49 protein-coding genes (1 of these 49 running past the window's edge) are annotated in these 57,671 nt (G+C 60.9%); 24 read left to right on the top strand and 25 right to left on the bottom strand.

Going from position 1 to position 57,671, the window contains the following annotated elements:
• A protein-coding gene (locus tag KF757_00245) for an efflux RND transporter permease subunit (GenBank protein MBX3321396.1) crosses the window boundary here: on the bottom strand, window positions 1-2,282 show its 5' portion. It extends 1,120 nt beyond the left edge of the window; only the first 2,282 of its 3,402 coding nucleotides appear in the window; its start codon is at window positions 2,280-2,282; the stop codon falls past the left edge of the window.
• Window positions 2,279-3,925 carry an efflux RND transporter periplasmic adaptor subunit gene (locus KF757_00240; GenBank protein MBX3321395.1) on the bottom strand — a complete coding sequence of 549 codons (1,647 nt, stop codon included), beginning with the start codon at window positions 3,923-3,925 and terminating at the stop codon, window positions 2,279-2,281. The genes KF757_00245 and KF757_00240 overlap by 4 nt, the downstream gene beginning before the upstream one ends.
• Before the next feature lie 95 nt (window positions 3,926-4,020).
• On the opposite strand from KF757_00240, the gene KF757_00235 reads away from it, so the two are divergent.
• Complete coding sequence (locus tag KF757_00235) at window positions 4,021-5,379, top strand: amidohydrolase family protein (GenBank protein ID MBX3321394.1); 1,359 nt, start codon at window positions 4,021-4,023, stop codon at window positions 5,377-5,379.
• Window positions 5,380-5,396: 17 nt separating this feature from the next.
• Here KF757_00235 and KF757_00230 read toward each other — a convergent pair whose 3' ends face one another.
• The 9 genes from KF757_00230 to KF757_00190 all read right to left on the bottom strand — a co-directional run bounded on the left by KF757_00230 (window position 5,397) and on the right by KF757_00190 (window position 18,585).
• Window positions 5,397-5,639 (bottom strand): NINE protein, encoded by a 243-nt coding sequence (locus KF757_00230; protein ID MBX3321393.1) that lies wholly within the window; start codon window positions 5,637-5,639, stop codon window positions 5,397-5,399.
• Between the two features lie 30 nt (window positions 5,640-5,669).
• Window positions 5,670-6,920 (bottom strand): hypothetical protein, encoded by a 1,251-nt coding sequence (locus KF757_00225; protein ID MBX3321392.1) that lies wholly within the window; start codon window positions 6,918-6,920, stop codon window positions 5,670-5,672.
• 8 nt (window positions 6,921-6,928) lie between these two features.
• The gene (locus KF757_00220; protein MBX3321391.1) at window positions 6,929-8,023 is read right to left on the bottom strand and encodes a terpene cyclase/mutase family protein; all 1,095 of its coding nucleotides are present in this window, start codon (window positions 8,021-8,023) and stop codon (window positions 6,929-6,931) included.
• A complete protein-coding gene (locus KF757_00215; GenBank protein ID MBX3321390.1) occupies window positions 8,020-8,706 on the bottom strand; it encodes a hypothetical protein in 687 nt (228 codons plus the stop codon). Before KF757_00215 ends, KF757_00220 begins: the two co-directional genes overlap by 4 nt.
• On the bottom strand, window positions 8,703-12,308 hold the full coding sequence (locus tag KF757_00210) for a hypothetical protein (protein ID MBX3321389.1): 3,606 nt from the start codon (window positions 12,306-12,308) through the stop codon (window positions 8,703-8,705). Before KF757_00210 ends, KF757_00215 begins: the two co-directional genes overlap by 4 nt.
• A gap of 109 nt (window positions 12,309-12,417) precedes the next feature.
• Window positions 12,418-14,751 (bottom strand): VWA domain-containing protein, encoded by a 2,334-nt coding sequence (locus KF757_00205; GenBank protein MBX3321388.1) that lies wholly within the window; start codon window positions 14,749-14,751, stop codon window positions 12,418-12,420.
• Window positions 14,748-17,000 carry a BatA domain-containing protein gene (locus KF757_00200; GenBank protein MBX3321387.1) on the bottom strand — a complete coding sequence of 751 codons (2,253 nt, stop codon included), beginning with the start codon at window positions 16,998-17,000 and terminating at the stop codon, window positions 14,748-14,750. Before KF757_00200 ends, KF757_00205 begins: the two co-directional genes overlap by 4 nt.
• Before the next feature lie 6 nt (window positions 17,001-17,006).
• On the bottom strand, window positions 17,007-18,020 hold the full coding sequence (locus KF757_00195; protein MBX3321386.1) for a DUF58 domain-containing protein: 1,014 nt from the start codon (window positions 18,018-18,020) through the stop codon (window positions 17,007-17,009).
• A 148-nt stretch (window positions 18,021-18,168) separates the two neighbouring features.
• Window positions 18,169-18,585: an EF-hand domain-containing protein gene (locus tag KF757_00190; protein ID MBX3321385.1), complete on the bottom strand. Its 417-nt coding sequence runs from the start codon at window positions 18,583-18,585 to the stop codon at window positions 18,169-18,171.
• Between the two features lie 123 nt (window positions 18,586-18,708).
• Here KF757_00190 and KF757_00185 point away from each other — a divergent pair, with 123 nt between their 5' ends.
• Entirely contained in the window at window positions 18,709-19,827 is a 1,119-nt protein-coding gene (locus KF757_00185; GenBank protein MBX3321384.1) for a 6-phosphofructokinase, read from the top strand.
• Window positions 19,824-20,684, top strand: a complete 861-nt coding sequence (locus KF757_00180) for a sulfotransferase family 2 domain-containing protein (protein MBX3321383.1) — start codon at window positions 19,824-19,826, stop codon at window positions 20,682-20,684. Before KF757_00185 ends, KF757_00180 begins: the two co-directional genes overlap by 4 nt.
• Before the next feature lie 323 nt (window positions 20,685-21,007).
• On the opposite strand, the gene KF757_00175 is transcribed toward KF757_00180, so the two are convergent.
• Window positions 21,008-22,552, bottom strand: a complete 1,545-nt coding sequence (locus tag KF757_00175) for an ATP phosphoribosyltransferase regulatory subunit (protein ID MBX3321382.1) — start codon at window positions 22,550-22,552, stop codon at window positions 21,008-21,010.
• Between the two features lie 728 nt (window positions 22,553-23,280).
• On the opposite strand from KF757_00175, the gene KF757_00170 reads away from it, so the two are divergent.
• Window positions 23,281-23,694, top strand: coding sequence for a DUF2971 domain-containing protein (locus KF757_00170; protein MBX3321381.1), 414 nt, complete (start codon window positions 23,281-23,283; stop codon window positions 23,692-23,694).
• A 315-nt stretch (window positions 23,695-24,009) separates the two neighbouring features.
• Here KF757_00170 and KF757_00165 read toward each other — a convergent pair whose 3' ends face one another.
• Window positions 24,010-25,065, bottom strand: coding sequence for a glycoside hydrolase family 43 protein (locus KF757_00165; protein ID MBX3321380.1), 1,056 nt, complete (start codon window positions 25,063-25,065; stop codon window positions 24,010-24,012).
• A 172-nt stretch (window positions 25,066-25,237) separates the two neighbouring features.
• Here KF757_00165 and KF757_00160 point away from each other — a divergent pair, with 172 nt between their 5' ends.
• The 4 genes from KF757_00160 (at window position 25,238) to waaF (ending at window position 29,717) form a co-directional block, all read left to right on the top strand.
• A complete protein-coding gene (locus tag KF757_00160) occupies window positions 25,238-27,001 on the top strand; it encodes a molybdopterin-dependent oxidoreductase (GenBank protein MBX3321379.1) in 1,764 nt (587 codons plus the stop codon).
• Between the two features lie 138 nt (window positions 27,002-27,139).
• Window positions 27,140-27,604, top strand: a complete 465-nt coding sequence (locus KF757_00155) for a VOC family protein (GenBank protein ID MBX3321378.1) — start codon at window positions 27,140-27,142, stop codon at window positions 27,602-27,604.
• Between the two features lie 72 nt (window positions 27,605-27,676).
• Entirely contained in the window at window positions 27,677-28,651 is a 975-nt protein-coding gene (locus KF757_00150) for an HAD-IIIA family hydrolase (GenBank protein ID MBX3321377.1), read from the top strand.
• A complete protein-coding gene (gene waaF, locus KF757_00145) occupies window positions 28,644-29,717 on the top strand; it encodes a lipopolysaccharide heptosyltransferase II (protein ID MBX3321376.1) in 1,074 nt (357 codons plus the stop codon). The genes KF757_00150 and waaF overlap by 8 nt, the downstream gene beginning before the upstream one ends.
• 96 nt (window positions 29,718-29,813) lie before the next feature.
• Here waaF and KF757_00140 read toward each other — a convergent pair whose 3' ends face one another.
• From KF757_00140 to KF757_00130, 3 genes are all read right to left on the bottom strand, one after another.
• Complete coding sequence (locus KF757_00140) at window positions 29,814-30,068, bottom strand: hypothetical protein (GenBank protein MBX3321375.1); 255 nt, start codon at window positions 30,066-30,068, stop codon at window positions 29,814-29,816.
• An 88-nt stretch (window positions 30,069-30,156) separates the two neighbouring features.
• The gene (locus tag KF757_00135) at window positions 30,157-31,038 is read right to left on the bottom strand and encodes an HDOD domain-containing protein (protein MBX3321374.1); all 882 of its coding nucleotides are present in this window, start codon (window positions 31,036-31,038) and stop codon (window positions 30,157-30,159) included.
• 176 nt (window positions 31,039-31,214) lie between these two features.
• A complete protein-coding gene (locus KF757_00130) occupies window positions 31,215-31,691 on the bottom strand; it encodes a hypothetical protein (GenBank protein MBX3321373.1) in 477 nt (158 codons plus the stop codon).
• A 656-nt stretch (window positions 31,692-32,347) separates the two neighbouring features.
• Between KF757_00130 and KF757_00125 the strand changes: the two genes are divergently transcribed.
• Window positions 32,348-32,869 (top strand): hypothetical protein, encoded by a 522-nt coding sequence (locus tag KF757_00125; protein MBX3321372.1) that lies wholly within the window; start codon window positions 32,348-32,350, stop codon window positions 32,867-32,869.
• A 340-nt stretch (window positions 32,870-33,209) separates the two neighbouring features.
• Here the strand turns inward: KF757_00125 and KF757_00120 are convergent, their stop codons facing one another.
• Complete coding sequence (locus KF757_00120) at window positions 33,210-33,524, bottom strand: hypothetical protein (protein ID MBX3321371.1); 315 nt, start codon at window positions 33,522-33,524, stop codon at window positions 33,210-33,212.
• A 94-nt stretch (window positions 33,525-33,618) separates the two neighbouring features.
• Here KF757_00120 and KF757_00115 point away from each other — a divergent pair, with 94 nt between their 5' ends.
• Window positions 33,619-33,810, top strand: coding sequence for a hypothetical protein (locus KF757_00115; protein MBX3321370.1), 192 nt, complete (start codon window positions 33,619-33,621; stop codon window positions 33,808-33,810).
• Here KF757_00115 and KF757_00110 read toward each other — a convergent pair.
• The gene (locus KF757_00110) at window positions 33,795-34,823 is read right to left on the bottom strand and encodes a P63C domain-containing protein (GenBank protein ID MBX3321369.1); all 1,029 of its coding nucleotides are present in this window, start codon (window positions 34,821-34,823) and stop codon (window positions 33,795-33,797) included. The two genes, KF757_00115 and KF757_00110, sit on opposite strands and share 16 nt — an antisense overlap.
• A 72-nt stretch (window positions 34,824-34,895) precedes the next feature.
• On the opposite strand from KF757_00110, the gene KF757_00105 reads away from it, so the two are divergent.
• The gene (locus tag KF757_00105; protein MBX3321368.1) at window positions 34,896-35,768 is read left to right on the top strand and encodes a DDE-type integrase/transposase/recombinase; all 873 of its coding nucleotides are present in this window, start codon (window positions 34,896-34,898) and stop codon (window positions 35,766-35,768) included.
• Window positions 35,756-36,160, top strand: a complete 405-nt coding sequence (locus KF757_00100) for a hypothetical protein (GenBank protein MBX3321367.1) — start codon at window positions 35,756-35,758, stop codon at window positions 36,158-36,160. The genes KF757_00105 and KF757_00100 overlap by 13 nt, the downstream gene beginning before the upstream one ends.
• A gap of 244 nt (window positions 36,161-36,404) precedes the next feature.
• Here KF757_00100 and KF757_00095 read toward each other — a convergent pair whose 3' ends face one another.
• Window positions 36,405-37,364, bottom strand: a complete 960-nt coding sequence (locus KF757_00095) for a ParB/RepB/Spo0J family partition protein (protein MBX3321366.1) — start codon at window positions 37,362-37,364, stop codon at window positions 36,405-36,407.
• A gap of 62 nt (window positions 37,365-37,426) precedes the next feature.
• Between KF757_00095 and KF757_00090 the strand changes: the two genes are divergently transcribed.
• The 5 genes from KF757_00090 to KF757_00070 all read left to right on the top strand — a co-directional run bounded on the left by KF757_00090 (window position 37,427) and on the right by KF757_00070 (window position 42,729).
• Complete coding sequence (locus tag KF757_00090) at window positions 37,427-37,873, top strand: NUDIX domain-containing protein (GenBank protein MBX3321365.1); 447 nt, start codon at window positions 37,427-37,429, stop codon at window positions 37,871-37,873.
• A gap of 46 nt (window positions 37,874-37,919) precedes the next feature.
• A complete protein-coding gene (locus KF757_00085; GenBank protein MBX3321364.1) occupies window positions 37,920-38,690 on the top strand; it encodes a HAMP domain-containing histidine kinase in 771 nt (256 codons plus the stop codon).
• Window positions 38,691-38,830: 140 nt separating this feature from the next.
• On the top strand, window positions 38,831-40,057 hold the full coding sequence (locus KF757_00080) for a hypothetical protein (protein ID MBX3321363.1): 1,227 nt from the start codon (window positions 38,831-38,833) through the stop codon (window positions 40,055-40,057).
• 1,165 nt (window positions 40,058-41,222) lie between these two features.
• Window positions 41,223-41,837 (top strand): hypothetical protein, encoded by a 615-nt coding sequence (locus KF757_00075; protein ID MBX3321362.1) that lies wholly within the window; start codon window positions 41,223-41,225, stop codon window positions 41,835-41,837.
• Between the two features lie 307 nt (window positions 41,838-42,144).
• Window positions 42,145-42,729: a hypothetical protein gene (locus KF757_00070; protein MBX3321361.1), complete on the top strand. Its 585-nt coding sequence runs from the start codon at window positions 42,145-42,147 to the stop codon at window positions 42,727-42,729.
• Between the two features lies 1 nt (window position 42,730).
• On the opposite strand, the gene KF757_00065 is transcribed toward KF757_00070, so the two are convergent.
• Entirely contained in the window at window positions 42,731-43,819 is a 1,089-nt protein-coding gene (locus tag KF757_00065; protein ID MBX3321360.1) for an ABC transporter ATP-binding protein, read from the bottom strand.
• A 38-nt stretch (window positions 43,820-43,857) separates the two neighbouring features.
• Here KF757_00065 and KF757_00060 point away from each other — a divergent pair, with 38 nt between their 5' ends.
• Window positions 43,858-44,232, top strand: a complete 375-nt coding sequence (locus KF757_00060) for a DUF721 domain-containing protein (GenBank protein ID MBX3321359.1) — start codon at window positions 43,858-43,860, stop codon at window positions 44,230-44,232.
• A 16-nt stretch (window positions 44,233-44,248) separates the two neighbouring features.
• Here KF757_00060 and surE read toward each other — a convergent pair whose 3' ends face one another.
• On the bottom strand, window positions 44,249-45,139 hold the full coding sequence (gene surE, locus KF757_00055) for a 5'/3'-nucleotidase SurE (GenBank protein ID MBX3321358.1): 891 nt from the start codon (window positions 45,137-45,139) through the stop codon (window positions 44,249-44,251).
• Between the two features lie 276 nt (window positions 45,140-45,415).
• Here surE and KF757_00050 point away from each other — a divergent pair, with 276 nt between their 5' ends.
• Both KF757_00050 and KF757_00045 read left to right on the top strand, forming a co-directional pair.
• Window positions 45,416-46,321, top strand: a complete 906-nt coding sequence (locus KF757_00050; GenBank protein ID MBX3321357.1) for a hypothetical protein — start codon at window positions 45,416-45,418, stop codon at window positions 46,319-46,321.
• Window positions 46,318-46,926: a hypothetical protein gene (locus tag KF757_00045; GenBank protein ID MBX3321356.1), complete on the top strand. Its 609-nt coding sequence runs from the start codon at window positions 46,318-46,320 to the stop codon at window positions 46,924-46,926. Before KF757_00050 ends, KF757_00045 begins: the two co-directional genes overlap by 4 nt.
• A 43-nt stretch (window positions 46,927-46,969) precedes the next feature.
• Here the strand turns inward: KF757_00045 and KF757_00040 are convergent, their stop codons facing one another.
• On the bottom strand, window positions 46,970-47,701 hold the full coding sequence (locus tag KF757_00040; GenBank protein MBX3321355.1) for a hypothetical protein: 732 nt from the start codon (window positions 47,699-47,701) through the stop codon (window positions 46,970-46,972).
• 39 nt (window positions 47,702-47,740) lie between these two features.
• Window positions 47,741-48,475 carry a hypothetical protein gene (locus KF757_00035; protein MBX3321354.1) on the bottom strand — a complete coding sequence of 245 codons (735 nt, stop codon included), beginning with the start codon at window positions 48,473-48,475 and terminating at the stop codon, window positions 47,741-47,743.
• A 143-nt stretch (window positions 48,476-48,618) separates the two neighbouring features.
• Here KF757_00035 and KF757_00030 point away from each other — a divergent pair, with 143 nt between their 5' ends.
• The 4 genes from KF757_00030 to KF757_00015 all read left to right on the top strand — a co-directional run bounded on the left by KF757_00030 (window position 48,619) and on the right by KF757_00015 (window position 55,260).
• Window positions 48,619-49,992, top strand: coding sequence for a pyridoxal-phosphate dependent enzyme (locus KF757_00030; protein MBX3321353.1), 1,374 nt, complete (start codon window positions 48,619-48,621; stop codon window positions 49,990-49,992).
• A 21-nt stretch (window positions 49,993-50,013) separates the two neighbouring features.
• Window positions 50,014-51,171 carry a cystathionine gamma-synthase gene (locus tag KF757_00025; GenBank protein ID MBX3321352.1) on the top strand — a complete coding sequence of 386 codons (1,158 nt, stop codon included), beginning with the start codon at window positions 50,014-50,016 and terminating at the stop codon, window positions 51,169-51,171.
• A gap of 156 nt (window positions 51,172-51,327) precedes the next feature.
• Complete coding sequence (locus KF757_00020; protein ID MBX3321351.1) at window positions 51,328-53,511, top strand: hypothetical protein; 2,184 nt, start codon at window positions 51,328-51,330, stop codon at window positions 53,509-53,511.
• A 507-nt stretch (window positions 53,512-54,018) separates the two neighbouring features.
• Window positions 54,019-55,260, top strand: coding sequence for an adenylosuccinate lyase (locus KF757_00015; protein ID MBX3321350.1), 1,242 nt, complete (start codon window positions 54,019-54,021; stop codon window positions 55,258-55,260).
• A gap of 17 nt (window positions 55,261-55,277) precedes the next feature.
• Here KF757_00015 and KF757_00010 read toward each other — a convergent pair whose 3' ends face one another.
• Both KF757_00010 and KF757_00005 read right to left on the bottom strand, forming a co-directional pair.
• Window positions 55,278-56,009, bottom strand: coding sequence for a prepilin-type N-terminal cleavage/methylation domain-containing protein (locus KF757_00010; protein ID MBX3321349.1), 732 nt, complete (start codon window positions 56,007-56,009; stop codon window positions 55,278-55,280).
• Between the two features lie 453 nt (window positions 56,010-56,462).
• Window positions 56,463-57,551: a hypothetical protein gene (locus tag KF757_00005; protein ID MBX3321348.1), complete on the bottom strand. Its 1,089-nt coding sequence runs from the start codon at window positions 57,549-57,551 to the stop codon at window positions 56,463-56,465.
• Between the last annotated feature and the right edge of the window lie 120 nt (window positions 57,552-57,671).

Here is a 57,671-nt window from a genome sequence, read left to right as displayed (position 1 = left end):
GTGAATCGCAACTCACGCTGACCCGAATCAGTATCGTTCGAGATGTCAAAGACGCCGGCAAACTCTGCAAGACGATGCTGCATCCGATCCACAGCCACCATGATCTGTTCGCGGTCGCGCCCCGTAACCGTGAACGTCAGATTGGCCCCACCAGGGCCGCCCGAGACTCCACGCATCCGCAGGCTCTTGATCCCTGGCAACGCGCCGACTTCCGAGCGGATCGACAGCATCACGTCCTCGCTCTTGCGCTGGTCGAGCCTCAGTCGCTCTTCCACGGGCCGCAGCTCAAGTATGAGTTGCCCGACATGCCCCGACGACGCACCTCCGCCGCTCCCGTCGATGTCACCGATCTCCCCCGATTGCGAAAACACAGTCAACACTTCCGGCTGCTTGACCACCGCCGCTTCGATCAGCCGTATGTACTTGTCGGTTTCCGAAACTGGCGTTCCGACCGGCATGCGCAGTTCGATGTTCAACGTTTCACTGTCATCGGTTTCGAAGAAAATGAACTCAAGCTTCCCACCCGCCACCAGCCCGACCGAAACCACGGCAATCGAAACAACAGCGATCAGGCTCAGGTAGCGATGCCGCAACGCGACGCGCAACGATCGGGTGTACAGCGGCGTGATGAACCGCGAAAACAGCGCATCGCGAGCTGTATCGCAGCGCTTCTCGATCGACCCGAGTGCCTTGCGCAGGCCGCTGTGCTTGGTGTCGCGTGCACGAAGCGAATGCGACATATGCGCCGGAAGAATAAACAGGCTCTCGATCAGCGACACGAACAATGAGCAGGCCACCACAATCGGAAGCACACGCATGAAGTCGCCGATGCTCCCGCCGATCAACGCCAATGGCAGAAATGCCGCAACCGTCGTCAGGACCGTCGCCACCACAGGCCACGCCACCTGCGTCGTTCCTTCGATCGCCGACTGACTCGATGACAGGCCCTGCTCATGCTTGGCCGTAATGTTCTCAGCAACCACAATCGCATCGTCAACGAGAATTCCGATCACGATAATCAGCCCGAACATCGTCAGAAGGTTCAGCGTGATTCCAGCAGCCCTCATCACCACAAGCGTTCCAAGCAGCGAAATAACCAACCCCACCGCAACCCAGAACGACACGCGCCAGTTGAGCAACAGCACGAGCGTGATGAACACAAGCATCCCGCCCCAGAGCGCATTGCGGGTCAGCAAGTCGAGTCGCCCGACGACAAAACGAGCAAGGTCCGTTGTCGTCGCAATCTCCCCCGGCGGGGGCCCACGCTGCACCCCCAGTTGATACGCCTGCACGCGCGCAGACGCAGCCCCGGCCTGGCCGCCCGCGCCAGCCATCAACCGATCGCTCAGCGTCATCTTCAGCGGCTCTCCACGCCGCCCCGCCACATACGCCTTCACAATCTCGGACATCTTCACGATGTCCTGATCCCCCTTCTTGAACACCGTCGCCGAAACCGTTGGCTTGCCATTGAATCGAAACCGCCGGTCCTGATCCACGAACGCATCTCGCACATCTGCGATGTCCGCCAGACGGACCACCGATCCCCCCGCCGAAGCCTGCACCACGATCTCGCGAATCGCAGCCGCACGCTCTTCGACTCCCACCGCGCGCACACCCAGTGTCTGCGTGGTCGAGCGCACGCTCCCGCCGGGCAGTTCAATCATCGCGCTGCGAATCCGATCAGCGACATCGGTCAGGCTCAGCCCATATTCCAGCATCGCCTCGGGCCGCACCTCGACAGCGATCTCGTCGCGCCGCACACCACCAATCGCAATATCACCCATGCCGGGGATCGACTTGAGATCATCCTCGACCTGCCTGATCGCAGCCTTGAGAGACATTTCGTCGCCATCGCCGAAGATCGTCACAATGATGACCGGAAGCAATGGCTCGATCTTCGAAATCGTGATCCGGTCGGCCTGATCGGGCAGATCCTGCAAGGCGTCGATCTCACGCTTGGCTTCAGCCACCATTTCATCAATATCCACGCCCTCACGAAACTCAATACGCACAGTTGCGAGGCTTTCGTTGACCGTCGTGTTGATCTCCTTGACACCTTTGAGATCGGCCAAACGATCCTCGATTTTGATCGCCAGCGCTCGCTCGATCTCGTCGGGTGCCGCGCCAGGATACGGCGCAACCACAATCAACTGCCGAGCTGCGACCTCCGGAAAGAACTCCCGCCGTAGCGTCAGGCCAAAGATCAACCCGGCCGCGATGATCGCGAACATCGTCAGATTAGCGACGACCGGATTGCGCACACCAAACGAAGGAAGACTCACCGCGCCCCCTCGCTCTGCGGCAGCGCGATCTCAATCAGCGAGCCCTCGACCAACTGCTCCAGATTCGACACGAGCAGCACCGAACCCGCCAGCGACTCCCCATCGCGACGGCGCACGATCGCCCATTGTGTTTCGATCGGGTCGAGCGTGTCGAACAACGTCTCAACCGAAAAGTCGATATCCACTTCGACCATATGTGCAACCGACAACCGCTGTACTACTTCAAGATCATCCCGAAGCGAGTCGGGCAGCAGTGCCGGATCCGTAGCGAGGAGCCACTGGGCTACAACCGGTGTCAAAGCAGCAGCAAGCGATTCAATCATCTGGCGACTCAGTGACTCCGACCCGCCCTCGCCGATCCACGCTCGCGTGAGTTGCGATGCAGCTTGCGCAATTTCATCACCCCTGGTCCCGACTTCGAGCCGCGCGTGTTCGCGCAAACGCAGATCAAGGTCAGTTTCGATAGCCTGCTCAAGCGATGAACTCGCCGCGATACGGCGCGCGATAGCATTGGCAATTCGTGATGCGACGGGCCAGATCGCCGCTTCCGGTGCGTCCGACTTCGTGGCCACAAAGACACGCCCGCCTCGGATCGCCCGTCTCGGCACAACCGTTCGCAACGATGTGCCCTGCTCTTCAATCGACACCACCACAAACTGCCCTGGCCTCAAGATGAGAGGCTCGCTCTGCTGTACTTCGACAAACGCCACGATCGATCGCGTGCGTTCGTCCGACTCGGGTGCAATGCGCGAAACGCGCCCGACCCATGAAATTTCGCTCTCGGCCCGCTGTCGAAGCTCCGCAACATCCCCGGGCCGCACCGTTTGAGCAGCCTCAGGAGCAAGCCTCACCGGAACCTCGATGCGTCGCAGGTCCACGATCCGCAGCACCGTGCGCCCCGTTGCCGTCCACTCGCCCGCTTTGACAGCAACGTCCTGCACCACGCCATCAATCGGTGACGAGATCACAGTGCGCGAAAGATTTTCCTGAGCCTGCCGTAGTGTCGCACGTTGCGATTCGACGCGAGCCTCGAGATCGCGGACGCGCGATGGAATCAAGTCGCGCTGCTGCTCGAGTGCAACCAGCGAGCGTTCGGCTCGTCGCTGCGAGCTGAGCCACTGGTCGATCTCGCTCAAGTTCCCCGCGCCACGCTCGATAGCATCGCGCGCCCGCTGCGCGTCTCGACGCGCAATCTCTGTCTCTTCCGCCGCCAGTACGATTTGTCGCTCAAGCGATGCCGCTTCGATCGTCAACGCTTCGATCTGCGCCACAAGCGATTCGATACTCTGTTGCGCGCCAGCAGCCGCAATCTCGAAGTCAATCCGGTCCAGCCGCAGCAGCACCTGCCCCGCCCTGACCTCCGCTCCCGGTTCGAGCCACTCCGGACGCTCGACCACACGTGCCGCCACTTCCGACGCCACATCGGCGCTCACCATCGCCCGGGCTGTGCCATACCCATTCCAGGTGCGGCTGACTTCCTGAGGCTCGATGACCAGCCCACGCACCAGCAGCGGCGAAATCACCTCCGCCTTGAGTTCCGGCTGCTCTCGCCCGCTCGCCATCCATGCAAAGAACGCCAGCGCCGTCGCCAGCAGCACCAGCCCCACCACCACACGAATCACGCGAGACAGCCAATTCAGCAAGGGATCGCTCCGCCACACACCCACCGTCCGATTTTCGTGCCCATACTTTAGTCGCGCAGACTTCTCCGCCTTCGATGATCCCTTACACTTCGCTCATGCAAAACCATGCCACGCTTTTCACCAGCACTTCGCGCGCCGTCGGCCTCCTTTTGACCTTTCTGGTTTCGCTCACTCCCGCAATCGCTCAAGACCTGATTCCCGCCTCCCCGCCGCAAGCCCACCCCATCGCGCTGATTGGGGCGACGGCACACCCAATCTCTTCGCCACACATTGACAATGCGATGCTCCTTTTCGAAAATGGCCGAATCACCTACATCGGCCCGCGCTCCGCCGCCCCGCCCCTCCCGACCGGCACCCAGACTCTTGACGTCTCGGGCTTCCACATCTATCCCGGCCTCATCGCTGCCAAGACCGAGCTCGGCCTCACCGAAATCTCCGCCGTTCGCGCCATGCGCGACACACGCGAAGTCGGAGACATCACACCCGAAGTCCGCGCCGCCGTCAGCATCAATCCTGATTCAACTCTCATTCCCGTCGCCCGCACGAACGGCGTCCTCACCGCCGCCGTCTTCCCCGCAGGCGGGCTAATCCCAGGCCGCGCGTCCGTCATCCGTCTTGACGGCTGGACGTGTGAAGATCTGACCATCCTCGATGCCGCCGGCCTCTGCATCAACTGGCCACAAACCTACCGCGCACCCAACCGCTGGACCGGCAAGCCCGACGCTAACGATCGCGCCAAGGACCGCCTGCGCACCATCTCCGATTTCTTTGCTCACGCACGCTCTTACCACTCCCACGCACAGGAAAATCGCACCATCGATCTTCGGCTCGAAGCCGTCGAGCCTCAACTCCGCTCAGGCCACGAACAACGCCCGGTCTTCATCGCCGCGTCCGAACTCAGCGCCATCACGTCCGCTGTCGAGTGGGCTTTGGCCAGCGAGCTTCGGCCAGTCATCGTCGGCGGACGCGATGCCCACCTCTGCTCAGATTTGCTCAAAGAACACAACGTCCCAGTCATCCTGACCGACCCGCTCGGCTTCCCGCGCCGTGCCGACGCCGACCACAACGAAGCCTTCACTCATCCCGCTCGCCTCGAAGCCGCCGGAGTCGCCTGGTGCTTCGCGCCCGCCGACACCGATGCCAACGTTCGCAATCTCCCTTACGACGCCGCGATGGCGGTCGCCCACGGCCTCGACCCGCATGTCGCCATTCGCGCCATCACACTCGCCCCCGCACAGATTCTCGGCGTGGGGCATCTGCTCGGTTCACTCGAACCCGGCAAGGCAGCCACCATCATCATCACCGATGGCAGCCCCCTCGAAATCACAACCAATGTCGCACACGCCTTCATCGATGGCCGACACATTGACCTGTCCAACAAGCAGACACAACTGCGCGACAAGTACATCGAGAAGTACCGCCAACTCGATGCACTCGATCAGCGCAACCCTTGAAGCGTCGCCCGGATTCCTCACGCCGGCAAAGGCTGACCCACAAGCCTTCCGCGCACCGCATGGCGCCAATTCGTTGAAGCCGCCATCGACGGAATCAGGATCAGGTCAATCAACTGACCGATTCCAAGCAGCCCAAGCGTGAAGAACCACAGCAGGCCCGTCACCCACTTGCCCATGTAGAACCGGTGAATCCCACAAAATCCAATCAGCCCCAACAGCCACAACAGGTATCCAATCGCAGGTTCCTTAGGCGTATGCATCGTGCGCTCCCTTCAGAGGCCATGGCCCCATCACCTTCTTGGGAGTGTCCGCCCGTCACTTTCGTCAGCACTCGGCACCAGCACCCATCCCCATCGCAACTCGATCTCATTTTGGATCGGTCCAAACGCCCCTGACACCACCCGCACCGTGATCTCGCGGTCACCCGCCAGATCGATCGTGAACGCTGCGGTTGCCTCGCTTGGCCGCAGACGCGACTCCCACCGCACGTTTCCGCCCTGTTCGACGCGCACAACGCAGTCCGCCCATTCGCCCGCCCCTTCCCCGAGTGAGAACACGCCGCTGGCTCGCTGCCCGTGCGGCGGCAGACGCCACGTCACCGCCATCGGACCAGAAAGCCGCAAAGTCTGACTCCCAAGTTTCGAGGGCTCTACTCGCTCTACATCGCGCGTCCAGCGTCGCCCCGCCTCGGGAACGACCGAAGCGATCGGCAGCGACGACCACGCAACCAACTGTGCGGGCACAAACTCCATGCCGACGACAACAGAATCGCGCTCGGGCTCCCACAGCCGCACCGCGCCAATCGTCGCCGCCTCCTGCCTCCCCCACTTCGGACCCACCGCCCGAATGGCAGCATCGGAAAGCCCAATCCCCGTTATTGCCGCCGCACCAAACACACGCGACCCCGATAGCCACACCCGCATCGGAGGCCCCACCGACGCCGGATTCGAAAACTCGATCTCCGCAACACTGCTCCGCAGTACGCTCACTACGCTGCCTTCGCTCTCGATCTCCACTTCGCGCCCGACACCAATCACAGTGCCCAGCAGCCGATCGCCATTGACCAGGTGCACAACGTCAACATCGGGCAATCTTGCCGGCCTTGCATCTTCTCGCTCGCGAAACGCCAGTCTCGCCACGAGATCGAGTGGAATCTCAATCTCGCCCACGCGCACGATCCGAACGCGCAGCACCTCCGCCGCCTCCGCCTCCGATTCAAGCCACTGACCCATCCATCGCTGCCCGTCCGTCAGTTCGAGCGCAACGGGCACTCCCGATCCGACGCGCAAGTCGCTCAGACTCCCACTTTCCACCGTCCAGTGTTGCGGGTCAGCGTCCACCAGTGCCGCGATGCGGTCCATCGTCAACACATGCCGCACTCCATCACGATCTTCGATCTGAACTCCAGATTCACCGAGCGACACGAGCCTGCCGCGAGTCACGTTCAGATCCCGATCCCAGATGATCCAGCCACTGTCATCCGCGGCGGGTGCAATCCCCGCTGCCACCATCAAACCCACAACCATCCGTCGAAAAAACATGCGCACCCTCATTTCTGAAAAATCGGAAGGTAACGCTTGGGCATCTGAAGGATGATCAGCGCCATCGACGTGCCGTACGAACTGCCGACACTCCGATCCACCCAACTCCCGTCCGACAACTGCGTGTCGAGCAACTCGGTGCGAATCGCAGGCCACCATGCCGACCAATCCTGCCCCCCCGCGAGATACATCGCCTGCACTGCATAGTAATGCCCGTAAAAATAGTGCGCTCGCGACACCCGCGCATCACCAGGCGACGCATTATCACGCAGATACGCAAGCCCCGCATCAATCGCCTGATCCGTATAGATGCCCGCATAAAACAGACTGGCAATACCCGCTGCCGACCTCGGCCACGCGCTCGGGCCAAGATCCGTCTGATACCGGAATCCGCCATCGCGGTTCTGGCACCGCCGCACATACTCGACCGCCTTGTCGATCACATCCTTGGAGACCTCAATCCCGGCGTTGCGCGCCGACCTCAACGCCATGATCTGGCAGATCGTCACGCTCACATCCGCGTCATACGGCACCGGGTTGTAGCGCCAGCCTCCCTCATCGTTCTGCGTTCTTTCGATGAGCCTCACCGACTTCACCAGGGCTTCGTGCACGCGCGCCGCGCGCGCAGTATCACCCCCGCCCTGCGTCATCCCATACACCTCGCCCAGAAATAAAGCCGCAAACCCATGCCCATACATCGGGCCATTGGCAGCCTCCGCAGCGATCAACCCATTCTCCGCGCTGTTGGCGACAATAAAATCAACCCCGCGATCGATCACGTCGCCATAAATTCCACGCCCAGGCACATGCCCGTCAGCCATGAACGCCAGGCTGCACAACGCCGTTATCGCAACATTACGCCCAAATCGTCCACCCGCAAACGACCCGTCCGGCTGCTGCTGGCTCGCCAGATACGCAAGCCCGCGCTCGACCGCACGATCCATCGCCGGCGTCATCTCGTCCGCAGCCGCAACATTCGCCGCACTCTGTCGCTCGCGCACTTCGGGCTGTCCGCTGCCGTTGGTGGCATCCTGTGCCATCGCCAGCCCAGCCAGCGCACACACACTGCACGCCTGAGTCCAACGCAACGCCCCGCATTTCATCGTCGATCCTCCGCCAGTTTGCGGTAATATGCCTCTGTCAGCCTCTCGTACAGCGAACTGTACCGATCCGACACGCCCTCGATCAGAGCATCGCGCACACGATCCGGCAGACGTCCCCACGCCGCACTCCCCGCAGGTGCATCGGGCCGCAGATCGCCATCCTGCCTCGACGGGCTTTCTTCCGCCGAATCCGGATCGCCCGTCTGCTGTTGTTGCTGTTGCCTTTGCTGCTGCTGTTGTTGCTGTTGTTGCTGTTGCTGTTGCTGACTCGACGACGACCGTCTCGATCGCTGCTGGTTTTCCTGTTCGCGCGCCGACGCAATGACTTCATCAAGCCTGCTCAGGATCTCATCGTGCAGCCTCTGCGTCTGCACACCCGTGTCCTTCCCACGCATCAATCGCTCTGCACTGTCCCCCATCAGGTCCGCAGCCTGCGCCAATCGCTCGCGAGCTTCCTCCGCTGTGAGCGTGCGGTCCAGTGCCACACGGCTCGGGTCCGTCAGAAGTTCCTCCACCGCACTGCGACCCGCCTCGCCCTCGCGCGCCGAAGCGCCCTCAAGCCCCAGAAGCTCTTCCAGACTCGGCATCCTCGCCCTGCTCGGCCGAGGCTGCTCGTCAGAATCCTGTGCCCACCCAGCGCCCGCCATCAGCATCCCCGCAAGAAGCACGATGGTCCATCTCATGGCGAGCCTCCTTCTCGAGGCCGGCTCGGCCCCTGCTGTTGCTGTTGCACTCGCTCGATCAGCGATTTCGCCTGACGCGCCAGTTCATCCTGCATCTCCGCAAGGTCCTCGATCTCCGCCCCGCCGCCCACATCATGCAGTTCGCGCGTCCGCAGTGCAACCACCGCCTGCATCGAGCGAAGCAACTTCAACTCCGCCATCGGCGGAAGCAAAGGCTCATTCTCTCCTCCACCGCCACCTCCTCCGCCTCCCCCACCACCAGCACCGTCCGCACCCTCATCAAAATCCCGATCAGGTGAAGGCATGTCCGAAAGCACCTCAACCAGCACCCGCAGCAGTTCCACCGCTTCAGCCTGCGCACGGATCGTCGATGTGGACACCTCGCCAGCCGACAAATCGCTCGCAGCCCGCTCGGTCAGTCGATTCAGCCTGCGGTGGGCAAACTCAAACACAGCCGCATCCACTAACCCCTGCGTGCCCTTGAGCAGATCATCCAACGAAGTGCGAATGGTCTCCTGACGCTGCCCAAGCCCGCGCGCCGTCGCGCGATCGCGCCTCGATAAAACCTCGCCCACCAACAGCCGCGACTCATCGCTCACCACAATCTGCTGTTCGAGTTGCTCGCGGTACGCGCTGCGCAGTTCACGAATAACCTGTTCGCGTTCCTGCTGCTCCAGTTGTTCCTCAAGCTTCTGCGCCTCCGCACGCGCCTCACGCAATCGCGACAGGCTCTCGCGCTCACGCCGCTCAGCCTCATCAAGATTCTGCGGCTCGGCCCGCAACGCAGCAATCGCGCTCGCCTGAGCAATCTGCGCATCATCGAGCAGCCCGCCCACCACACTCAGCTCCGGATCGCGCGCCTCAACCTGCACCGCAAGCGTGTTGTCGCGTAAACGCATCATCCCGCGATCAAGCCCCGCAACACTCTTCACCCGCGCCTCGGCAAGGCGCTCGATTTCAATCTCCTGCGCCTCAATAAGCGACTCGATCGACTCAAGCAGACTCGCCAGTTGCCGCAGCAGCGCCGCATTGCGGTTCCGCTGCGCGTTGTTGATCTCATCGAGCATCCGCTCAAGGGCCTCGAGCGCCTGCTGCTGTTCGCCTCGAGCACTCGAAGTCTGGTTCTGCTGAATGTTGTCCGCAGCCTCTTCCAATTGCTGGGCCACCTGTTCCTGCCGCCCTTGCCGTGACGCCTCAGCCATCGCCGCCGCCTGCGACGGATCGGCCTGCCTCAACTGTTCGCTGCGCTGCGACAACTCCTCAATGGCCTCCGCCGCCTGCCGCGCCGCCTGCCGCTGCCGATCCGCTATCCGATCCAGTTCAGTCCGCTCCGTCGGCGATAGTTCACTGCGATCGCGCCCGATCATGCGCGAGCCCGTCCGTTGTGTCTCTTCAATCAGCGCACGCTGCTCTTCCACCACGCGCTCGAGCGCACGCCTCGCAACCCATCCATCTTCGCCCCGATCCAGTTGCCGAATCAGATTCGAGAGCTCATCGCGCACACGTTGCTGTTCGGCCTCACCCGCCCCACGATCGTCTTCACCCGCCTCCGCCAACGCCTGAGCCGCTTCATCCGATGCCGAAGCTGCTTCTCCGATCGCCGCACCAACATCACTCAACAGCCCCTCGATCGCCCCGTCCGCCAGCGCATTCCGCTGCCGACGTTGTTCAAGCCTCGATACAGTTCCTCTCTGCGCCGCGATGCGGTCCGTCAACTCCGCCTGTTCCCGCGCAAGAGCCTCGCTCGCCCCCTGTTCGCTCCGTCGTTGCGCCAGCCGCGCCTGCTGCTCGTCAAGTCGCATCGCCGTCTGCCGAAGCCCGGACAACTCGGCCCGAATCTGTTCGAGCAACTCCGTCTCGCTGATAATCCTCAAACGCCGAATTGTCGATCGCACCTCGCTTCGCTCCGAGAACCCTGCGTGCCCCAGCGTGTCGCGCGCCACGCTCGACACCCATACCTCATCCCCCGCTGCCGCGCCCGACTCAGCCACTTTCAGTTGAGCCTTCGCGCTCGCCTCACGCCCCAGCCGCCCTTCCACGCGATCGAGCTCACGCCACTCTCCGCTCGCTTCAGGCCCTCCGCCCTCCGACCCCGCAAGCCGACGCGCCACCATCGTCTCGATCGACAATTCCACCAGCCCAAGATCGTCACGCGCCTCGGCCGACAGCCCAACCACCGCCCCCGCAAGCAACTGTTCATCGAACCCGGGCTCGACCACCACCACCTCCGGCGGGCCATCCTTCACCACGTCAAACGAAAACACCGCATCATCACGATTGTGCAGCCCGAACTCATCGACCAATTCCACACGCAGCCTCACCGACTCGACCAGCGTCGCGCCGATCACAATGCGCTTGCCCACATGATCCACCGTCACGTCCTGCGACCGCTCGCGCAGAGGCTCAAGCCAATCCGCCAATCGACCACCGAGCGCAATCGGCAGTTCCTTGTTCGAAAGAATCGTCATCTCGACCCGCGAACCCGCAAGCACCCGGCTGACCACCGCACGCTCATCCTGTCCCCGCCCCAGGTCGCGCCCATCACTCGCCGCGAATCCCGCCACCGCCGCGTCAGGCAGCGCATACTCCGGCGGCACGATCCGCACCATCGCCGACGCAATCGCCGGCGGCGAAACCACACGCACGCGACGCACCACCGTCTCATCATCCTCCGTCAGATACTGATACTCGATCCACCCGCCCTCAGCCGTCGCGCCAGTCGTCGCCAAAACCTCCATCGGGTCCAGCAGGCGCTCATACAACTCGCCAGAACCAGTTTGTCGAATTCCATAAGGCGAAAGATCAACCCGGCGATCCTGTCCCGTCAGCGCGCTCGTCCGCCAAGCCCCCACTTGATCCTCAACCACCCCGCGATAGCGCACACGCACCGGCGTCTTGCCTTGCCCCCGGTTCGTTCGCACAATCGCGCTCCGCATCGGCAAGGCCGTGTCAATCGCGTGCGTTTCCGTCGACGTGATATCCACCGCCCACTGCCGCTTGGGCCAGTCAACCCCAGTCCAAGGCATGAGCATGCGCTCAGCACCAATACGCGAAAGCGTCGGCTGCACCACCACGCTCAGCATCAGCACAACCATCGTCGCGCCAAAGATCCCCGCTGCCCGCAGCGCAGGCCTCTTGCGAAACACACGCACCTTCGACCCGTCATCCCACCGCCGAAGTGCCTCAGCTATCACCGCCGCCCGCATCTCCGCCGATTCATGCCCGTGTCTCTCTTCGTCCGCCAATTCCAGCGCCGACGCCAGCAACCCACGCAGTTCGCCCCCCTCGCCCAAGGGTTGCCGTTCGACACGCAGCGCGAGCTCACACAACGAGGGATTGAACTTCACCGCAGGCCACACAAAACGAAGAAATCCCCACACCCCCACCACCAACGCCGCGCACAACCCCACCACCCGCACCGCCATGGGCGAACGCAACACAAAATCCGCAATCGCTCCGACCATCACCGCCGCCACTGCACACGCCACACCCAGCAGCAGCACCCGCGAAACCAGCAGGACCCGCGCCCGCACCCGAATCGTGTGCAACGACCGCTCCAGCGATCGCAACGCCTCAACCCGGGTTTCTTCCGCCTCGTTCACGTCGGTCTCCATCCTTACTTATGTCTATTCCCATTCCCCCCGCGCGGGTTCCCCAAACAAAAGTCCGAACGTCCCATCATCCCCTATCGGCATCACCCACAACCCCGATTCACGCCAGCCTCACCACACGCCTCCCAACCCACTCCAACGCCAACAAGACCATTAAGACCACCAAAACAAGGGGTCTGTCCCACAGCGTCCGGATTTCAGGCTCTCCCGCAATGGTCACCGCCCTGTTCGGGAGACTGGCCTCCAATTGTGCCAACCCATCCGCCGTCAGAATGCTTCCACCCGTCGACTCCGCCAGTTCGCGCAACAGTTCGTGATTCGTCTGAGGCGTGCGCGATTCATCGTCCGGCCACACCACCGTTACAACCCGACCCTCCCCGGTTGTGGGTATCAGCGGGTCATCAATGGCAACCACGTACCGCCCCGGTCGATCGGGCACCCAAGTCCCACCAAAGTGCCGTCCGCGTCCGTCCGCCTGCGGATCGAGTGTCACCCTGATCCCCGATGTCTCCGAACCCACGCGCACCGACACTGCCGAAGCCCTTGAATCGATCAGCGATTGATCCAGCAGTTCCACCCCGATCCGGACAGGCTGGCCCACCAACGCAGCTTCGGGCGATGCGGTCAGCAGCACCGCACGATCGCCGCGCGCCAGACTCGCCCGCCCCAACTGCCTGATCATCGGCACCCAGAACCGCTCACTCAGATCCTCGCCACGCCCATACCTCCATCGCCACGTCTCGTCCGTCGCGATATACACACTCACCCCCGCTCCAAAACGCATCATCAGCACCGCTGGCGAAGTTCCATCCGCAGCGCCGCGCTCCGTCTCGAACGTCGCCAGCGCCACCGCACCAGGCTTGATCGCAGCGGGCGCGATCTGCTGCGCCCAGTGCAGCCTCGCCCATCCTGTATTGTGGTCCGACAATATCTCAGGCCACCCCGCATCCCCCGATGTCGCGCTCGTGGCATCGCTCATTTCGAGCAGCGAAAGGTCCGCAGCCGCCACGGTTCGCCGCATCGTCACCGGCTCGCGCCACACCCGCACCGCCTGTTCGACATCGAGCGACATCGGTAGCAGGTCCGCCAGTGCCGTCCCTCGCCATGCCAGAGGCACCGCACCAGGCCCGCTCGCCCAGATCAGCCCCGCACCACGCTCGGCGATGTGCTGCCGAAGATCGATGAGAGTGTCCTCGCCGATCAACTCTGGCCTCAAGTCGCCAATCACGACCACGTCGTACTCCGCCCACTCCTCTACAGATCGCGGCAGCGCGTCGATCTCGACATCTCCCTCCTGCAAATACCGCCTGTTCGCCGACAACAAGAGCGACGACGACCGAATCGACCGCTCGCGCAACAGCAGCGTCTTCAGATAGCGATGCTCCCACCGCGGATACCCATCCACATACAGCACCCGCAACGGCCGATCAACCAATTCCACTGAAACCTGCGCCATGTTGTTGTCCGCGATCAAATCATCCTGTTCCGGGATCAGCGTCACCGTCAATCGCCGGCCCCCAGCCTCGGAGAGCTGCGTCGAAAGACGCACCGTCGCAGTACCATCCGCCGCGACCTCAACTTCCTGCTCGTCGACAAGTTCATCCGTCGCCGCATCGCGCAACTGCAACCGCGCCCGCCCCGAAGTCGCACCTCGATGCTCGATCTCCACGCCGACGGTCACGACATCATCGACAAACACCACCTCCGGTGCCACCACACGCCGAATTGACATATCCGAAATCGGGTCTGCGCTGCCCAGCGCCACCGCATACACCGGCACACGCTGCCGTTCAAGCGAGCGCCGCACCGCACGCGAAACAGCATCCACCGACTGCCCATCGGAGAACAGCACAATCGCCGACAAAGGCCTCGCAGCCACACGCTGCAACGCGGCCTCCATCGATGCCCCGATCGCAGTGCTCCGACCTTCCGGCACACCCTGCAGCCCAGGCTCCTCCAAGAGGCGGCCATCAAGTTCGTACACCGAAGAATCAAACCCGAGCCACACCACACGCTTGTTCGCGTCAATCGACACCAGCACAGGCCTGGACGCCCCCAGAATCTCCTGCAACTGCTCCTCGCGCGACACCAGCGCCGGCCGCACCCCCGCGTCCGCAATCATCATCGACTGCGACCGATCAATCATCATCACAACCCAGTCGGGCTCCACACGTTCATTGCTCTTACGCAACTCCGGACCGCACGCCACCACCAGCAGCACCATGATGAACACGACGCGCATGCTCGCAAGCGCTACTCGGACGGGACGCGAAACACTCAGCCGCGCATACGAACTTGCGACAATCGCCACAACAACCGCCACAACAATCGCCCACACCCAGGCGGGCACCGGCCTGGCGAATCCGAACACCGCCTCCGGATCCGAGAACCCCAGCCCATCAAGCCCAAAAAGTGTGTCCAGAAACCCGCTCACGCCGCACCTCCGGGTGCAACCGACACGCCCGCGTGACTCGCAACTCGCGCAGCAAACATCTCCAACGCCGCCAATGCCGCCGCCGCAAACAGCAGCATCCACGCAAAACCAGCCCCGCGCGTTTCCCCAGCCTCACCGCTCGCCGCAAGGGCGCCAGCCACATCGCGACCCGCGACCAGTCGCACCGGCGAATCCGTCACACCACGCAACCAGTCCGCCACCGCGCCTTCGCTCAACGCCGACGTATCCGAGCCCGCATGATCGGCATTGGCCACCACCGTCACCCGCGGCGAACCCGATGCGTCGACCGCACGCCACACCCCCACATGCCGCAGCACAGCCGTCGGCGCACCATCACGCAACGAAACGCGCGGACCCAGACCAGCCGGCACCAACTCCACCACGCCGCTCGGTCGAGGTGCCTGCACGCCGCTCACCAACATCAAGCCCTGCGATCCTCGCGCCACACCTTGCCGCACCACTTCCTGCATCAACGGCACCATCAACGGCTTGGCCGGCAGATCCGTCCATGTCGGGTCCAGTGCTGTCGACAACAACACCACAACCCCACGCGAGCCCTCGGGCACACCGATCAGCAGCACCGGCTTTCCGCTCGCCGTTCGCAATCCCACTTCCCCGGACACGATCGGATCAGACTCCAGCCGATCACCTGCCAGCGATGAGCTTCCTTCCTGCCTTTGCCCGACCGTCACGTCCAGCAACTTCGACACCCGCACCGACTCGACCAGATACGGCAACTCACCCGCTATGACACGCAACAGCGAAGCCTCGCTTGCTCCGGGCCGAGCAAGTGTCTCCGAAGGCTCCAGCGTGCGAACCTCGCGCCCGATCTGCCATTCCAGCCCGAATGCCGACACCATTGCATCCGGCCACGTATGCACCTGCGCCTCGATCGGCGGCGCCACCACCACCAGCCCACCACGATCCACCACCTCGCGCAGCAGAGCCCACGACCCAACGTCAACCATGTCCGGCCGCAGCACGATCACCGCATCAAGCGACCCAAGCCTGGGCCGATCAATCGCACCCGGAAGCACCTCGACAATCTCAAGTCCGCTCGCACTCTCTGCCGTCGGCACCAGCGCCAGCATCACCCAGTCCGACGCCTCGAATCGCCCCACACCCACCTGCCGACCAAACCGCGCAGGCGCAACCACGCCAACACGAATGGCATCACGCAACTCCACCGGCACACGCCACTCGTTGTCGCCTTCGATCGCATCACGATCAATCCCGACACTCAGCAGCCCCATCGCTCCAGCCGATGCCAGCGCCGAACTTCGCACCGCAATCGTCGCCACCGCTTCGCGCTGCCCCATCTCCCAACGCACCACCGCAGTCCCCAACTCCACCGGATCGCCGCTCGCGCCCTCGATCCGTGCCCGAACCTGGGTCACGCTCGGCTCATCAATCCCGCTGCCGCTCCGACGCAGCACCACCCGAATCGGATTCGATAGATCCGCCGATCCAAGCCCCGTACGCACCAGCAACGACCGCGGCGGTTCAACATGCGTGACCGCAACATTCATCGGCCCAGTCGTACGCACTTCACGCCCCACCACCTCCACCGCACGCCGCAAAGGCCTCAACGACCGATCCAGCGCGACCGACCCCGCCAACCACTCGCTCAGGAGCACCAGCGAAATCAGCCTCGAAGAACCAACACTCTCCATGGCGTCAACTTCCAGCAGCGCGCCCGCAACATCAGCAGCCGAATCCGTCGGCGTCAACTCGTCAATCAATCGCAGCACCGCCGCAAGATCCGAACTCGGGGGCATCACCAGCGCCTGTGCCGGACCGCCCAGAGCGATCAATCCAACCACATCGCCCGCGCCCGCATTGAGCGAACCAACAAGCGCACGCGCCTCAGCCTTGAGCCGATCGAGCGCCATGCTTCCATCATCATCACGTACGCTTGATGCAAGGCTGTTGTCGATCGCGACAATGACTGTTCGCGCCCCGCTCGCCTCCGCACCCGATCCCGCAAAGTATGGCCTCGCGATCGCCATGCCGATCAGCGCCACAAGCAGGCATCGCGCAGCGAGCAGCAGCAACTGCTCCATCTGCAACCGACGTCGCTGACGCCGATACGCCTCGAGCAGAAACCGCATCGCAGCCCATCGCACAACCTTCCGCCGCCGCCTCGTCAGCAAATGCACAAGAATCGGCACAGCGACGCACGCCAGACCCGCCGTCAGGATCGCAGGATGGGCAAACGAAGGCCACACGATGCGTCACCCGTACTTCCGGCGCTTGATCTGCGCGTTGCGATGAGCCACAAATGACGCAAGGGTCGGCCCCAGCCACTCATGCGTACTCACCTTCTCATAATCAAAACCAAACGAACGCGCCGTCTTCTCAACCTTCTCCAGATGTTCACGCAGCGCCTCAAGATACCCGTCGCGCAGTGCTCGCGGATCGACCGCGATCCGCGCCTCGCCCTCAAGCCCTTCAAAACGCGACATCGCATCGAAGTCGAACTCGAGCTCCGCCCTGTCCATCACCTGGAACAGAATCACATCGTGCCCCCGATGCTTCAGACGTGCAAGCGCCGTCTGCAAGACCTCCGGCTCCACAAACAAATCACTCACAATCGCAAACAGACATCGGTTCGACACCTTGCCCAGAATCTGATCCACCACGCGCAGCAGGTCCGTTGGCCGATCCACCGGGTGCGTGCTCAACGCCTCGACAACCTGCCGCCACGTCCCACGCTGGCTCGATCGGCTCACAATCCGCCGCACCTCGTCGGCGAACACCACCAGCCCCACGCGATCCCCCTGCCGCAACGTGATGTAACTCATCGCCGCCGCCACCGCCGTCGCGTGGTCAAACTTCGACCAGTACACACGCCCGTCCGGCGAAGTCGTTCGCCCCACGCCCGACGCCTCCTGATACGACCTCGAGCCGTAATCCATCGACCCCGACGCATCCACCATCACCACAACATCGAGGTTTGTTTCCTGTTGATACTGCTTCAGGTGCAACTTGTCCGTGCGACCAAAGACCTTCCAGTCCAGGTGTCGAATGTCATCGCCCGACACATACGGCCTGTGCTGCGCAAACTCAACGCTCACGCCCTGATACGGCGAGCGGTGCTGGCCGCTCATCACGCCCTCGACGATCATCTTCGCCCGCAACTCGAAACTCCCCAGCCGCGCCAGTGTCTGCGGGTGCAGATACATCGACGCATCAGGCCGGTCAGACGGAGGCCGATCAGAGATGGGCCGGGTTTCATCGCTCGCCATTGCAGGATCGTACCGTCGCCAAACCTCGCAGCCGCGCACCGCCCCGAAAACTCGCCAACCAAAAAAACCCGGCCGAATCCTCTTCGACCGGGCCTTCCCCGAAACCCCTCCTCGCGCGAGCGAGGTCTCTTCCTTTATTTCTCGTCAATCAATCACGCGCAGGCTTCGCGCCACGCTGGCGCTCGCGAAGCACACGCCCCCGCTCGCCACGTTCCTTTGCTCCAAAACGCGCCCGATCACCCCAGCCGCGGGCCTCAAACGCCGCGCGCCGCTCAGTCTCGTCGAGTTTCCCGTCGCCATTGGCATCAAACTCCGCAACCAACTCCGCACGCCGGGCCTCAAGACGCTCACGCACCGCAGCGCGGGCTTCCCCACGCTCCTGGCCACACAACTTCCCGTCCCCATCCTTATCAAAACGCTTGACGGCTTCGCTTCGCACACGCTCGCGCAACTCAGGCCCACGTGCCGGACGGGACTTCTCCCCACCCTCACGCACACCAACCTGTGCCTGCGCCATGCCACACATCAGAAGCCCAAACAGCCCACAAAGCACAAATCGCATCATCTTGATACCTCTCAAAAGAGTCGATCTTGATTCGCCTTCGCACAACGCTCTATCCCTCTCCCCTATTGCGGACATTCCGCCCCCGATTCGCGGCTCCTCCCCTTCTGTGCCGATAACTCCACCATGCCCACCGATCGTGTCTCCGCCTCCGGCATCACCCGCATCGGCGTCCTCACCGGAGGCGGCGACTGCCCAGGACTCAACGCCGTCATCCGAGCCGTCACCAAGGACGCCCTCTTCCACGGCATGGAAGTCTTCGGCATCGAAGACGGCTTCCTCGGCCTCATCGAAGACCGCATCCGACCACTCACCAACGACGACGTCTCCAACATCCTCGGCGTTGGAGGCACCATCCTCGGGTCATCCAACAAGGCCAACCCCCAGAAATTCGCCGTCGGCAAAAACCCCGATGGCACACCCATCTGGCGCGACATGACCGATGTCTGCATGACCCACCTCGAGATCCACGGCATTCAGGCCCTCGTCGTCATCGGCGGCGACGGCACCATGTCCGCCGCCAAACCCTTCGCCGATCGCGGCATCAACTGCATCGGCGTCCCCAAAACCATCGACAACGACCTATGGGGCACCGACATCACCTTCGGCTTCCAGACCGCCGTCGCCGTCGCCACCGACGCCCTCGACCGCGTCCACACCACCGCCGCAAGCCATCACCGCGTCATGGTCGTCGAAGTCATGGGCCGCAACGCCGGATGGATCGCCCTGCACGCCGGCGTAGCCAGCGGCTCCGACGTCATCCTCATCCCCGAAATCCCATTCGATCTCGATGTCGTCTGCGACTACTGCCTCTGGCGCAACCAACGCGGCAAACGCTTCAGCATCATCTGCGCCTCCGAAGGCGCAAAACCAAAAGGCGGCAAGCAGATCGTCGAACGCTACGACCCCACCAGCCCCGACCCCATCCGCCTCGGCGGCATCGGAAAGTGGCTCGCCAACGAAGTCGAACAACGCACCGAAATCGAATCACGCTACGTCGTCCTCGGCCACGTCCAGCGCGGCGGAACCCCCGTCCCCGGCGACCGCATCCTCGCAACACTCCTCGGCGACCACGCCATGCGAATGCTCCACACCGGCAAACGAAACCGCCTCGTCGTCATGCAGGGCGGCATCCTCGGCGATGTCGAAATCACCGCCGCCGCCGACAAACAACGCCTCGTCCCGCCCGACGACCCGCTCATCGAAGCCGCACGCAGCGTCTACACATGCTTTGGCGACTCATGAATGATCCCCTGCTGATTCTGCTTCACATCCCGAAAACGGGCGGAACAACGCTCGGAAGATGGTTGCGAATTCGCCTCTCCGTTTGGCCGCCCATTCACTGGCTGCGCCACCATCAGACGCTCGGCTATTACCGACTCGGCTACTCGAACCAGGAACACCTCGACGCCCGGTGCCAGCGCATCGCTGGTCTGACTGAGCCGCAACGACGCCGTGTGCGCTATTTCGCCGCACATGTTGGATTTCCGATCGTGCAACAGTTACCCGCGCCAGCACACGTCATGACGATGCTGCGCGATCCCGTCAGTCGTGTCATCTCGGCTTGGCGGTATCTGCGGGACTGCCGCGCAATCGATCCGGCGCTTTCACTTGCCGATTTTGCATTGGGCCAAACTCAGATTCATCCATACTTTGTTGACAACGCCATGGTCCGTTACCTTGGTGCAGAGGAGGGTCGCTTTGTCGATGGGCCGCCAGGTTCCTGTCCTGATGCGGCACTCGATCGCGCCTTGCACCGCATCAAGCACGAACTCTGGTTTACCGGCTTGACCGAGCGATTCGACGAATCTCTGCTTCTGCTGACCGACAAGCTCGGCTGGAAGCCACTGCCCTGCGTACGCACCCGTGTCAGCAGGCGCGGGGAATTGGAACCTGCACCCGATCCCGAACTCCTAGAGAAAATTCGAAAACGAAACGCACTTGACGACGTGCTGTACAAGCAAGCAGTCTCACAGTTTGAAGCGAGCACCGCTGCCGCTGGCGAACGATTCGCAGCCCGACTGGCCCGCTACGTCGCAACGAACCGACGTCTTGAATCCCTCGCTGCAATGGTGCGACGCTCACCTCGATCGACAGTTTGAAATTGGGATTAGACAACGCCGAGCAGGCTGTGAGGTCGCGCAGCGCATTGATCACTCCACCGCAAAGAAAAGGCTGACCTCTTGTCTCTCGTCCGAGACAACAGCCTGGTGGGAGTTGCGATCGTTCTGCAGTACGCACAGCCCCCGTCACTCCCGAATTCCCAAGCCACAAATCCCTGCTCCGCGCCATTCACGCCCGCCTCGGCTCGGACATCGGCGCGTTCCATGGCTTCCGTGTCAAACTGCACTACCCGCCAAGCCCGACCTCGCTCATGCTCCGCTACCGCCTTCCCGAAAAGCCGGACTGATCGAGAGCCGCTGCATCAACGAACAGCATCAACCAGCGCCGCTGCCGCACGCCCCACATACACCGGGCTCGTCGGCACAGCACTGAACTCCGCTATCGACCCCACCCCAAGATCCGCCGGCGTCAGATCCACCCGCCGATCCAGATCCTTGAGCTGCACCCGCTCCAGCCCGTGCACAATCGCCGCAAACTTCGCCTGCTGCCGCTCTGCATCGGCCAGCAGTTTCTTCAGATTCCGCGTGCTCTTGTAACTCTGCCGAGCGTGCATCGGCCTCACCCCGCCCGACCTCGCCTCATACCGATCACGCTCCCAGGGCTTGCCGCGCCGCTCGCGGTAGGCCATGCTCTCGATCCCCGATCGCAGCATCAGCACCAGCCCACGCTCGATCGGATCCGTCGCCTCGTCATCCGCCGAAATCACAAAAACCTCCGGCCTCGCGCTCGCCGGAGCACGACTCACCGCATCGGCCAACTCCGCACCCTTCGGCCATAAGTCCCGCTCCGCCAGAAGCAACCCCAGCACCACGTCGCCCATCCCGAACCCCACCGCTGGCGTCGCAGGCCCACCAAACAACTCCACCAATCCGTCATACCGACCACCACCACACACCGCCCGTTCGCCCTCGGCCGTGGCCTCGAACACCAGCCCCGTGTAATACGCCAGCCCACGCACCACACGAAAATCAATCCGCACCGGCGAAGGCGACACCCCCACCAGCCCAAGATTCACCCACGTCGACGCCAACTGCCGCACATACGGCACCACCTGCTCGGCCGCAAACTGCCGCTCCGCCGCCGAAAGCGACGAAGGATCACGCGAAAACAACCGACCGATCAACGTCGCATCCTCCGAATCGCCTTCAAGTTTCGACTCGATCGCCGCCCGCACACGCTGGGCTGTCGGCTCCTCAGCCCCCAGCGCCCGCGCGAGTTCAACATACGTCTCGAACGGAATCTTCTGCGCCCGATCCAGCAGCCCGAACCACGCCTCCACCTTGTCATCAGGCACCCCACAGAACCGCAGAATGTTCGCCGTCGCAGTCCGATGGCTCAGCCGCAGCGTCACATCGCCCGGCCCAAGCCCCAGCGTCATGAAACACGACAAAATCGCGTGCTCAATCTCCGTCTCGGCCATCGCACGCCCCGCAGGCGAGCCGTCATCAGCCAGAAAATCCATGTTCCACTGCAAAAACTCCCGCAACCGCCCCCGCTGTGGCCGCTCGGCACGAAAGTACGGCCCCGCCGTGAACCACTTGCAAGGCTTGGGCAACTGCTGCGCCCGCGCCGCATACATCCGCGCCAGCGTCGGCGTGAACTCCGGCCGCAACGCATAATCCTTCTCCCCCCCGCTGCGCCTGAAACTGAACAACTCGCTGACGATCCCCTCGCCGCTCTTGATCGTGTACAGGTCCAGATGCTCAAACGTCGGCCCCTCAATCTCCTCAAACCCGCAACGAATGGCCGTATCGCGCCACGTCTGCGTGAGGTATCGCCGCGCCAGAACATCGTCAGGGTACAAGTCGCGCGTGCCAGTCGGAGCGGGGATCTTGCGGTCACTCATCGTGGGGGAAGGTTAGGGGGCAACGGGAGGCTCGACCTCAGCCACCAATCTACGTGGGAGGACACCGAGCGAACCGTTTCGTACGGCGCAAGCAGCAGTTGAGTCGGCACTCCGGACAGGTCGTTCTTGCCGGAGTAGCCACTGCTGCGCGAAAAATCTCGGAGCTCAATCGAGCTAAACTCAGGCCTCGGTAACAGAGGGCCAGGGTCGCCATGGCAAAAAGCAGCCATGAGTTCGAGTTGCATGTACAAGGCAGGGGAAAGGCTCCTCCTGTTATTATCTATAAATATGTGACCGCAGAGATTGCAAAAAATATCTTATCATCAGGTCGCCTTCGGTTTCGATCCCCGATCGAATTCAATGATCCCCTTGATTCACAATGGGACCCTTTCTGGCATCTTTGCACGCGATCAGCCGCAGCGGAACGAAGGGGCCTGCTTCAACTGGCGCTTCGCAACCCCGAATCAGTCCCCTCCAATGCAGACCCAACACACTTGCTAGGGCTAAGAGCGATGAGGGCGGAGATAACAACACTGCCCATGTGTCAACGTGAAACGAGGATCGCAGAGATAGTCGCCGAAGTGGGAGACGATGGAGCAGACCCGCCCCCGGGCCTTAGGGAGCAACTGCGACAACTTCACCGACGAATGAGAGTTTGCTGTTTCTGTGAGGACCATCTGTCTGTCTTGATGTGGTCCCATTACGGAGATCAGCATCGCGGGTTTGTATTGGGATTTGACTCAAGCATTCTTGAGCGAAAATGGCAGCGGCCGCTTGAGCCCATTGAGTACCGAGAAGATCTTCCCAAAATCATTGAACTCGAGGAGTGGAATCGTGCCATAGTTTTCGGCACACCAAGTCCCTCCATAGTGGATCGCCGTTGGGCGTTGGTCAAACACTCCGACTGGCGATACGAACGGGAGTGGCGATTTGTACTGGCCGCGGATTCGCACGGCCCACAGACCCACGAAGACATTCCCTTCCCTGCTGGAGCGTTGGTATCTGTGGTCTCTGGTTGTCGCGCGGATGTCGACCTTGCCAGCAAAGTGCTCTTGGGTGCTCAAAGTGTCAATCCCGAAGTTGCATATGCTCGTGTCACCTTGCCGCCTGATCGGCTGAGTCTCACAAGCGTTGATGCCTGACCTGTACTGAGTTTTCGGCTGGTTGGGCGGGTGGCATGCTCAAAGAGGCTCTGATCCTTGAGCATGGACATTGGAGCGAACACCGCATCACAGGCCGGGTGCCGTGGCCATGGCTTTGCGTGACCACGATCTCGAACCGATCATGGCGCACCACAAAAACTCGCCACTCTGCGCAGTGGCAAGAGCGCCCGGCTGCATCACAGACCGGGTACGCATGTGAGCCCATGCCCAGAGCACCATGATCACGCTGCCCGCCGACGTGCGGTTCAGGTGCGCGCGTGGTTCCGTGTTGGCCCGCGTTAGCCCGCGTCTGGATCAGTTCGGCTTCAGCGGCGACGCCGGGACGCCCTCGAACGTGATCTTGACCGGCTTGATGAACCCATGCTCATCGAACTCCATCCGGTCGATGCACACGACGCGGTGATTGCGGTCCGTTTCTCCGAGCGGGCGACGGTGGTAGACGATGAACCACTCATCGCCGCCGCGCCCGGCTTCGCCGCCGCGCCCCTGTTTGCGGATCACGCTGTGGTGCCCGGCACCGGTCGCGATGGCCGGGTCCTGCTGCAGCACCACCCCGATGCGCTGCCACGGCCCCATCACCGAATCCGCGATGGCGTACGCAACGCGATAGTCAGGCCCCGTCCAGCCTCCTTCGGACCACATGAAGTAGTATCGCCCATCGCGTTTGAACATGAAAGGCCCTTCGACGTACCCCTCGGGCGTGATTTCCTTGAAGATCTCTCCGTCGTCAAACGCTTCAAAGCCGCGATAGTCATCGCGCAGCCGCGCGATGTTGCAATGGCGCCATCCGCCGTAGATGAGATAGTCGGTGCCGTCGCTGTCACGAAACACGAACTGATCAATCGGCTGCGCGCCGTGGTGAAAGCGATCGATGAGCGGCTTGCCGAGCAGATCGCGGTACGGCCCCTCGGGCTTGTCCGCAACGGCCACGCCGATCCCGCCCAATTCCTGGTCGCTCTGAATATCGTTCGCGCCGAAGAACAGGAAAAAACGATTGTCCTTTTCGATGACAGCGGGCGCCCACATTGCGCGTCGCGCCCAGGTGATGTCCGCCGAGGTCAGCACGCGCTCGTGCTTCGTCCATGTCACCAGGTCCGGCGAGGAAAACGCATCGAAGTGCAACTGCTGATCGTACGGCGCGGAAAAGGTGGGAAAGATCCAGTACCGATCGCCGAAAATCATGCCCTCAGGATCGGCGTACCAACCCTCGAACACAGGATTGCCGCTCATCGCGATCGGCTCGGGCGCGGGGCCCTGTGAAACGCGACGCCCCGCACACCCGCCAAGGCCGAGCGCCAGCACACCCAAGCCCAGTACATGCAAGCCCCGCACGCTCAAAATTGTTGCCATTCGTGTCATGCGTGAGACTGTACCCGGGACCCATCGCCCACACCCGCGATCGCGCACCATCCACCCCCGTCCTGTCGCGTGGCCTGCCTGCCTCCTGCCCCTCCCCCTCCCCTACCATGCTCTCTCCCCCCGGGCCGGTCCGGGGCGCTGTGTGTCTGTACCGAGGCTTCCCATGCCCAGCATCACCATCAATGGCAAAACATTCCCCTTCACCCCGGGGCAAAAAATCATCGAAGTCGCCAACAACGCCGACCTCGAAATCCCCCAATACTGCTACCACCCCGGCCTCTCCATCCCCGCCCAGTGCCGCATCTGCCTCGCCGAAGTCTGGGCCCCCAACCCCCGCAACGACAACAAACTCGAGCCCCTCATGGGCGGCAAACTCCTCCCCACCTGCGCCACCGACTGCACCGATGGCATGGTCGTCTACACCGACTCGCCAAAATCCGTCGCCAACCAGAAAGCGGTGATGGAATACCTCCTCATCAACCACCCGCTCGATTGCCCCGTCTGCGATCAGGCCGGCGAATGCACCCTCCAGGATTTCTCCTACAAATACGGCCGCTCCGCAAGCCGCTTCGAAGAACAAAAAGTCAAACAGCCCAAAAAAGACCTCGGCCCCACCATCTACATCTACTCCGACCGCTGCATCATGTGTACACGCTGCGTCCGCTTCGCCCGCGAAGTCCCCGGCACCGCTGAACTCATGATCGAAGGCCGCGGCAACCAGAGCCAGATCGACATCTTCCCCGGCGTCGCCCTCGACAACGAACTGGCCGGCAATGTCGTCGATCTCTGCCCCGTCGGCGCCCTCCTCGACAAGGACTTCCTCTTCGCCCAGCGCGTCTGGTTCCTCAAGCGCACCCCCTCGATCGACGGCATCACCGCTTCGGGCGACAACATCTACCTCGAACACAACGAAGGCCGCGTCTACCGCATCAAACCACGCACCAACCTCGCCATCAACAAATGGTGGATCACCGACGAAGTCCGCTACGGCTGGAAGTTCATCCACTCCGATGCCCGCCTCACGCAGCCCCTTCGCCGTCAGCACGCCGCACTCGTCCCCAGCACTTGGCAGCGCACGCTTGACCTGGCCGCCGCAGCCCTTCGCAGCGCCGCCGAATCGGGCAAGCGCCTCGGCCTCATCCTCAGCCCCATGCTCAGTTGCGAAGACGCCTACCACCTCGCCCGCGTCGCTCGCCAGATCGACCCCAACGCTGCCATCGCGCTTGGCCCCGTGCCCACCGATGGCCACGACAAAACCTTCCCGCCCGGCGCAAGCCCCACCGACACCAACGCCTTCACCATGTACGCCGAGAAGGCCCCCAACGCCCGAGGCGTCTGCCGCGTCATCGACGCCCTGGGCCCCACCACCTCATTCGACGACCTGCTCAAGGGTGCCGAATCCGGCGCGATCTCCGCTGTCATCGCAACCGGCAACTATCCGAGCGTCTGGGCCACCGACCGCGTCATCAACGCCCTGCATCGTCCGACGCTCATCCTCATCGACACTCTGGCAAGCCCCCTCGCCGAAGCCGCCGACTTTGTCCTCCCCGCCGCCACTTGGGCCGAAAAAGCCGGCACCTTTGAAAACGCCCGAAACCTCATCCAGGCCTTCGAGCAGGCCATTCCTGTCGTCGGCCACTCCAAGTCCGAAGCCCAGATCGCCCTCGACCTCGAAGCCGTCCTCGCCGGCGAAGTCCTCGCCAGCCCCGCCAGTGGCTACGCCGACCTCATCGTCGACGAAGGCCCGGGCCAGGTCCCCGCCGCCACCGCATCAGTCGCCGTCGAACGCGCCACCCTCTACAACGCCGCCGACACCCGCACCGCCATGGCCACCGCCAACCCCGCCCTCTCGGTCTTCATCACCGATGTCCTCACCCCCGCCGCCGATCGCGCGATCGAAAGCGACATGCCACTGGTCGCCCTTTAATCCGTCTGCATTCGCCTTCCAGACGCCGGATCTTTTAGGCGCACCCTGCGCTTCATTCGTCCCCTCGCCCCCAAGCCCAAAGGTCCGGGTCTCCCCCACCCCTACAATCCTCTTCACACCACACAAAAGGAACCACCAATGACCAAGCCCATCCCAGAAGGTTGCGAAGGTTTCATCCCGCATCTCGTCGTCGCTGGCTGCGCCAAAGCCATGGACTTCTATAAGACCGCATTCGGTGCCGAGGAAATCTGCCGCATGCCCGCGCCCGACGGCCGACTCATGCACGCCGAGATGCGCATCGGCAGCAACATCTTCTACCTCGCCGACGACTTCCCCGAATACTGCGGCGGAAAGTCGCGCAGCGCCACCTCCCTCGGCGGCTCACCGACCAACCTCCACCAGTACGTCACCAACTGCGACGCAGCCGTCGATCGCGCCACCCGCGCCGGCGCCACCGTCACCATGCCCCCCGCCGACATGTTCTGGGGCGACCGCTACGCCGTCGTCACCGACCCCTTCGGCCACGTCTGGTCATTCGCCACACACCTCAAAGACCTCTCACCCGAAGAAATGGCCAAAGCCGCAGCCGAAGCCGGGTTCTGATCGCACCGCACGCGCCCTTCGCACACAATCAGCGCGCACATGGCTCACTAATTCCATCCCTACCCTCTCCTCATGCCCCCCGCCGTCTTCCTCGACCGCGACGACACCCTCTGCCGCAACGCCGACCTCCCGCCCGAGGCCTGGGGCCACGCACGCCCCGGCGACCTCCTCAATCCCGATTTCGTCCGTCTCCTTCCAGGCGCACTCGAAGCCTGCATCCGACTGCAATCGCTCGGCCTCACCCTCGTCCTCGTCACCAATCAAGGCGGCGTCGCATTCAGCGGCGGAACACTCCGCGATGTCGAAGCCTGCAACGACCGCCTCAGCCAACTCCTGACCCACCAAGGCCGCCCGCTCATCACCGCCTCCTACGCCGCCCCCCACCACATCGGTGGCTCCGACCCACGCTTCGCCATCGACGAAAACTGGCGTAAGCCCCAGCCCGGCATGGTTCTCGCCGCCGCACGCGAACTCTCTCTCGACCTCGCTCGCTCATGGTTCATCGGCGACAAACCCCGCGATGTCGAAGCCGGCATCGCCGCAGGCCTCAACCCCACACACTGCCTCCGCATCGGCCCCGGCCAGCGCTTCGAAGACCTCGCCGCCGCCGCCGCCCACATCGAGCGATCACTCGCCCCCACGCCGCCGCCACACATCGTCCCCGCATCAACCGTCAGCCTCGAAGCCGACGACATCGCCCTCCTCGGCTCAGTCTGGCCAACCATTCGCGCCGCCGCAAGCGCCATCGCCGAACGCACCGGCGTCCAGATGCTCCGCCTCGAACTCGTCGGCCCACGGCTCATCGCCACACTCGCCACACACCGCCTGGCTGCACTCGGATTCGCCGCCGAACTCCGCCGACAGACCAACCACTGGGCACGCACACGCCTCGGCCGCCCGCTCTGGCGCGATGACCCCCGCCCCGACACCAACAACTCCCCCACCGACGACATTCCCGAAGAACCATGGGATTCATCCTCCTGGTTCCAGGGCCACGACCCCGAAGACGATCCCGACACCGACGATCACGGTGACCGAAATGCATGAACGAGTCCTCATCGTCATGCCATCATGGGTCGGCGATCTCATCATGGCAACGCCCGCCCTCCGACTCATCCGCGACGCACTCCCCGACTCTCACCTCACCGCAATGCTCCGCCCAGGCCTCGACGAACTCCTCGTCGGCACCGCCCTCGTCCAGGACTACCTCATCGCCGACGCACGCGGCCTCTTCGGCCCCTGGCACGTCGCACGCACTCTCAAAAACCACCGCTTCGACACCGCCCTCATCCTTCCCAACTCCTTCTCCACCGCCTTCACCGTCGCCCTCGCCGGCATACCACGCCGCATCGGCTACGCCCGCGATCACCGCAGCCTTCTCCTCACCGAACGCATCCAAGCCCCGCGCACCCCCAACCACTGGGCCATCATCCCCGCAGTGCAATATTACATCCACCTCGCACGCATCATGCTCGGGCAGACCCTCACCCTCACCCCACCGCTCCTCACCAGCCTCACACACGCCCCCCTCGACCTCCCGCCACACACACTCCTCGAACTCGCCCCCACGCCCGATCAGCACGCCGCCGCTACCACCCTCCTCGCACACGCAGGAATCTCCACGCGATACGCCATCCTCAACCCCGGAGGCAACAACCCCGCAAAACGCTGGCCCCCCGAACGCTTCGCCGCACTCGCCGATCACCTCGCTCGCTCGCACCACCTCGCCATTCTCATCAATGGCTCCCCCGCCGAACGCGATCTCGCACACGCCATCGCACGCAGCACCACCACGCCCTGCACCATCCTGCCCGACCTGGGCATCTCCCTCGGCTCGCTCAAAGCACTCGTCGCTCGCGCCGCCATCATGATCACCAACGACACCGGGCCACGCCACATCGCCGCCGCCTTGCGCGTTCCCCTGGTCACCCTCTTTGGCCCGACCGACCCACGCTGGACCACCATCCCCACCCATCCCGACGCACCCGAAATCATCCTTATCGCCAACAAGGATCTCACGCCAGAGCAGTCCGCCAACGACTTCCCGCACACTTCGCGCATCGATCGCATCACGCTCGACGAAGTTATCGCCGCCGTCGATCAACTCCTATAACAAAAGAGGCCCGAGCGCAAGCGAGGGCACAAGCGAGAGCTCAAAACGAAAGCGCAAAACAAAGGCCCAGGCGCCCCTTGCCCCCGCTCCCCCGCCCTACTCCACCACCTCGACCCGCGTCATCGCATCAAGATTGCGCACCACAATCTCCCCGTCATCCTTGCGCAACTCCACGCGATCGATCCACAACTTCTTGTCCAGCGCATGCGCAAACCACGATCCGGTCTTCTGCTGCCCAATGCGCAGCACAACCCCCTCCACAGTGCTCACCAGAGCGCCCGAAGGCCTCGCAATCTGCCCAATCACGCGCACTCGCTGCCCAACCTTGATGTTTGCCGAAGCTTCAAGCATAAGGCCCAAGTATACCCGCCCCCACACAATTGCAGAAAGGCGACCGCGCCACCGCGCAGCCGCCTTTCTTGCACCGCCACACCACGCCTTACATACTCAGATCAATCGTCGTCACAGCCTCCGCAAGACGTGACCTCACGTCCGCCAACTGCTCCGACGTCATCTTCAACGCATCGAGCACATCAGGACCAACCTCCAGCGAAGGCAGATCCAGCCTGAATCCATCCTTAAAATCCCCCACCAGACGGTCCGCAACATGCACCACCGTCGCAATCGTCCGAATCTGCGCCGCAAGCTCCAGCGGGCGGTGGTGATACCCCGTCACACGCACAAACGTCTCCGGGAACTTCCACTTCTTGCACAACGCCTGCCCGAAGTCCTGATGGTCGGCCCCAAAAATCTCCGCCTCAACCTTCAGCATGTCCGCCACCGGAGCACCATCAGCCCCAGGACCCATCGCCTGCACCACCTCAATCAGCGCATTGCGATCAAACTGCATCTCCACCATGATCCCGATGTCATGCATCAGCCCCGCAAGATACGCCTCATCCCCAAGCCCAAGACGCAGCGTGTCCGCGATCATCTTCGCGCCCGCTGCCGTCATGTTCGCATGATTCCACAAATGCCGGGCTGAAAAACTCGGCGTCAGATCCCCACCACGAAACAACTTCGCCAGACTCGCCGCAATCGCAATGTTCTTCACCGCGTTGAGCCCGAGCATCACAATCGCACGGTTGATCGACCCGATCTGCCCGGGAAGACCATAAAAACTCGAATTCACCACCTTCAAAATGCGGCTGCACAACGCGGGATCATTCGAAATCACCCCGTTCAGGTCCTGCGCCGTCGACTTCGGATCCTCCACAAGATCAATGATCTTCAGCGTGATCTCCGGCAAGGTCGCGATATGGCTGATCTCGCGAATCGCCGCCGATACAACCTGCTCTCGCTGCTCAACTGTCGCGCTCATGCGTGCCTCTCCAATGATGGGTCTCCCCTCACCATCGGACTTCTAACCCTCACACTTTCAAACCAGCACACAAAAAAAATGAGTTGAGGTCCACACCCCAACTCAAACACCAAACATCATGCAACCTCTAAGTCACATAACCACGAAACGCGCAACTTCTGCCTCTTCAGTACGCGTCATGCAGCCGTGTACTTCCCGCGCGATACCTTCTTAAATCGGGAATCTCGAATCAGTGTCTGGTTCACGATCGTACGGAAATTCTCCGCCGACGTCCTGTACCCAGCCTTCTGAACCTCCGCCGTCACCTCCGTCACCGACATCGTCTTGTTCTTCAGAACCTTCTGTAGCGATTCGGCAAGGTTCAGATCATTGTGCGGACGCTTCCGGCCCGGAGCACCCTTTCCGATCTTCCCCTTCTTCGCGCCAGGCTTCTTGCCACGAGCAGGTTTCGAAGCCACTGTGGGTACCGGCCTCACCACTGCCGAACTCGGCGCAAGCAGCGAAATCTGCGATTCCAGTTCCGAAAGTTCCTTCGCAAGCCGGTCCCGCCGATCAATCAACTTCGTCACTTCCGATTGCCGCTTCTCAATCTCGCGCGCCAGATCTGCCGTCGAAATTCTAGATAACGCGCTGCCTTTCCTACGCTTTGCCATCACATGCTCCTTGCTGTTCCTCATTGGGCGCCATGCGGCGCAACTCGTGCTCCCCCAGATCCAATGAACAATAGCAAGTCTTTACTCAATTGTCACGACCACACAACACTCCGACATTATGAGAATGCCGCTCATTGTTCGTGCTGCCCACCTCGCCACGCCCCCACCTTCTAAAAGCATCCATTCCAATTCAACCACCCGAGCAATCAGCGTTCAACAAACTCCATTCAACCTTCTCCCTCAAACCCCATCTTCCCCATCAACCCGTCAAAATGATCCAGGCTGTAGAAATCAACCACCAATTTCCCCTTCGTTCCGTTCTTCGAAGCCTTGATCTGCACCCCTCTGCTGAGTCAAAGAGTGACCTCCTGATTCGTCCATGACTCGTCCCTCATAGTCCGATTGCGAAGTCATTCCGCTACTGGAGCCAAGTGCAATGGTCCATAAATGGCACTCCTGTGAACTTGCCTAAATGCACCAAACTCAAGCCGGACAAAGGTCGTGATGGTTTGAGACGAGTTAGGATCCGGGAGTTGACTGCTGTATTTGGATCGTGTTCGTACCCCCCACAGATGTAGGCAGTTGGCCGCTCGAAGAAATTGATATGATGAATTCGCGTAGAAGAACAATGATCTGGATTCTTTGGGAGGATTCAATTGACAATCGCTGCGTGTCATTTGTCGCCAGAAGGCGTTGTCTTAGGTGCCGACAGCGCAACGACGTTGAACGGTGGTCCTGATGGCACATGTCACCTCGATTTCGCTCAGAAGATCTTCGAAGTTGGCCCTGAAGGAGCCTCTGTTGGGCTGGTGACTTGGGGATTGGGTCAGATTGGCGATGAAAGCCACCGAACAATTGCAGCGAGACTAGGCAATGCACACGCCAAGTCCCCATTTGACTCGCTGGGGAAGATGGCAACCTACCTGTCTGAGGATCTTGGCAGAGCATTTGAGAAAGCCTATTCGATTGAGATCGCACGTTATCGGGAGCTTGAGGAAAAGGCGGGTTACACTGATTTGGAGGAAGATGAGACGAAGGAAATCAATGAACTTCGGGGGCGGCTGTCTGGAGGCTACTGCTTGGCAGGGCGAACGGACGATTTCGGTGCGTGTGAGGCGCAACAGATTTTGTGGGGTGTGGATAAGACCACGCCAGAAATCGGTAGTGGTTCACTTTGAGCATGCGGCGAAAACGCCCTATCGCCATGTTTGGGTGGACTTGACTTGCGCCAAACAATTGCCTAGTGTCCTATGGTTGCCTGCCCGGCTAACCACAAGATATGCAACCAGACCAAGCCGACCGCACACGCCGGGCAGGTACACGCGGGCGGCTGGTCTGTGTTGTTTTCGCGCCAAGTCGCGAGAAAGAGGTACACAATGGCAAAGACCAGTCCGTGGCACGCAAAGGATTCGCAAGTTCACCACAACAACACGAAATGCACTGAGGGGAACAACATTGAGCATCGCAACCATGTGAGCGGCACTGGCGGTAGGCCGCTGTGCGACCACTGCGCACGGCTCAACGCACAGGGGAAATAGCGTTTGCCTTCCTCCAGAAAGTCATTTCCCAAGTCGGTCCTGTGGGCTCGCCGTCGATGATCGGCCACGCCCGCCGAACCGACAATACAGGAAGATCTTGCTGTTGTGCAACGGCCAGTGCTCGCATTCCCTCTGACCGATCTCCGTGAAATCGAACGGTTGGCTCGGGGTAGCAGTGTCCATCGCCGCCTTCGCATGATTCGTAGGTTTCGATTCCCGCAGCACAGAGGATGCGCACATACTGCGCTATTCCTTCATCAAGCGGCATGTCGAGTTTGTCGAGACATGTCAGCATTGCATCGCTCCGGGCTACCGATACCGCAAAGTCCGTTCTTCTGCGCCCATCGCGCAAGTCGAACATTTCTTCGTGTCAGTGTATACTGTAGTGGATGACCGATCCAAACACCGAAGCCGCCCGCGTGGTCCGAGAGACCACCAAGGAAAAGTCACTCCCGCCCGATCTTGAGGCTGCGTGGGCGGAGTGGTCGAAGGCTATCAAGGGCGTGGATGAGCGTGGATGGACGCTGCTGCGGGCGGCATTTGAGGCTGGATGGGATACGGGCCGTCAATCATCGTCTTGATTGAAGAGTCCGCCTTGATGGGCGTCAGGAATCGCGGCGGCTTGGTCGAGCAACTTCTTGAATGAGGCCCAGTCCTCGGATACTCGCATGAGTGCGATTACCGCGCCAAGGTGCTGAATGAGTTTCGGGTGGCCCATGTTTTCGCTCAACCACTGATGCAGTTTGTTGGGACGATTGCCTTGGTCGTTCTTCGGGCTCCGCTCCTGAAGGGCCTGTAGAACGCCCGGGGCGAGTCTCTTGTAGACAATGTCGTTCGTTAGATGTCCAAAGTACTGCGGAAGGCGCATGTCCGGCCGGAATGGCACCCCACGAAGCCGACAAAGTTCGCGGAAGTACGCACCGGGGAAGGTCTTGACCCATCGGCGAAGTTCCTCCGACAAAAACTCCTCCAGGAGTCGCTCCAGTGCGTCTCGCTGGCGCACATACTGATAGCCGGTGGCCTCGTCAACCAAGGCGACGATGCCCACTTTGGCGAACGCCCGGAGCAGCATCTCACACTGATCGGCAATGTGTTCTTGCTGGTAGTGGAGTGTGCCGTCTTTGCGGGCCTGGAGCACAACATCGCAGATATCCGCCAGCACGGTGGCCTCATACCCATACGCAAGCGACGACCCCGTTTTGAACCGGATGGGGCTTGTGATCACATCGCGCAACTCCTTGGAAACAAGGCTGTTGAGTGCCTTTGTTGCTAAAAAACGAGACAGACGATCACCGTCCCCGCGACCAGCAGTCCCTTGGGCCATGTCGAGGGCGGTCATCATTCCCCGCTGGATGATCACTCGGCGTTCGTCGTCGAGGACATAGCACGCCACTTCAACCTCGCCGAGCCGCATGGGGCGATCCGGCGAACCACAAAGCACTTCGGGGACATCATCCTCGGCACCAGACGGCGCATCCTTTCCCCATCGCGCACGGGCGGCGACGCTGGCGATTCGACTCTTCTCTTCCTTGGATAACTTCTCGGCTCGCGCCTTGCCGCCCTTTTTCCCCATCTCGCTCGGATCAGTTGTCATATTTGTTGCTCCATATATGCTTGACAGCAAGTATAACATGCTGTATGCTTGTCGTCAAGCACGGAGCAGAGCATGCGTAAACTGAGCACAGAACAACGGGCGTCGATTCTGGCTTGTCTGGTTGAAGGCAACTCCGTTGCCTCAACTTGCCGAATGACTGGCGCGTCCAAAATCACGGTCCTTCGACTCTTGGCCGATGTGGGCACCTTCTGCGCCAGTTACCACGATGAACACGTCCGCAACCTCTATCCAGCCCGCGTCCAAGTGGATGAGGCTTGGGGATTCGTCGGAGCAAAGGACAAAGCCGTCCTTGGTGGCGCAAACGCCTACGGATCGGCTTGGACATGGGTAGCAATCGACGCCGACTCAAAGATCGTCATTGCACACTTGACCGGCAATCGGGATGCAGACACCGCCCGGGCCTTCCTCTGGGATCTCTCCGATCGGATTGATTCCCGTGTTCAACTGACATCAGACGGCCATGGACTGTACAAGGACGCAGTGAAAGAGGCGTTTGGGGGCAATGTGGACTTCGCCCAACTGTTCAAGGAATATGGGCGCGATCTTGAAGCCGAACGCCGTTATAGCCCGCCAGTCTGCATCAGCACTACCACTGTTCGACGCTGTGGAACGCCTGATCCCCAGCATGTTTCAACCTCGTTCGTCGAACGCCAAAACCTCACGATCAGGATGCAGACCCGACGCATGACACGCCTTACCAATGCCTTCAGCAAGAAAATCGAGAACCACATTCACGCGCTGGACCTGCATTTCTGGTGGTACAACTTCGCCCGCAAGCACAACACAATCAAGACAACCCCAGCCGTTGCAAACGGGCTTGCCGATCGACCATTGACCGCGATTGATCTTGTTCGGATGCTGGAAGGCGAAGAATCCAGACTTGGTAGCCGCTTGGCCGGGTATTTGCCCGCATGTTCAAAGTGAACCACTACCCAGAAATCACCCCCGTCCTTTCCGAAGCCCCCATATTCTGGGGTGTGCCTCAGATTATGGAGCGACTGGTCTTCGGATTTGATAGTCCGATAATCATGGAGATCCTGAAATCAGGCAAATGGAAAGGCACGGTTGAAGAACTCATCGATCTCGTGGTGCGAAATCAGCTTATCACGCCACGACTATTGCCGATTAGAGAAGCAATTGATTGGGTACACACCGTCATCCACACAACTATTCGAGGCACAAAATTTGCTAACTGGCCGCATTGGTGCGGAGGCCCAATCGAAATTGCAGTCATCACCTCAGACAGGCCGTTTCGATGGGTTAGGCATAAGAGAATGGATGCGGCAATAATCACTTCAGAGGAGTTGCGATCATGACGCGGAAACGAATCAGCCCAGGCGAAATTTCAGCAGAGTCGATATCGGCAAGTCTGCTGTCCCGTCTCGTGCGCAGCAAGACCTCGACTCGGGATCGTTTGGCCCAGAAGCCCGTTGGGCCAGGTGGCGATCCGATGGATCGTTTGCCGGATGCTCATAGGCCAGTGCAGATGGGGGCTGGACGCAAACTGCTTCAAATGCATTTTAAATGCAAGCCCTAATCTGAGTATTGAGGAACTGTGTTTCAACCTTCTCCCTCAAACCCCATCTTCCCCATCAACCCGTCAAAATGATCCAGGCTGTAGAAATCAACCACCAGTTTCCCCTTCGTTCCGTTCTTCGAAGCCTTGATCTGCACCCGCGTCCCGAGGTGCTCGCCGAGTTGTCGTTCCAGTGACGACAGCGTCGGCGAGTTCGTCGTGCTCGGCTTGCCCCCGCCAAACGGCCCGATGCCTTCCGCCCCATCCTGAAGGTGCCGCTCCAGTTCGCGAACACTCCACTTGTTCTTCGCCGCCCGCGCCGCAATGCGAACACGCCGCTCACCAGGCGCAAGCATCAACAACACCTTCCCATGCCCGATCGACAACTCGCTGCGCCCGATGAAACCTTGAATCGAATCCTCAAGCTCCGTCACCCGAATCAGATTCACCACGCTCGTGCGCTCAAGCCCGATCCGCTCCGCCAGCTCCACCTGCGTCAGCCCAAACTCCACATGCAGCCGACGCAGCGCATGCGCACGCTCCATCGGATCCAGATCCACACGCTGCAGATTCTCCACCAGCGCCAGTTGCGCCGCGTCAGAGTCCGATAACTCCCGTACCAGCGCAGGGATTGTCTCCAGCCCAATCATCTGCGCCGCCTGCCAACGCCGCTCCCCCGCCATCAACTCATACTTACTCGGGTTCTGTTGGGAAGTCCGCACCAGAATCGGCTGGATCACCCCCGCCGCCCGGATCGACTGCGCCAACTTGTTCATCTCCTCCTCGTCAAACCAGAGTCTGGGTTGGTACGGACTCCGCACCAGCGACTTCACAGGCAGCATCAAAACCCCTTGCCCCCCCTGCCCCACTTGATCCCCAGCCTCTTCTGCCCGAGGTCCCTCCAACGGAACAGGCACCGATACCTCCGCAGGCACCTTGGGCTGCATCAACGCGCTCAGGCCCTTGCCCAACTTCCTCGACTTCCCAGCAGGCGTGTTCGACATCGGATATCCTCCAAATAGTCAAAGCCTACCACCCTCGCGCCACCCGTGCACGGAGATCCCCCATGCCAGAGATCGAATTCATCGCCCGAGGCCTCATCATGCGAGGAAACTGCGTCCTCATCTGCCGCAACCGTGCGCACAAATACGGCTTCCTCCCCGGCGGCCACATCGAGTTCGGCGAACCCGCCGCAACCGCCCTCGCCCGCGAGATCGAAGAGGAAGCAGGGCTTTCCTGCAAGGTCGGCCCCCTGCTGTTCATCTCCGAAAATACCTTCCATTCCAAACGGGTCCATCACGAAGTGAATTGGGTGTTCCACGTGGAACACCTTGGTGATGACCCCATGCCGCCGCCTCAGGTCGAATCCAAGGAACCCCAGATTCAGTTCGAGTGGGTGGACCTGGCAGCAGTGGTGGATGACGACATTCGGCCGGCGGAGATCAAGGCCTGGTTGGTTGCTGGTGCCGAAGGATCCCCTATTCCGATGGTCAGTGCCATCGCGGGTGATTGAAGTCAGGCTGGTTGCTGGTCGATGGTGGGGGTGAGCAATCCCTGCCATGGACCGTAACCCCCCAAATCCGATGGATGCGGAGCAACTGCTCCGCGAACTCGACCACCTGCAGATGGCGGTCACGGAACTCCAGCGCGAGGTGGAAGCTCAGGCTTCGCTCGCCACGGTCGGGCTGCTTGCGGCATCAATCGCGCATGAGGTGTGCAATCGGATGACCCCGGTGGCGGCGTGTGCCCAGATGGCGCTGCGGGAGCCGGAGGATGCTGCGCTTACCAGGCGGGCGCTGGAGATGGCGGCTAGCAGTGCCATGGGCATTGCGGACTTTGCACGAATTGTCCTGTCACTCGCCATGCCGAGTCAGGGCACGGGGCGGGAGTGTGCTGAGCCTTGGCTTGCGTGGGAGCGGGTGCAGGCGCTTGTGAGGCAAAAAGCAAGGGAGACGCAGGTCCGATTTGAGACAGAGATTGAGAAGGGGCTTCTGGTTGCTATGCCTCAGGCGGCTTTGGATCATGTGCTACTGAATCTGGCTATGAATGCGATCGGGGCTATGCCAGAGGGGGGGGTCCTGCGCGTAGTGGGGCGGGGTGTTGATGAAGGCGTGGAGATTCGGCTTGCGGACACCGGGTGCGGGATGGACGCTGCTACGGTGAGGCGGGCACTTGAGCCGGGGTTCAGCCTCGGGCGGGGGAGCGGGCTGGGGCTGAGTTTGTGCGATCGGCTGGTGCGGGCGGAGGGGGGGAGACTGAGCATCGCGAGCGAGGCGGGCGCGGGGACGACGGTGGCGGTGGTGCTGCCTGCGGCGAAGCGGGCGGGATAGAGTCCGATAACCATATAAGTTGGGGACGTGCATTTGTCGCTTGGGGCGGATCGGCTCCTGGCGGTGGCGTGCGTGGGTAGGGGAGTTGAAGGTGTGCGGGCCTTGCTTCGGCCGGCTCGGGCAGTTATATTGATGCGGTGATGCTCCGCGACCGCGACACGACGGCCAACGGCACGCTCGACGAGCGCGTCTATTACCTCCACAACTGGCGCAGCGACATCGTGGCCCTGATTTCGCACGCGGGCAGCCAGATCGAGCAGGTGCGGTATGAGCCGTATGGCACGCCGTTCGGCATCCCGGCGGGAGATATTGATGCTGATGGCAAGGTGACACAGGATGATGTCGATCAGGCGGCAGCATGGTACTCCGGCTCGGCGTACGACGTCCGCGCCGACCTGGACATGAACGGCTCGGTGAACCTCTCTGATATTACATATATTGCCGGCAACAAGGTCCTCAATCACGAGACCGGCCGCGGCGTGCTGAGCCTTGAGCACATCGGCAGCCGCAAGGGCTACGCGGGCTATGAGAACCTGGCTGAACTCGAAGGCAGCGGGGTGAAGTGGGATGTCAGGAATCGGGTGCTGCTGTCGGAGATTGGGAGTTGGAATCGAAGGGATCCGCTGGGGTATGTCGATGGGGTGAGTTTGTATGAGTATGTCATGGGAAGGCCGATCTTAGGTTACGATACATACGGAACACACCGTGCCTTTGCTCAAGACAGTACTCCTATGGCACCGTGGCTTGCTCCCCCATCGATCCCTATTGTTGATGCTCCTGGGGGGGACATTCCGGATGATACAACACCGAGTATGGTTTTGCTAATAGCCGCGTGCGAACAGGCCTGTCAAGACAATCGTGGCGCAGGAGCAATGGGATACTGTTATAAAGGAAAGCCTGTCGTTTGCATTTGTCGCACCCGCGGCCGCGAGCTTCCCGGCGAGCAGGGCGATCCATTTCGCGCGTGTCAACGTGAGTATGAGTTAGATCAATGGAATTATGGTTCTCAGACGGATTGTGCCCCAGGGTATACGGGGCTTCCGGACAAGCAGCCGCACGTGACGCATGAAAATGTTCGAGTCTCGTTGTGTCGAAAGGCTCTGTCCCTGAGGAAGTACGAAGCGTGCGTTGGACGCATTTCCTGTCCAGAAGGCAATGAAGGCTACGAATGCCGTGAAGGCCGCTGCCTATTGCGAGAACGCAATCGGTGCTGGGCAGAATCCCTTGAGAAAGTCTACTGTCAAAACAACACCCCTCCTGTAATTCCGCCATCACGAGAAGAAGAGACACGCAGAAACATCAGTATTCAGACGGATTGCATGAAGGGGTCAGGGCAACGGTGTAAGAACGAAGCAAGTGAAGGGTAATATCGCAGATTGGTGGCATGCTAATCACTCGACGAAAGTGCAGAGAATCGCGGCGTGCCCCGACCTCCTATGGTAGGAAAATGGCAGCCTGCTTGGCATTGGCTTTGCTCATTCAAACTGCGTTTTTAGTTTATCTGCTGCTCTGTCCCACAAGCGTACAGACATATGACTATTTAGATACAGGCAAGCACGAATGGGCGCAGTTTGAGCTCGCTGCATTTTATGGAAAGCATGTTTATATTATTATTGTTGCTGACTTTGACTCCGAATTTTGGGGTGATAGTCTGATGCACTGTGGATTTGATATACAAAATATTCAGTATTGTACGGGGTGGCCCTTTGTTTGGTCACTCTCTGAGGACGTTGGGTACGTTCTTAATAGTGATCCTGCAGATCCGATACTATGGCGTTCCGATGGTCAGTCTCTTGTTATTGGGCCTTTTGATAATTATATAGTTCGTTGTCCGAGGCTTCGTAGTGTATTGTCGCTGTCGCATGAGTTCTATCTAAATATAATTGTCGTCGCAACGGCAATCTCGCTGCCGCTCCATGTGCAAATTTTGATTGCCATGCAAATACGGAGATTGAGACAGGAAGAAAGGCGGTGCAAGGCGTGCGGCTATCCTTTGCGGGATATAGGCACTGTATGTCCCGAATGCGGACCACACTAAGTATCGATTCAATGAAGAACCTATCCCGGATCCATTGAACCTAGCCGATCAGACCGTTTCCCAAGATTCATGGATGTTTTCTCATCGGGTGTGGGAGCGCAGCGCCAAGCCCCAGCGGTCCCGCGTCCAGCCCCTGTGCCGAGCGACTTGGAAGGGATCATCGATCCGGCGCTGCTGCGGGATCTCGACGTAGGCCAGCACGAAGTACTCCTCGTCAGTGCGCTCCGTTCGGCTGGCTGGCCCCTGCCCCACCCCAGGACTCGTCGTCGCCGATCTGTCCGATGCGCTCCGACGATCCGTACAGATACTCCCTGATCCTCCTGCATGCCTCTTCCTCAGCCGCTTGCGTGATGTACGCTGTCTTGCTGAGCAACCAGTAGAACAGCGCCCCCTGCCGGTGGCCGCGCATGCGGGTACGCTCGGCGAGGGCCACAAACTTCAGCCGCCCCGCTTGGCTCGCGTGGGCCAGAGCGGTTTCACTGATGACGTGGCGTATGGCCGAAGCAATTGGCGGCGTCGGTGGGGGTCATAGGCGCGCGTATCAGCGGATCACCGCCCACTTCGATACGAATGGCGTGGATGGTGTCACCGGTGCCGATGTGGTGAGCCACTTCGCCTACGACGCCCGCTGGCGGATCGTCGCGCGGTACGAAGATGCGAACAGCGACCCAACGGAGCAGTTTGTATTTCACAACGCGGGCCTTGCTTCGACCGGCTCGGGCAGTTATATTGATGCGGTGATGCTCCGCGACCGCGACACGACGGCCAACGGCACGCTCGACGAGCGCATCTACTACCTCCACAACTGGCGCAGCGACATCGTCGCCCTCATCTCGCACGCGGGGAGCCAGATCGAGCAGGTGCGGTATGAGCCGTATGGCACGCCGTTCGGCATCCCGGCGGGGGATGTTACATGCGAGGGCGAGGTGACGCAGGCCGACGCGAACCTCGCGGGCACGTGGCCGACCACTCATTGCGGTTGGTGCCATGAGCCTGCCTGGACGGTGGTTCGGTTGGAAAAGAGCCAAGGCACACCGACCACTCAGAGCCGTGGTCGGTGGCACGGGAGGCATGCATCAACGGTTGCGGTCGGGGCCATCTGCCCCTGATCGTGGCCATGCAGAGCCATGACCACGGCACCCGGCCGACCACTCATTGCGGTTGGTGCCATGAGCCTGCCTGGACGGTGGTTTGGTTAGGAACCAAGGCACACCGCCACTCAGAGCCGTGGTCGGTGGCACGGGTGGCGTGCATCAAGGGTGGCGGTTGGGGCCATTTGCCACTGATCGTGGCCATGCAGAGCCATGACCGCGGCACGCGGCCACGGCATCCGGCTGGCTAGCGTGTGTGGTGGTTCTGGTCATCGCTTGTGGATGGTATGGGCGGGCGGTCTGAGTTTGAACAAGGAGCAATGTGATGGCAGCGCTGGGGCATGGTTCGCCGATTGAGATGGTGCAGGAAGGGATTTCGCAGCGTCAGGCGGAGTTGCAGCGTGTGGCGGATGTACTGGCGCGGGAGGCGCAGCGGTTCAAGCGGATTTCGGGGTGGGTGCGTGTGCTGCTGATTGTGTGCGGTGCGCTGGCGGCGTCGCAGAGTGTGTTCGAGCAGGCGTTTACGGGGTATAAGGAGTATGCGTTTCTGGCGTTTGCGTTTCTGGGGGTGAGCATCACGATGCTTGCGGGGCTTGAGGCTGCGTTCAAGTTTGAGGGCAAGAGTGCGGAGCTTGCGATGCTGGCTGCGGGGTGTCACTCGACGGTGCGCAAGACGGATGCGATGTGGTATCGGGAGGTTGGGCTGGAGACGGATGAGAAGGAGAAGATTGCGGGCGCGATGGAACTGATCGAGTTGCAGGATTCGAGGTTGAGTGAGATTCAGGAGAAGGCGGCTGCGAGTGGGTTGAATATTGCGCTGGAGGTGAGGCGGGAGTACAAGTGGCAGGGACCTCGAAATGATCTGCCGTATGCCAAGGCCGAGCCGGACAATGGGCCTTATGCGGCGTGAGTCAGGAAGCGACGATGGCGATGTCGTCGGGGTCTGCGGTGAGGGCGACGGGGCGGGACTCGAGCGAGCGGGCTTCGCGGGGGTTGAGTTCGCAGACGTGGAGTGCGGGGAGGCCTTGGGCAGTGATGATGTGCTGAGCGACTTCGCCGAGGTATGTGGTGTGGGTGAGGGTGCCTTTGAGGGAGGGTGCGTCGCTGTTGAGATTGATGCGGAGTGCTTCGGGGCGGATTGAGACGGTGATGGATGTGCCGGGGGTGAGTTGGAGGTGGGCGGGGATGCGTGCAGCGAATGAGCCGGCGGGGGTTGAGAGGGTGGCCAGGTCGCGGTTGATGGAGTCTATGGTGGCGGTGAGGAGGTTGGTTTCGCCGAGGAATGAAGCGACGAAGGGGTTGGTGGGGCGTCGGTAGAGGTCTTCGGGGGTGCCGATCTGTTGGGTCTGGCCGTCGCGCATGATGGCGACGCGGTCGGCCATGGAGAGGGCTTCTTTCTGGTCGTGGGTGACGTAGACGGTGGTCATGCCTGCGTCTTTGCAGATGCGGCGGATTTCGGAGCGGAGTTCGATGCGGAGTTTGGCATCGAGGTTTGAGAGGGGTTCGTCGAGGAGGAGGACGCGCGGGCGGACGACGAGGGCGCGGGCGAGGGCGACGCGCTGTTGCTGTCCGCCGGAGAGTTGGGTGGGCTTGCGGTCGGCGTATTGGGTCATTTGTACGGCGTCGAGTGCTGCGGCGACGGCGGTGGATTTTTCTTCGGCGGGGGTTTTGCGGACATCGAGGCCGAAGGCGACGTTCTGGGCGACGGTCATGTGGGGCCAGAGTGCGTAGGACTGGAAGACCATTCCGGTGTCGCGTTTGTTTGCGGGCATGTGTGTGACGTCGGTCTGGTCGAAGTGGATGGAGCCTCTGGTGGGGTCGATGAAACCGGCGATCATGCGGAGTAGGGTGGTCTTGCCGCAGCCGGAGGGCCCGAGGAGGAAGAAGAGTTCGCCGGGGTTGATGGTGAGGGAGACATCGTCGACGGCTTTGGTCAGAGGCTGGCCTGCGCGTGGGGGGTAGTGTTTGGCGAGGGCGTTGATGGCGATGGTGGTGGACATGCGGGGGGATGGTAGGGAAGAGGGGATAGACTGGTTGCATGGAGAGGCCTGGGGACATGCGGGGGCTTGAGGCGAGGCTTGCGCGGGTGCGGGACATTCGGGCGTCGCCTGGGGATCGGGCGGAGGCGCTTGGTGGGGAGATCGAGCATGTGAGCAAGGATGTGCTCAAGCGTGCGCGGGGTAACGTGGAGATTGCGGAAGTGTGGCGGCAGATTGTGCCGGCTGAGATCGCGGAGCATGCGTGGCCGGTGGGGTTGAGCCGCGGGACGTTGACGATCGCGGCGCGCGGGGCGGCGTGGCGGTCGCGCGTGGATCAGTGGCTGCGCGGCGGCGGGCAGCGGGAGTTTGTGGCGAGGGTGAGGGTGGGGGTGAAGAAGGTGAAGGTGGTTGATAGTTCGGGAGTTGGGCAGTAGGCACTGGGTTTTGGAATCAGGTTTCTGTGGAGAGGCGGGTTGCCCAGTGGTCGAGTTGGGAGCGATCGGTGAGGTCGTAGTGGAGGGGGGTGACGGTGATGCAGCGTTTCATGAGCAGATCGACATCGCTGCCGGGATCGGTGTTGTGGAAGTCGAAGCCGCTGGCGGCGGACCAGTAATAGGTTTGGCCACTGGGGGCAGCGCGTTCTTCGAATCGGTCGGCCAGGCCATGGACATTCATGGGGCAGACGACGATGGGGAGGGGTGCGGCGGGGTTGTCGATCGGCGGGAGGTTTGGCAGGGGGCGCAGGGGGCGTGTGGATGCGGGTGGCGAGGTTGAGGGGGAAGATGCAGCGGGGAGTTGTGCTTCGGCGGGTGAGGATTCGCAGCGGGGGATGTTGATGCTGAGGCAGGCGTGGGGCGAGGGGAGGCCTTGGGCGATGAGGCGTTTGATGGCGGTTGCGGCGTGTGTTGCGGCGATGTCGTAGAGGGGGCGTCCTCGGCCGAGGTGCATGCTGACGGCGATTGAGGGGACGCCGAGGAATGCGGCTTCGATGGCGGCGGCGACGGTGCCGGAGTAGATGACGTTGATGCCGACGTTGGCACCGGCGTTCATGCCGCTGACGACGAGGTCGGGCTGGCCGCCCATGCGTTGTGGCCAGAGGTTTGCGAGCGCGAGTTTGACGCAGTCTGCGGGTCGTCCATCGACGGCGATGCCGATGGCGCCATCGACTTCGACGGGTTCGGTCATGAGGGGTTGGTGGAAGGTGACGCCATGGCTGGTGGCGGATTGCACGGTGAGTGGGGCGACGATGAGGATGTCGGAGGCGATGGGTTTGATGGCGCGGTAGAGGGCGAGGAGGCCCGGGGCGCGGATGCCGTCGTCATTGGTCAGAAGGAGGCGCATGGGGTGAGGGTAGGTGGGGGCAAATGTTGTTCACAGCGGGTATGGCAGGTAGAAACGGGGCAAAATGTGGGGGTAAATACCTATTTTGGTGTGGACAACCCGGGGTAAGTTCAATTCCCTTGACAGGCGTAGTCGATATTCGGTAGTCTGGATATGCCTTATCGCCACGGACGGCGCGATACCGGACAACTGTTGCGGTGAATGCGTCTTATCTGTTTGGTGTGCTTTGCCGCTTTGTCGAGTGTGGTCATGATCCTTCAAGGCAAGGAGTCGGCAATGGCGAAGAAAGCGGTTCTCTCGGTCTCCATGATCTTCGGCGCGAGTGTGTGTTTGAACGGCTGCGTGCCGCAGGTGATCGGAGGCGGTCATCAACTGGGTGAACCGCGTACATCAGCGTCGATATCGCACATTGCCAACAACCCCAGCGAGGTTGCGGTGCTTTCGGTCAAGGAGATCGGTGATCGTGTTGAGGCACGGTATCGGGAGGCAAAGAGTATTCGAAGCGAGGGAGTGACGGAGCGGGCAGGGCATCGGCTGGAGTTCACATACGATGGGACGCCTGAGGCTCTGCGGACGCTGTGCATGTACAACGGCGAGGTGTACGGGCTGTTTTCATATGACCGTGGGCGGATTCAGGAGTTTGTACCTGGGCATCCACAGCGGCTTGTGCTGATGTATGACGGCGAGTATGACGATCAGGTGGGGAATCTTGTGTATACGAGGCCGCTTGATTGTTTGTATGGGATGCAGTTTGGGTTGTGGGTCGGGCCGAAGTCGATCTTGAAATTTGGCGAAAACATCCGCAATGGGCGTCATGTGCGGAATCAGCAGATTGGCGAAATTATTTGCTATGTGGTGGAGTGGGATCGATACTTTGAGGGGAACGAGGAGCAATCGCCGCTTCATCTCCGGCATGTGTATTACATTGATACGAAGCAGTTTGTTGTTCGCCGATGGGATTCGATTCGCAACGACGATGTGCAAACGCGCGAGTACTCGGTGATGGAGGTGGGGAGCCGGGAGCGGGTGTCCAACTGGGATGTGTGGCCGCTCGTTCCGCAATTGGTTTCAAAGCCTGTCTTGTCCAATGACAACGAGTGTTCAGCATTCGCAACCTGTGATGAGGTGGAAGGCTCCGCTGACTCGCTGGCGGCAACTGCAAAGAAGGAGGCGCACGAATGAGCCGTTCGTACCTTTTCGTCATCATTTTGATGGTTGTTGCGGGGCTGTTTCCGATGGCCTATGGGGATTGGCGTGCAGAACTGCGTACCGCCATGCAACCTCAGGTGACCCTGACTTCGGTGATGAACGCGCGGGAGACTCTGTACGATGGTCATATCGGTGATCTGAGTGTTGTTATATCATGGGACGGGGAGTTCGTCTGGCTCGAGATCGAAGAAGAGATCGTGACGGATGTGGTGCAGTGGTGGGATTCTGAGGATCCGGAGGTTTTGTCATTCTGTGCGTTTTCCGGGAAGGGAACGTACGGCCCGGAAGAGGATGCGGGGCTGATCGGGTGGCTTTATCTGAACGATTACGGCGAGTTGTGGATGGAGCTTGAGGCTGATGACACTTATGTGCAGTTCAAGTTGCCTTCGAGCAGCGGTCCGCAGCTTGTGGCTTCGGTTTGTCGGTGTCGGACAATTCCGCTTGCCGCGCATGGATGCCTTGCGTTGAATTGTGATAACACTGACGAGTGCCCGCTCAAAGCGGGATCGTTTTGTGAGTGGACACAATCCAATATTACGAATTTTGAGGCAGCCTTGATCAGTGTCATGGTTCAATAGGACGTGATATTGGCTGAAGAGCCCCGGGGCGCGGATGCTGCCGTCACAGGTCGGAAGGATGCGCATTGTGGGAGGGTTGATGGGGATCGGGATCGGGCGGCGTTGCGAAGATGGAGTAGGGGAGTAGATCGCGCCAGAGCAGGTAGTTGGTGATGAAGATGACCGGAATGGCGGTGATGCCGAGCCAGATTGGTGCGCGGGCGTAGTGCTGGTGCGTGTCGAACCATGTGCATGTGAAGGCGGCTGCGAATGCGAGTGTGAGCAGTGCGCTCGAGCGAATCGTGCTGAAGACGATGATGCGGAAGGGGATGCGTTGTTTGGAATGATCGACCGCGACAAAGGTCAGGGCGGCGGTGAGTCCGAAGGCAACGATGAAGACGAGCAGGGGTGAAGGAAGTGGAATCGCGACGAAGTGGAGCGGCTTTGGGTGCGCGGTCCAGCGGTTGAGAAGTCGCCAGATGTCGGCGACGAAGGCTTCCGTGCTGACGGCAGCGACGGCGAAGATGGTCCAGGACGTCAGCGCGACGAGCCATGTGAAGGCGGCGGTTGATTTGATGTGCAGTTTGCCGCGTCTGGCGATGGCGAAGCGGGGGAGCTCGAGCCCGCATTCGGGGCATGGGGCGGGCGGGGGCAGGCCTTGAAGGTTGTAGTTGCACTGCGGGCAGTCATCCCAGCCGGACTCGGGTGGGGAATTGCGTCGCTCGAAGGTCAGCGCGATCGTCGGGATGACGATGAGGATGAGACAGATGATGAAGGCGGTGAATACGCAGGCCATGGTTGGGCAGCTGAATTGGTTTGGGATTTGTGATCGATGTCATTGATCAAGTGGAGGTTCATGGGGACAGGGCGGGGAAACAGACGTATGAGGTATATCGGCCATGCGTCGTCGCGATCTTACGAGCACCGTCAGGAATGCGAGCGCAGGCACGCCGCCCAGAATGGTGCAGCCATACACCCATAGCCAAGTTCGGGCATGCCAGTTGGCGTTGTCGTACCAGGCGATGACGAATCCGGTCATGAAGCCTCCGACGGAGAGGAGCAGATGAAGGGCTGCGAGACCGGCGAGTTCGAGCAGGCTGATGCGGATTGTGGTTTTGCCGCGTGCCCGGAAGAAGGTCAAGACGGCTGCTGCGATTGACAGCGATCCTGCGAGGGTGACACTGATTGGTGTAGCGAGTGCGTGCAGGTGGAGAAAGGGGCGGTTGGGATCGACTTTGCGCAATGCGGACCAGCTCCATCGAAGCCCGCTTGAGATCGAGGCGTCGATGAGCACGAGGGTGAGCAGGCCAGCGGCGGCGAAGCACAGAATCGCTGCGCCGGACCACTTATAAACGGGGCGACGGAGCTTTCGTGGCGTGTGAGTGGGATCTTGCAATCCGCATTCGGGGCATGGGGCGTCAGGTGCGAGTCCATCGAGGCTGTAGTCGCAATGGGGGCATTCGGTCCAAGGCCCGGGCTTGAGGATGATTCGGATACGCAGGCCGAGCAGGATGCCTGGGATCACGAAGAAAAGGAACATGAACAGGATTGGGAGGAGGGCGGGCATCATCGCTTTGCCGAGTGTACAGGAAAGAAACGCGTCGGGTCTGTGCTCCCAGGTATCGTCGTGAGTGGCCACGGCTGAGTGTGCCCGTTCCTATGCTTGCCGTGCGCGGCCATGAGTTGGTGCAGCGAGAGAATGAGGGGCGAAGCGTGGATGTGAAAGGCAGTATTCTCGAAGCGATCGGCAACACGCCTCTGGTGCGGCTCAATCGGGTTGTTGAGCCGGGGTGGGCGGAGGTGCTGGTCAAGTGCGAGTTCATGAACCCGGCGGGTTCGATCAAGGACCGCATGGCGGCGTACATCATCGAGCGGGCGGCTGAGGAAGGGCTGCTGCGGCCAGGCGGGACGATCGTGGAGAACACGAGCGGGAATACGGGGATGGGTGCGGCGATGACGGCGGCGGCCAAGGGGTATCGGTGCGTGTTCACGATGCCTGACAAGATGAGCCAGGAGAAGATTGACGGGTTGCGGGCGTTCGGGGCGGAGGTGATCATCACGCCTACGGATGTGCCGGGGGACTCGCCGGACCATTATGTGAATGTGGCCAAGCGTGTGGCGTCCGAGACGCCGGGGTCGTTCTACATGGATCAGTATCACAGCCAGTGGAACATCGAGGCGCACGAGAAGTTGACGGGGCCTGAGATCTGGCGGCAGACCGATGGCGGGAAGATCGACGCGGTGGTGGTGGGGACGGGCACGGGCGGCACGGCGAGCGGGATCGGCCGGTTTTTCAAGAAGCAGGGCTCGAAGACGAAGATCATCGGGGTCGATCCGCTGGGGAGCGTGCATTATAACATTTTCAAGACGGGCGAGCCGAGCACGCCTTATGTGTACAAGGTGGAGGGGCTGGGCGAGGATATTGTGTGCCGTGCGTTCGATCCGAGCGTGATCGATGAGATGTATCAGGTGTCGGATTATGAGTGTTTCACGACGGCGCGGCGGTTGACGCGGGAAGAGGGATTGTTCTGCGGCGGATCATCGGGCGGGATGGCGCACATTGCGCTCAGGCTGGCGCGCGAATGGGGCGCGGGCAAGACGATCGTGGCGATTCTGCCGGACTCGGGCACGCGGTATGTGACGAAGTATCTGAATGACGAGTGGATGAAGATGCACGGCTTTATGGAGCCGGAGCGCGGGCTGGGGAGCATTGGCGAACTGATCGCGGGGCGCGGTGCGGTCGTGACGGTGGCGCATGACGACTCGATCGGGCAGGCGGTGCGCGTGATGCGCGACAAGGGCATTTCGCAGGTGCCGGTGGTCGAAGCGAGCGGGAAGCCCGTGGGCATGGTACACGAGGTTGATATTTTGAGGGGTTTGCAGGCTGGGAAGGTGACGGGCGATTCGCCGGTGAGCGCGATCGAGACGAAGATCGGGGGGCTGGTGTATCCGCAGGCGCGCGTCGAGGAGTTGTTTGGCGTCTTTGCTGCGGATCAGGCGGCGATCGTGATCGAGGATGGAAAGATCGTGGCGGTGCTGACCGAGATTGACCTGATCGAACATTTGGCCAGGAAGCAGAAACGGTGAAGAAAGAAACGGTGAAGAGCGATGCGTGATGCAAGTTCATATGGATTCGGGACGCGGGCGATTCATGCGGGGCAGGTGCCTGACCCGACTACCGGCGCGATCATGACGCCGATCTATCAGACGTCAACGTTCGTGCAGAAGTCGCCGGGCGTGATTGTGGGCGAATATGACTATTCGCGGGCAGCGAACCCGACGCGCGAAGCGTTGCAGCAGAACCTGGCGAGCCTCGAAAGCGGGCGGTTCGGGTTGTGCTATTCATCGGGCGTTGCAGCGACGGGCGCTGTATTGCATGTGCTCAAAGCGGGGGACGAGGTGATTCTGTGTGACGATGTGTACGGCGGGACAAACCGGCTGTTTCATCGCGTGTTTGCGCAGCTTGGGATCGTGACGAAACTGGTTGATATGACCGATGTTTCGCGTGTCAAGGCGGCGGTGACACCAAAGACGAAGTTGATATGGCTCGAGACGCCGACGAACCCGATGCTCAAGATTATCGACATCGCAGCGGTGGCGGCGATCGGGAAGGCGGCTGGGGCGCTTGTGGCGGTGGACAACACGTTTGCGTCGCCTTTCCTGCAGAGCCCGCTGGCGCTGGGGGCGGACATCGTGTGTCACTCGGCGACGAAGTACATCGGTGGGCACTCGGACTCGATCGGCGGCGCGCTGGTGGTGAATGATGAGGATTTGTACAAGCGGCTGAAGTTCATTCAGCTTTCGGAAGGCGCGGTGCCGGGGATCATGGAGTGCTTCCTGTTCCTGCGATCGACCAAGACGCTGCATGTGCGCATGGAGCGGCACTGCTCGAATGCGATGACGATTGCGGAACATATGGAGAGGCACCAGGCGATCGAGCGGGTGATCTATCCGGGACTGGCGAGCCATCCGCAGCACGAACTGGCGAAGAAGCAGATGCGCGGGTTCGGGGGCATTGTGACGGTGTATGTGCGCGGCGGGCTCGATGCGTCGCGGCGCATGCTCGAACGCGTGCGGATCTTCAGTCTGGCTGAATCGCTGGGCGGGGTCGAGTCGCTCATCGAGCATCCGGCGATCATGACGCACGCTTCGGTGCCGCCGGACCAGAGGGCGGCGCTGGGCATTACGGATGGGCTGGTGCGGCTGAGCGTTGGGATTGAAGATGTTGCGGATCTGATCGCAGACTTGGATAGGGCGCTGGGATGAGTGTCAAAGCATGAAAGTGGCCAGAAGTTGTGCAGCTTCGGGATGAAATTCCTGGAGGGTTGCACACATTGGGCGATTGTGTCGCAGGAGCAGTAGCGGAGATTGGCATTCGGTGTTCGACGTTTGGACGGCCGAGGCGATCTGGAGGTGTGCATCATGAAGAGTCTGAATCGTTCAGTTGTTGCAGTTTCGCTGGTGTCTGTTTTTTCTGCTGGAAGTGCGCTGGGGCAATTTGATGGGCTCAAGGACAGGCTCAAGAAAAAGGCTGAGGAAGCGGTCAAGGAAGTGGAAAAGCATGTCACCGGCGAGGGTGAAGGGGCCAAAGAGAAACAAGGTTCGCAGAAGGATGGCGAAGCGACACCTGCGGAAACGCCTAAGCCCGGAGCCGAGGGAAGTGGATCAACTTCGAGCGAGGTCGTTGCTGAGGCGAGTTCTGCGCAAGCGGGTGCGCTCTCTGTGCAACCGAGCCGGGTGGTGCCGCTGGGAACACTGCCTGCGGATGTGAAACTGGAGTCGGTGGTGTTTTCTCCGTTGCTTGATCGTGCGGCGTGGGTGGGGCGCTCGGGGAGCCGACAGGCGGTGTTTGTGAACGGCAAAGCGGGGCCTGCGGGTGACGAAGTCGTCAGTGGTATCGCGTTCAGCCCTGATGGAGCGACCGTGGCGTATGTGCTCAGGCGTGGCGATCTGCAACATCTCGTCGTCAACGATCAGGTTGGGGAGGGGATCGAGCATATTAACCGCCAGTCGCTGGTGTTCAGTGCGTCTGGCGCACGCGTTGCTGCGAGTGGCTTTCGCCAAGCTGCTGGTGGGAAGAATCAGGGTTTTGTGTGTGTCGACGGTGCGCTGATCGGGCCGTTGAGCGGAATTGAAACGCTACGGTTCGTCGGGGAGGAACTTGCGTATGCACACTGGATCAATGATGAAGAGCAGCGTTCGCCAGCACGGCAGATGGTGTATGGCGAGGAACGTGTTCCCGTCCGATTGCAGCGTTTGAGTTATCACTCGGATTCGATCGAACATGAGCAGGCGCTTGGTACAGCGATTGGTGTGATGCTGACGGATGAAGGCGGTGAGCAGCTCTGGATTGGCAAGCCAGTTGGGCCGGTGGTGCGCGACATTCGTGGCATCACGATCGCGCCCGACGGCAGTAACTGGGGGTATATCGCCGATGTCGCTGCCAGTGAGGGAGACACGACGAATTTCGTGCCGGTTGTGGTGGTTGGAGGCCAGATCGTGCTGCGATTGAGCAATGTCTCGACTCAGGACGCACTGAAGGTCGTGGATATTGTGTTTGCGGACCGCGGCTCGGGCTTTGCACTGGTGCGCAAACTGGAACGCGGCATGCGCGTTGAACACGCCGGCCGAACGGACGCGGAGTATGGACAGGTCGGCTATCTGCGACTGAGCGAAAGCGGAGACCTTTCGTATTGGGCACAGAAGGACGGCTATGTCTACCGCGTAAATAACGGCGAGGAGTCCGAGGGCATCCGAGGCAGGATCGATTCAGGCCAGGGACGAAGCATGCCGTTGGTCAAGGAACCCGGAACGCTTGTGCGAATCGAGGAAACGATCATGAAGGAGACGCCACGGGGGCCGTTTGAGGCTCGCGTGTGGCGTGTGGCGGTTGGCGACGAGGTCAGCCCGCAGTATGAGCATCTGGGCAACCTTGCGGTCAGCGGTAATGGGTTGGTGTTTGGCGGAATGGTAACTTCGCCGGCAGGCAAGGCTGAAGGCTGCTGGCTTCTGGCCGGGCCTCACGAGATTCAGTTGTCAAACTCGATTTCTCACGGGTTCAATGGGCATTTGATACTCGACGAAACCGGAGAGCACAGTGTCTTTGTGATTGAATTGCGACACCAGTTGGCAGAGCCAACAGATATCAAAGGTGGCAAAGCAAATTTGACGCATGACTTGCGCTATCGGTCGAATCATGCCTATGCCATTCTGCGTGATGGTGTGTGGCAGGCCGACCTCTATGGCGGGCGTCCGGCGGGACGTTTTGCGGCGGTGCGGGGCATTGCGTTTACACCCGACACACGTAACACACTGCATTGGCTGGGTACAGGGGATCCAGAATCGTCCGAGTCTTTCTCAACCAATCTGAATTGGACTCTGTATATGAATGGGCGACCGATTGCATGCCCTCCGCCGGCCTATGCCCCCCTGAACGTTGTCCCGCTGGCAACGAATGAGCCAGAGACACACCCGAGTCAGACGTATGCGCGGGCGGGTGGTGCGTTCAGCGCTGATGGTTCGGTGTATCGGTATGTGGCCAATGAGAGCGGGGCGCTGAGCCTGGTCGAGTTTACGACCGCGGATCTGGTCGGAGCAAGCCGATGAATGAGTGAGTCGGGAACAGGTTATGCGGCAAGCCCAGGAAGTTGAGCGGCCCCTACGCTTTTGTCGATGACTAACTCCAACGACACCTACACCAGCCCGCTCGCCACGCGTAACGCCAGCCCGGAGATGCTGCGGCTGTGGTCGCCTCGGCATAAGTTCAACACGTGGCGACGCATCTGGCTGGCGGTGGCTGAGGCGCAGCATGAGGTGACGAAGGACTGGCCTGCGGCGCGCGATCAGCAGCCTCTGGTCTCGGCCGAGCAGGTCGAGGAGTTGCGAGCGGTTGTCGAGCGCGGGATCAGTGATGCGGAAATCGCGCGGGCGGCGGAACTTGAGCGTGAACTGCGACACGATGTGATGGCGCATGTGCACTGCCTCGGCGAGCAATGCCCGAAGGCCAAGGCGATTATTCATCTGGGGTGTACGAGTCAGGATGTGGTGTGTAATGCGGATTTATCAATTCTTGGCGAGACGATACAGATCGTCATTACCAAGGTTGTGCAAGTGATGAGCGCGTTCGGCGATGGGGCCGATCGCTTTCAAAGCCTTCCGACGCTGGGTTTCACGCACTATCAGGCGGCCCAGCCGATTACCGTAGGGCGTCGATTCGCAAACTGGGGATACGACCTTTACCTTGCTGCGACTCGCCTGATCCACGCGCCCGACCTTCCGGCTGGCTCAAGTCCGGTGCTTCGCGGGTTCCGCGGCGCAACGGGTACTCAAGCTTCCTTTCTCGCGCTCTTGGATAACAATGAGGACCTTGTTGATCGTTTTGAAACTCAAACGATCGCGCGACTACTAGGGGACGAAGTCGATTTCGAGCCTGAGCATGCGGCAGATCGACGCGATGCAATTGCTGCCCAGATGCGAGCAAACGCCGGCTTCGATCGAATGGCAGATGATTATGCGTCGCAAACCGTTGAGAACTTTATGTGGCATGAGAGCCGCGAGTACTGCTTCAGGTTGACGCCGCTGATCACCGGCCAAACCTACCCGCGTGTGCTTGATGTCCAAGTTCTCGCCGACCTCGCCTCCGTCGCCGCTGTCCTCCACAAGATCGCCACCGACATTCGTCTCCTCTCGAACCGCAAGGAGATCGACGAGCCGTTTGGTGAGAAGCAGATTGGTTCGTCAGCGATGCCTTATAAGCGCAATCCGATGAAGTGCGAGCGCATCTGCGGGCTTGCTCGATTTGTCATGAATCTGGTGGGCAACGCCTACGACACGGCTGCGACGCAGTGGCTCGAACGCACGCTCGATGATTCCTCGAACCGTCGCCTGTCGCTGCCCGAGGCCTTTCTCGCGCTCGATGGCTGCCTCGACCTGATGCACGAAGTCGCCAGCGGCCTCGTCGTGCATGAGGCGATGGTCCGCAAGAACCTCATGGCCGAACTGCCCTTCCTCGCCACCGAAAATATCCTCATGGAAGCCGTCAAGGCGGGTGGCGATCGGCAGGAATATCACGAGATCATCCGCGCGCACGCGCAGGCTGCGGGCATGCGCGTCAAGCACGAAGGGCTCGATAACGACCTGCTCGATCGTCTGCAGAACGACAAGGCCTTCTGGTCCACCGCCCGCGGCGGCCCGCTGACGCGCGAGCTCGATTGGTCGAACCTGATGGACCCGATGAAATATGTGGGCCGAGCAGTGGAGCAGACTGAGCGCTTCATTGCGGAAGTCGTCGAGCCGCTGCGCGGACAGTATGGCGATGGTCTCGATGCGCTGGGGTCGAGCGATCGTGGGGTGTGAGGCCGACGGGGAGATGCTCAGCGGCGGTCGCGCCCTCGCCAGCCTTCGATGGTGTGCATGCCATAGACACCGATTGGGAGAAATCCACCGTGACCCCCGCCATCACCTTGGGGGTAGGGGTCGATGAGATCCGCAGCGTCAACGCGCCCTGCGCTGCCGTCAATAAATGCGAGTCCCACATGCAATGGATTGGTTGACGGGAATGGAAGTTCTTTTTGCGGGTGCCATTCTGTAAGAACAGCCTTTGATGAAGCGAAGACTGTATTGGTAACGCGAGAGTGTGCCCACTGTTGATTTCCTGCCAATCGGGATTCGACACTCCAGTATTGTGGCATTGCCATGTACGACGCTGTCAAGAGGTAGGAGTTTGCAGGCAACTCTTCTTGAGATCCGGGGTGAGAGAAGGATGCGTGAGAAGGGTTTCCATCGTAATAAGAATCGCACAGCGCTACATGCCAGAGGTATGCGGCATGAAAATATGGCACCTGATGAATCGAGCCGCACCCGCGGATGACGGACCAAGTTGCCTTCGGGTGCGTGATTGCCGGTAAGTAGTCGTTGTGATCGCCAGCGTACGCAGAGAGAATCTGCGCGTGAGAGTGCATATTGACGATCGAGGCCAGGTCTCTTGCCGAATTGCGGATTCCACTGAGGGCAGGAAGTAGCAAAAAAGCAAGTACACCCACGAGTGAAACCACAAGGAGTAACTCGATCAGGGTGTACGCGTGATGGTGACGTTGGAAAGTCATCGAGAAGTCACAGCGGCGGGTCGTTGAGCATTAACCCATCGATCTGGCAAGAGTCCGGCGAGCAGCAATACTATGATGATGACGTTTCGCAGCAAGAGCACGACCACCTCATTCTTGTGGCTATTGTAACTCGCGATTTTTCCGCACCACACACTGTGCCAATTCATTGTGAACCTTCCACGTTTTCCAGCACAAGTACGTTGCTTCATCTCTTCGGTCACGCAGTCCCGGGCTTGTAGATATCTTGACATCCTCGTCAAGCAAAGTTTCGACAACGTTACAAGATCCAGTAGTATCGCATTCAGTAAGGCTGCAGGCCTTACCCATGTAGAGTTCGTTCCAGCATTGTGCGGAAAGAGGAAGAGTTATGATCGCAACTCCAAGAGCAATGACGCCAACTTGTGTCCTTGAATTCCGGTCGTGTCTCAACACGAGATTTTCCTTTTGAGGTTGTTATGGGCTTCTGGCTGATTTGAGGCGCATCCAGACGAGGACGCTGATGATGACTGCAACGAATACCCATCCGGCCTGCGTCAGCCAGGCGGGGTGAGGCTGGCGCGAGGCTCCGATGGAGAGGGGTGACGTAACCGGTTCGGGACCACGAAGATCTGTTCTGGTGCCGTCACGGAAATCGTTGATGGCAGTGAACGTCGAAGTGCCTCGAATGGGATCAGAGCCGTCGACGGTCGGAGTGGTCACCAAGGCGGTAAGTTCGCCGGGTTCGAGTGGTCGCATTTCGATAAGGATCATCGTTTGTCCCGGTTCGCCATGCGAGTCGAGAGAACTCACGCGATGTGCCGCCCAAGAGCGATGCAGTTCATGATAACGCCAATCCGAGAATCTGGTGACCGCCCCTTCCCACATAGGCTCATCAGACGAAAGTGTGACAGTTCTGGATTCAATTCGAATCCACTCGTCGTCAATAATGGTGCCAGCGATTTGGAAGTGACGATTGCCGTCCGCGGACTGAATTGTACCGGACCAGTTATTGCCTTGCAGTTTTGCGTCAGTTGGTTGAAGCCGAAGAGGGCTTCCCGGGCTCATTCCGGGATGGAGCCAGCCTTGTAAGTAGAATGGAAGCGCACTGAGGGCTTCTGCGGGGTTCCGGTCGGGCGGAGGGTTTCGGGGATTGACAAGGCTCAGATCTCTATTCGTAAGTTGCCATGCTTCGCGACCGTGTACAGCCCGATCGACAAAGGGAATCGGAATCTGATGGTGATAATCCTGACTCAATCGCCAGAGGTTTGGATTGCTGTACCAGAGTCGATGCCGAGTAGACTTTGCACCATTGGTCATTTGCCATTGCAGGTCTTCAAATTGCCTGCGAAGCGGATGGTCAGGCTTGCCATCAACAAGTGCTCGCAGGCGATTGAGCTCGTCTTCGCCGCCGGGAACGGGGGACTCGATGATGTATTCAATATAGGTGTTGTCAGGGATTGGGCGGATCTCAGCCTGTGCCCACTTGGCTTTGAACCATTCGAGTGAACCGAGTTCCTGGGCACCGGCGCACGCCGTTGCCACTACAAGGAGTGAAAGGCTCACGAGGCTCCAAGAGTTGCAGGCTCGCTCCGACACGAAAAACCTCCAGTCAGGTTTGTGTCCGACGCAAATCGTACTCGGGGGGGGGGGGGGGGGGGGAAAAAACCGGGGGAAAAAAACCCA

This window comes from Phycisphaeraceae bacterium (assembly GCA_019636795.1).
Lineage (GTDB): Bacteria > Planctomycetota > Phycisphaerae > Phycisphaerales > UBA1924 > JAHBWW01.
Note: the sequence above shows the minus strand (reverse complement) of the source record. Positions and strands in the feature narration are given on the sequence as shown.

Coding starts and splice junctions, on each gene's coding strand:
- KF757_00095 (MBX3321366.1), bottom strand. CDS start 37,364: ATGTCGAACACGCCTGCTGGGAAGTCGAGGAAGTTGGGCAAGGGCCTG.
- KF757_00085 (MBX3321364.1), top strand. CDS start 37,920: ATGGACCGTAACCCCCCAAATCCGATGGATGCGGAGCAACTGCTCCGC.
- KF757_00220 (MBX3321391.1), bottom strand. CDS start 8,023: ATGAAATGCGGGGCGTTGCGTTGGACTCAGGCGTGCAGTGTGTGTGCG.
- KF757_00035 (MBX3321354.1), bottom strand. CDS start 48,475: ATGATGCCCGCCCTCCTCCCAATCCTGTTCATGTTCCTTTTCTTCGTG.
- KF757_00180 (MBX3321383.1), top strand. CDS start 19,824: ATGAATGATCCCCTGCTGATTCTGCTTCACATCCCGAAAACGGGCGGA.
- KF757_00230 (MBX3321393.1), bottom strand. CDS start 5,639: ATGCATACGCCTAAGGAACCTGCGATTGGATACCTGTTGTGGCTGTTG.
- KF757_00150 (MBX3321377.1), top strand. CDS start 27,677: ATGCCCCCCGCCGTCTTCCTCGACCGCGACGACACCCTCTGCCGCAAC.
- KF757_00235 (MBX3321394.1), top strand. CDS start 4,021: ATGCAAAACCATGCCACGCTTTTCACCAGCACTTCGCGCGCCGTCGGC.
- KF757_00075 (MBX3321362.1), top strand. CDS start 41,223: ATGGCCGAAGCAATTGGCGGCGTCGGTGGGGGTCATAGGCGCGCGTAT.
- KF757_00025 (MBX3321352.1), top strand. CDS start 50,014: ATGCGTGATGCAAGTTCATATGGATTCGGGACGCGGGCGATTCATGCG.
- KF757_00065 (MBX3321360.1), bottom strand. CDS start 43,819: ATGTCCACCACCATCGCCATCAACGCCCTCGCCAAACACTACCCCCCA.
- KF757_00195 (MBX3321386.1), bottom strand. CDS start 18,020: ATGGCGAGCGATGAAACCCGGCCCATCTCTGATCGGCCTCCGTCTGAC.
- KF757_00110 (MBX3321369.1), bottom strand. CDS start 34,823: ATGACAACTGATCCGAGCGAGATGGGGAAAAAGGGCGGCAAGGCGCGA.
- KF757_00070 (MBX3321361.1), top strand. CDS start 42,145: ATGGCAGCGCTGGGGCATGGTTCGCCGATTGAGATGGTGCAGGAAGGG.
- KF757_00080 (MBX3321363.1), top strand. CDS start 38,831: ATGCTCCGCGACCGCGACACGACGGCCAACGGCACGCTCGACGAGCGC.
- KF757_00115 (MBX3321370.1), top strand. CDS start 33,619: ATGACCGATCCAAACACCGAAGCCGCCCGCGTGGTCCGAGAGACCACC.
- KF757_00050 (MBX3321357.1), top strand. CDS start 45,416: ATGGCGAAGAAAGCGGTTCTCTCGGTCTCCATGATCTTCGGCGCGAGT.
- KF757_00165 (MBX3321380.1), bottom strand. CDS start 25,065: ATGGCAACAATTTTGAGCGTGCGGGGCTTGCATGTACTGGGCTTGGGT.
- KF757_00155 (MBX3321378.1), top strand. CDS start 27,140: ATGACCAAGCCCATCCCAGAAGGTTGCGAAGGTTTCATCCCGCATCTC.
- KF757_00020 (MBX3321351.1), top strand. CDS start 51,328: ATGAAGAGTCTGAATCGTTCAGTTGTTGCAGTTTCGCTGGTGTCTGTT.
- surE (MBX3321358.1), bottom strand. CDS start 45,139: ATGCGCCTCCTTCTGACCAATGACGACGGCATCCGCGCCCCGGGCCTC.
- KF757_00225 (MBX3321392.1), bottom strand. CDS start 6,920: ATGTTTTTTCGACGGATGGTTGTGGGTTTGATGGTGGCAGCGGGGATT.
- KF757_00135 (MBX3321374.1), bottom strand. CDS start 31,038: ATGAGCGCGACAGTTGAGCAGCGAGAGCAGGTTGTATCGGCGGCGATT.
- KF757_00040 (MBX3321355.1), bottom strand. CDS start 47,701: ATGGCCTGCGTATTCACCGCCTTCATCATCTGTCTCATCCTCATCGTC.
- KF757_00160 (MBX3321379.1), top strand. CDS start 25,238: ATGCCCAGCATCACCATCAATGGCAAAACATTCCCCTTCACCCCGGGG.
- waaF (MBX3321376.1), top strand. CDS start 28,644: ATGCATGAACGAGTCCTCATCGTCATGCCATCATGGGTCGGCGATCTC.
- KF757_00185 (MBX3321384.1), top strand. CDS start 18,709: ATGCCCACCGATCGTGTCTCCGCCTCCGGCATCACCCGCATCGGCGTC.
- KF757_00140 (MBX3321375.1), bottom strand. CDS start 30,068: ATGCTTGAAGCTTCGGCAAACATCAAGGTTGGGCAGCGAGTGCGCGTG.
- KF757_00010 (MBX3321349.1), bottom strand. CDS start 56,009: ATGACTTTCCAACGTCACCATCACGCGTACACCCTGATCGAGTTACTC.
- KF757_00015 (MBX3321350.1), top strand. CDS start 54,019: ATGAGCGCGTTCGGCGATGGGGCCGATCGCTTTCAAAGCCTTCCGACG.
- KF757_00045 (MBX3321356.1), top strand. CDS start 46,318: ATGAGCCGTTCGTACCTTTTCGTCATCATTTTGATGGTTGTTGCGGGG.
- KF757_00090 (MBX3321365.1), top strand. CDS start 37,427: ATGCCAGAGATCGAATTCATCGCCCGAGGCCTCATCATGCGAGGAAAC.
- KF757_00105 (MBX3321368.1), top strand. CDS start 34,896: ATGCGTAAACTGAGCACAGAACAACGGGCGTCGATTCTGGCTTGTCTG.
- KF757_00190 (MBX3321385.1), bottom strand. CDS start 18,585: ATGATGCGATTTGTGCTTTGTGGGCTGTTTGGGCTTCTGATGTGTGGC.
- KF757_00130 (MBX3321373.1), bottom strand. CDS start 31,691: ATGGCAAAGCGTAGGAAAGGCAGCGCGTTATCTAGAATTTCGACGGCA.
- KF757_00175 (MBX3321382.1), bottom strand. CDS start 22,552: ATGAGTGACCGCAAGATCCCCGCTCCGACTGGCACGCGCGACTTGTAC.
- KF757_00100 (MBX3321367.1), top strand. CDS start 35,756: ATGTTCAAAGTGAACCACTACCCAGAAATCACCCCCGTCCTTTCCGAA.
- KF757_00060 (MBX3321359.1), top strand. CDS start 43,858: ATGGAGAGGCCTGGGGACATGCGGGGGCTTGAGGCGAGGCTTGCGCGG.
- KF757_00120 (MBX3321371.1), bottom strand. CDS start 33,524: ATGCTGACATGTCTCGACAAACTCGACATGCCGCTTGATGAAGGAATA.
- KF757_00215 (MBX3321390.1), bottom strand. CDS start 8,706: ATGAGATGGACCATCGTGCTTCTTGCGGGGATGCTGATGGCGGGCGCT.